The sequence below is a fragment of the Janthinobacterium sp. KBS0711 genome, from assembly GCF_000988085.1.
Taxonomy (GTDB): domain Bacteria; phylum Pseudomonadota; class Gammaproteobacteria; order Burkholderiales; family Burkholderiaceae_D; genus Janthinobacterium; species Janthinobacterium lividum_E.
In genome coordinates, this window is sequence record NZ_LBCO01000033.1 from 757,894 (window position 1) to 814,892 (window position 56,999).

Consider the following 56,999-nt stretch of genomic DNA (forward strand, 5'->3'; position numbering starts at 1 on the left):
CAGCCGCGTCGAAACCGGTGGTGCGCACGGTGATGACCTTGATCTTGTCGCCAGATTGCACGGTGGCAATCGCGTTACCGGCGTAGATCGGGCGCTCGAAGGTGTCAGGGGAATCGACCTTGGTGATTTCCGAGATTTGCGCCACGTCAAGTTTGGCGGCCACGCGCGGCAGGATGTTCTTGCCGTAGGCGGTGGCTGGCGCCAGGATGTGGCTGTAGTTGCCGGCGATGGCCAGCACTTGCTCGGCCACGTTTTCGGCCAGGCCGTCGGCAAAGTACGGCGCGTCGGCCACGATGACTTTCGTCACGCCGGCGATTTGCGCGGCGGCAGCGGCAGCGGCCGATGCGTTCGAACCTGCGACCAGTACGTGCACGTCGCCGCCGCACTGGGCAGCCGCGGTCACGGTGTGGTGGGTGCTGCCCTTTAAGGTAGCGTTGTCGTGTTCAGCAATAACTAATGCGACCATGATATGTCCTGTAATTGTTCTGGAGTGACGGCAAAGCCGCTTAGATGACTTTGGCTTCGGTACGCAGCTTGGCGACCAGGGTAGCGACGTCCGGGACCTTGATGCCGGCCGAGCGCTTGGCTGGCTCGACGACTTTCAGGGTCTTCAGGCGTGGCGCAACGTCGACGCCCAGGTCTTCCGGCTTGACGGTCTCGAGCGGCTTTTTCTTTGCCTTCATGATGTTCGGCAAGGTCACATAGCGTGGCTCGTTCAAACGCAGGTCGGTGGTGATGATCGCTGGCAAGGTCAATGCCAGGGTTTCCAGGCCGCCATCGACTTCGCGGGTGACGGTGACTTTGCCGTCTTCCAGCACGACTTTCGAAGCGAACGTGGCTTGCGGCCAACCCAGCAGGGCTGCCAGCATCTGGCCGGTCTGGTTGCTGTCGTCATCGATGGCTTGCTTGCCCAGGATGATCAGTTGCGGCTGTTCTTTCTCGGCCAGGGATTTCACCAGCTTGGCCACGGCCAGCGGTTCCAGTTCGGTCGTCGTTTCCACCAGGATGCCGCGGTCGGCGCCGATGGCCATGGCCGTGCGCAGGGTTTCCTGGCACTGCGTCACGCCGCAGGAGATGGCGACCACTTCAGTGACCTTGCCGGCTTCTTTCAGGCGCATCGCTTCTTCCAGCGCGATCTCATCGAAAGGGTTCATCGACATTTTGACGTTGGCGGTATCGACGCCAGTGCCGTCACTCTTTACGCGGACTTTGACGTTATAGTCGACCACGCGTTTGACGGGTACCAAGACTTTCATAGCTATGCCTTTGGGAAATTATAAAAATGACGGATCAAGTGCTGATTGTGCGTTCGATTATAAGAGAAATTTGAATCTTGAACCGAATTTAAGCACGATCGTGCGATTTTTTGTTAGAGCAATCCATCTAAACTGTCCAGCTTCGGGGATTTCAGGGGTATCCGCCGCTACGCTGCAGGGCAGCAAAAGGGCTGGCTCGGGAAGGAAAACCAGGCCGCGCCACGGCGGCCCCGGCTGGCAGAATTATTTGCGTTGCATCAGGAAGACGAATTCGGTGCCCGTCTGCACATGCGACAGCAAGGCATTGCCCGTTTGCTTGGCGAAAGCCTGGAAGTCGCGCACGGAACCGGGATCGGTTGCCATGATGCGCAGCACTTCCCCGCTCTGCAGCTCTGACAAAGCCTTTTTCGCCTTCAGAATCGGCAACGGGCAATTCAAGCCCCGCGCGTCGAGTTCTTTGTGAAATTCCATAATCTCGGTATCAAGTAGTGTGTCGCTCATCATCAATATCCCACCATTGTTTTGTTGTACTGATTTTCGACATACTACTCTAAATCAGGGGCATTGACGCGCTGCACCAAAATAGTTCATCGGCTGTTGTGGTGTCACAACGAGATTCCACACGGCAAAACGGCCCGCAAACACCGTCTGCGGGCCGTTTTCAAGGGGCTGTGGGGCGAAAACCCCGCATGCCTGCTAGCTTACGCTTTATTTCGCGCGCTCGCCGACCCAGGCCGGCACGCCAGCCAGGGCGTTCGCCAGACCGCTCGGATCGGTACCGCCGGCCTGCGCCATATCGGGGCGTCCGCCGCCTTTTCCGCCCACTTGCTGTGCAACGAAGTTCACCAGCTCGCCCGCTTTGACCTTGGAAGTCGCGTCCGCCGTCACGCCGGCGATCAGGCTGACCTTGCCGTCCGTCACGCTGGCCAGCACGATGGCGGCCGTTTTCAGCTTGTCCTTCAGCTTGTCCATGGTTTCGCGCAAACGGGCCACGTCGGCGCCGTCCAGCACGGCCGCGAGCACCTTGATGCCATTGACATCGACGGCTTGCGTGACCAGTTCATCGCCCTGGCCCGAAGCCAGTTTCGATTTCAGCGCAGCCAGTTCCTTCTCCAGCGCCTTGACGTGGTCCTGCACCTGGCCGATGCGGGCAGTCAGTTCTTCCGGCTGCGCCTTCAGGGCATTGGCCGCTTCGACCAGGCGGCGGTTAATGGTTTGCACCAGCGCCAGCGCGCCCTCGCCCGTCACCGCTTCCACGCGGCGGATACCGGCGGCAACACCGCTTTCGCCGATGATCTTGAACAGGCCGATGTCGCCCGTGCGCTGCACGTGGACGCCGCCGCACAGCTCTTTCGAGCTGCCGATGTCGAGCACGCGCACTTCGTCGCCATATTTCTCGCCGAACAGGGCCATTGCGCCATGCTTGACGGCATCGTCAAACGACATCAGATGGGCTTGCGTGGCGCGGTTTTCCAGGATCTCTTTGTTGACGATGGTTTCCACGGCGGCGATCTGCTCGGCAGTCATCGGCGCACTGTGGCTGAAGTCGAAACGGGTTTTGTCCGGGTCGACCAGCGAACCCTTTTGCGCCACGTGGCTGCCCAGCACTTCGCGCAAGGCCTTGTGCATCAAGTGCGTGGCCGAGTGGTTGCGGATCGTGCGTGCGCGCTTGGCCGTATCGACTTGCGCCGAGACGGCGTCGCCCACCTTCAGCACGCCCGATTCGAGCACGCCGTGATGACCGAACACGTCAGCCTGGATTTTCAGCGTGTCGCTGACGGCAAAGCTGCCCGCGCCCGAGGCGATCACGCCCTGGTCGCCCACCTGGCCGCCCGATTCCGCGTAGAACGGCGTCGTGTCGAGCACGACGATGCCTTCCTGGCCCGCTTTCAGTTCAACTACCTGCGTGCCGGCCGCATACAGCGCGACGACCTTGCCGCTGAACGTCAATTGATCGTAGCCGACGAAGGTGTTTTTCTCGCCCGTGTACTCGACCTTGCTGTCCTTGTGCGTCTTGCCGCCCTTGCGCGACAGTTCCTGGCTTTCCTTCAGGGCCGCGTCATAGCCGGCCTGGTCGAACGTGATATTGCGTTCGCGGCAGATATCGGCCGTCAGGTCCGGCGGGAAGCCGTAGGTTTCGTACAAGGTAAAAGCGGTGGCGCCGTCAATGCCGGTGGCATCCTTGGCCAGCTGCGCTTCCAGCACTTTCATGCCCGTTTCCAGGGTTTCGCCGAAACGCTCTTCCTCGGCTTTGAGCATGTTGGCGACGTTGTCTTTCGCTTCTTCCAGCTCGGGATAGGCGCCGCCCATCTCGATGGCCAGATCGGCCACCAGCTTGTAGAAGAACGGTTTCGTCTGGCCCAGCTTGTGGCCATGGCGCAAGGCGCGGCGGATGATGCGGCGCAGGACGTACGCACGGCCTTCGCTGCCCGGAATGATGCCGTCGACGATCATGAAGGCGGCGGCGCGGATGTGGTCGGCGATCACGCGCAGCGACTTGTTTTCCAGGTCCGTGGCGCCCGTTTCGCGCGCGGCGGCGCGGATCAGATGCTGGAACAGGTCGATTTCATAGTTCGAATGCACGTGCTGCAGCACGGCGGCCAGGCGCTCCATGCCCATGCCCGTGTCGACGCATGGCTTCGGCAGCTTGTGCATGACGCCCGCTTCGTCGCGATTGAACTGCATGAACACGAGGTTCCAGATTTCAATGAAGCGGTCGCCATCTTCGTCAGGCGAACCCGGCGGGCCGCCAGGAATGTCGGCGCCATGGTCGTAGAAGATTTCCGTGCATGGACCGCATGGGCCCGTGTCAGCCATCTGCCAGAAATTATCCGATGCGTAGCGCGAGCCCTTGTTGTCGCCGATGCGGATGATGCGATCAAGCGGCACGCCGATTTCTTTCGCCCAAATATCGTAGGCTTCGTCATCTTCGATGTAGACGGTGACGGTCAGCTTGTCAGCCGGCAAGCCATAGACCTTGGTCAGCAGTTCCCACGCGTATTGAATCGCGTCGCGCTTGAAATAGTCGCCGAAGCTGAAGTTGCCCAGCATTTCAAAGAAGGTGTGGTGGCGCGCCGTGTAGCCGACGTTTTCCAGATCGTTGTGCTTGCCGCCGGCGCGCACGCAGCGCTGCACCGAGGTGGCGCGCGTGTAGGGACGGCTGTCCGTGCCCGTAAACACATCCTTGAATTGCACCATGCCGCTGTTCGTCAACAGCAAGGTCGGATCGTTGCCTGGCACCAGGGAGCTGGAACGGACGATGGAATGGCCCTTGGACTCGAAAAATTTGAGGAACTTGTCGCGGATTTCAGTTGATTTCATGTTTTTTTGGCAAAGAGTGGCGGCAGCTTTAAAGGGAAGATTATACGTGATATGGGGTGCGGCAATGACGGCTGGCCAGGGCATTGTTGCGCCCGTGCCAACATCGACGGCCGGCCCGCTCAGGCCGGGTCGTGGTGGCTGGCGCAGGCGTGCGGTGCTGTGCCAGCCACACTGGCGCCGGCGGCCGCATTGCAGTCGGCGCAGCGGCCGTACAGGGTCAGCTCGTGGCGCTCGACGACAAAGCCTTGCGGTGCCATGCGCTTCAAGTCACCCGGGCAATCATGCACGTCGAACACGCGCTGGCACGTGGTGCACTGGAAATGGTGGTGGTGGTGATTGGCGGCCGTGTTCGACTCGTAGCGCGGGTTTTCACCCGGCAAGGTCACCACGTGCACTTTTTCTTCCAGCACCAGCGATTTTAAATTGCGGTAAACGGTGGCAATGCCCAGCTGCGTCACCTGCAAGCTGGCCTGTTCGAGAATTTCCTGCGCCGACAAGGGGCGCTGGGCCGACTCGATGGCGGCTTGAATAGCGGTTTTTTGACGTGTTGTGCGTTCCATAGCCAACAGAATACACCATCCGCCTGTATCTACCGCCCGGAAAAACTGTCACACAGTAATGATAATGGGTTATCATTATCATCTTAGGGCAGGCTATTTCCTTTCACGCGCTGCCCCAACCCTGCCAACACCGATAGCCGATAAGGAACTTTTGCCCATGTCCGTCCGTCCTCACCAACCCACTCCCCTCGCGCTGGCCATCATGCTGGCATTTGCCGCTCCCGCCAGCGCACTGGCGCAGCAGGCGACAACCTTGCCCGCCGTCACCGTCTCGGCCAGCGCACTGGCCCTGGGCAGCGACGACATGAGCACGCCCGTCACCGTACTGGAAGGCGAGGCACTGGTGCTGGCAAGGGCGGCGACGCTAGGCGAAACCCTCGCTGGCCAGCCCGGGATCACATCCAGCCATTTCGGCGCCGGCGCCAGCCGCCCCATCATCCGCGGCATGGATGGCCCGCGCGTCAAGGTGCTGTCCGATGGCGCCGAAGTGCAGGATGCATCGACCATCAGCCCCGACCATGCCGTCGCGGCCGAACCGATGCTGTCGGAACAGATCGAAGTCTTGCGCGGCCCGTCCGCGCTCGCGTATGGCGGCGGCGCCGTCGGCGGCGTCGTCAATGTGATCGACAAGAAAATCCCCACGCGCGTGCCCGCGAAAGGCTTCGAAGGCAGTGCGGAAGTGCGCGCCAACTCGGCAGCGCGCGAAAAGGCGGGCGCCTTTGAAGTGACTGGCGGCTCCGGCAACATCGCCTTCCACGCGGAAGGCGTCAAGCGCGACGCAAAGGAATACAAGGTCGGCAGCGGCTGGGAAGGCGGCTCGAAAGTAGGCGGCAGCTACAACAAGACGGACACGGGCAGCGTGGGTGTGTCGTGGGTGGGATCGCGCGGCTTCCTGGGCCTGGCCTTCACCAGCCAGCATGCGGAATACGGCTTGCCCGGCCACAACCACGAATTCGAAAGCTGCCACCCGCACGGCACGCACCTGCATTGCGGCGGCCACGAAGGCCACGACCACGGTGATGAAGAGGAACATGAGCACGACCACGAAGATGGTGCCGTTCCCTACGTGAAACTGAAGAGCGAACGCTGGGACGTGCGCGGCGAATTGCGCGATCCCGTGCCCGGCTTCGCCAAGCTGCGCCTGCGCGCTTCGTTCACCGATTACAAGCACGATGAAATCGAAGGCACGGAAATCGCCACCACCTTCAAGAACAAGGGCCACGACGCGCGCTTGGAAATGGAACACCATCCCGTCTTCGGCTGGCGCGGCGTCGTCGGCCTGCAAACGTCGAAACGCGATTTCTCCGCCTTGGGCGAGGAAGCCTATGTGGCGCCGACGGTCACGAAGAAACACGCGGCCTTCCTGGTCGAGGAATACAAGCTCGACCAATGGCGCTTCGAAGCGGGCTTGCGCCACGAATGGCAAGACATCACGGTCGACAGCGCCACCTTGCAGGACCGCAGCGCCAAGGGCACGTCGGTCTCCCTGGGCGCCGTGTGGAAATTCGCGCCGCAGTATTCGCTCGGCTCGACCATTTCGCGCACGCACCGTTTGCCCAGCGCCGAGGAACTGTATGCGCACGGCGTGCACATGGCCACGGCCACGTATGAGCTGGGCAATCAAAACCTGGGCAAGGAAACGTCGAACAATATCGATTTGACCTTGCGCAAATATGCGGGCGCCACGACGTTCTCGGCCAGCGCCTACCGCAACAAGGTCGACAACTACATCTTCGGCTCCACCCTGGACAGCCACGAAGGCTTCCAGCTGATCCAGTACGCCCAGCGCGACGCCACGTTTACGGGCGTGGAAGGGCAGATCCGCCAGCAATTGAACCCCATGTTCGGCGCCAGCGTGTTCGGCGACTACGTGCGGGCCAAGCTGGCCGACGGCGGTGGCAATCTGCCGCGCATCCCGGCCCAGCGCGTCGGCGTGAAGTTCGACGCCAACTGGCAGGCGTGGAGCGGCGTGGCCGAGTTCTACCGCGTGGGCAAGCAGGATAAAGTGGCAGCGTTCGAAACGGCAACGCCGGGCTACAACATGCTCAACCTCTCCGCCAACTACGACACGCGCATCGGCACGACGCCAGCCCAGTTCTACATCAAGGCGAACAACCTGACGAATGAACTGGCGTACAGCCACACCTCGTTCATCAAGAATGCGGCGCCGTTGATGGGACGTAATTTGACAGTAGGCATGCGCGTGACTTTCTAAGCTGCTTGAAACGTAGGTCGGCTTAGCGCGCAAGCGCGTAAGCCGACAACACCAGCGGCGCCAACAATGTTGTCGGATTACGGCGCTGCGCGCCTAATCCGGCCTACGCCATGGATGGAATAATATCTATCCTGTCCGTACAAAACCCATCCACGCCCCATGCCTGCAGCTCGCTGGCCCGCTCCGGCGTGTTGACGGTGTAGCAGAACAGCCCGTATCCCGCCTCCTTGACCTCTCGCGCCAGTTCCGGCGTCAGTTGCTGGTGGTCGCAATGGATGGTCACCACGCCCAGTTCCTTTGCTTTTTTCGCCCAATCAGAAGGTATCGCTTCGACCAGCCAGCCGCGCGCCAGTTGCGGGGCCGCCTGGCGCGCCGCTTCCAGTGCCGTGATGCTGAACGACGACAGCAGCGGCAGTAATTCGCCAGCCGCGATTTCCTCTGCAAAATAGTCTCGCGTGGCCTGCGCCACCGTCTCGCCCGTGGGCACATCGAAGCCGGGGGCCGGCTTGATCTCGATATTCATCCAGATGCGCTGCGCCTTGCAATATGCCGCCACGGCCTCGAACGTGGGCACGCCTTCGCCGGCGAATGCGGGGCCGAACCAGGCGCCCGCCTCCATCGTGCCCAGCTGCGCGGCCGTGTAGTCATTGATATGGCCGCTGCCGCCCACGGTGCGGCCCAGCTCGGGGTCGTGCACGACGACGGGTACGCCGTCGGACGCCAGCATGACGTCGAATTCCACGGCGCGGTAGCCGTAGGCCAGGCCGCAGCGCAGGGCGGCCAGGGTATTTTCAGGCGCCAGGGTGCCGCCGCCGCGGTGCGCGAGGGTGCGTGGATAGGGCCACATGGGATTTCCTTTAGCAATTCTATGAGTGCACGACTGTCTTGCCATACTATCGCGTGCCCATCCTGAAAAGTAAAGCGCCCCCGTTTGGCGACGCGCCGGTGAGAATGGCGGCGCGCCAGGCCCGTTTCGTCGCAGCCCTGTTGCGCGCTGGCCTGCGCTGGCACACAATGCCCCATCGCTACCAGCAGACACTTCCATGAAATCCGACGCCCCTTTCGCCGATGCCTCCGCCAGGCGCCGCTTCCCCTACTACCGCATGCTGCTCGACGCACGCTATGCGATGGTGCTGAACGTGATCTGCGCGCTGGTCATCACGTTCATGCTCAATCCGGGCAGCCATTTTGGACAAAACCTGGTCGCCTCGATGTGCATCGGCACGATCGCCTTCCTGCTGATCGACGGCATGCGCCTGACCTTATGGGGCGCAGGCCAACGGCCCAGATTCCTGCCCTTCATGCTCATCATCCTGCTGTCCGTGCCCGTGGCGCAAATGCTGGGTTTGCTCCTGTTTGGCTGGCTGACGGGCGTGGACGTGGGCGGCTTCGAAAACCTGCTGCCCACGCAAATGATGGGTACGCTCGTATTCACCCTGCTGGCCACGGGCGGCGCCGTGCTGTTTTTCTCCAGCCGCGAAAAGATTGCCCGCCTGCAAATGGCGGCAGCCGAGGAAAAGGCCCGCGCCGAATCCGTGGCGCGCCAGGCCATGCAGGCGCAACTGCAGTTGCTGCAGGCGCAGATCGAACCGCACATGCTGTTCAACACCCTGGCCAACCTGCAGGGCTTGATCAGCTTTGACCCGGACCGCGCCCAGCTGCTGCTCGACCAGCTGATCCAGTACTTGCGCGCCACCCTCTCGTCCTCGCGCGCCGAGTCCACCACCCTGGCGCAGGAATTTTCCCTGATGCAAGCCTACCTGGGCCTGATGTCGATACGCATGGGTGCGCGCCTGCGCTTTACCTTGGACTTGCCCGAATCCTTGCGCCAAATCAAGGTGCCGCCCATGCTGTTGCAGCCGCTGGTGGAAAACGCCATCCAGCATGGCCTGGAACCAAAGATCGAAGGCGGCCACATTCACGTGCACGCGTCCATGGATGGCGGCGTGCTGCTGCTCACCGTCAGCGACGACGGCTTGGGCCTCGACCATCCGGGCCAGACCAAGGGCACGCAGCTGGGCGTGGCGAATATCCGCGAACGCCTGCGCGGCATGCATGGCGATGCCGCCAGCCTGTCGCTGGCCGCCAATACGCCGGCAGGCGTCGTCGCCCGCCTTCAATTCCCCATTCACTCCACCACCGCGAGCCCTACGCCATGACCAGCCCTACCCCGCGCGCCCTGATCGCCGAAGATGAACTCATACTCGCCGCCGCCCTCGCGCACGCCTTGCAGCGGCTGTGGCCGGAACTCGACATCGTTGCCACCTGCCCCAACGGCGTGGAAGCCTTGCGCCAAGGCCTGGCGCTGCAGCCCGACATCCTCTTTCTCGACATCAAGATGCCAGGCAAGACGGGCCTGGAAGCGGCCGAGGAACTGGCGGAACAGTGGCCCGACGGCGTGCCATTTCCCCACATCGTGTTTGTCACCGCCTACGATGAATATGCGCTGGCCGCCTTCGAACACGCAGCCGCCGACTACGTCTTAAAACCCGTCAACGATGCGCGCCTGGGCAAGACGGTAGAACGCCTGCAGCAACGCTTGCGCGACAGCGGTGTTGGCAAAGGCGGCGGCAACGGCACCGCTACAGCAACAGCAACATCAACAGCAACCTCAGCGCCAGCGACGACCGCCACGGCAGCGCCAGCAGCCGGAACCGCCAACGACGACAACATGGCCCGCCTGCTGAGCCAGCTGCAAGCCATGCTGCCACCCGCGCCGCGCCTGCAGATGATACGGGCGGCCGTCGGCAACAGCGTGCGCATGATCGCGCTGGCCGACGTCGTGTATTTCGAAGCGCTGGACAAATACATCAACGTCGTGTGCCAGGACAGCGAAGCGCTGATACGCACGAGCCTGAAGGAGTTGCTGCCCCAGCTGGACCCGCAACAATTCTGGCAAATCCACCGGGGCATCATCGTCAATGCCAGCGCCATCGCCACGGCCGTGCGCGACGAGGCGGGCAAGCTGTCGCTCACCCTGCGCCAGCATCCGGCGCAACTGCGTGTCAGCCCTTTATATGCGCATTTGTTCCGCCAGATGTAAAACGTTCAAGCGCCAAGGCTTAGTGCATCTGGTGCTTTAAATCAGACAACTCATCGTGCACCTTGAGCACGGCGCTCTTCATTTCCGGCGTCACGCTGGTCGCCGTGCCGCACGCCCGTTTGGCGCGGTCGCCCAAGGATTCCATCTGGTCGACGGCTTGCCGGATGCGTGCATCGTCCTGCGTGTCGATGGCTTGCCGTACGGCGCTCTTTTGCTGGTCCAGCTGGTTGATGCAATCCTTCAAATCCATCGGCATGCCCTGCTGCTGGCCGCACAACTGGGCCGCCTGGCCGATTGCGTGTTCGATGGCGCCAAAGCGCCGTGCCACTTCCTTTACCTGCATCATGATGTGTCCTCCCACAGTGTAGGGAGTTGGATCGCCAAGCCGGCACAGGGTTCCCCGCCAATGGCCATGGCGTCGAAATTTCCACGCGGCACTTTTTTGTAAGCGCTTGTGACATTTTAGATAATGATCAAATCCTTCAGATACATTGGCGTACCTGAACCATCACGCCACCCATGACCTCGTTGCCGTCCCTGCCCCGCCGCGCTCCAGGCCTGTTGCTGATCGTCCTGCTGCACCTGGGCTTCGCGTATATCGTCTTGCAGTCGCGGCCCCGTGCCGTCGTGGACGATAACTTGCCGCAGGGCCCGGCCATCACCTGGCTGCGCTACAGCGCGCCTGCGCCGTCCAAGCCAGTACCCCTAGCGTTGCCCAGCGCCAAACCAGCCACCGCAAGAGTGCCGCGCCTGCCAATGCCAGTGCCCATCAGCCGTCCCTTGCCGCCACCCGCCGCCGAGCCGGCGCCGGCAACGCCGGAAGCGATCACGCTCGTCCCGCCACCGAGCGCGGCCGATATCCTGGCGCAAGCCAAGCGCGACGTGGGCAAGATCGACAAGGATTTACGCAAGGAATTTCCGCAGCGGGGCGGAGAGAAATTCGACGACACGGGCTACAAGCGCATGCAGCAGGGCTTTGCCGAAGCCTACGCGGCCGTGCCGCCGAAATGGTACGAGGCGTCAAAGATCGAGGAAATCGGTGCCAATGAGACCAGGGGCAGCCGCACGTATAAAATCACCAGCGCGCTGGGCAGCTTGTGCGTGACCACGCGCGCGGGCAAGCAGGGGGAAACGATGATCGGCATGTGCCCCAAATAGCAGGACTCAGCCCACCGCTTCGCGCGCGCCCAGCGGCTGCAGATGACGCAGGCGCAAGGCGATCAGCACGCCGCCGCCCAGGCACAGGCCCAGCATGATGATGACGCCCGTCCAGCCGTCGAAGCCCCACATCATGCCCGAGGCGGAGCCGATCAGGCTCGAGCCCAGGTAATAGAACAGCAGGTAAAAGGCCGAGGCCAGCGCCTGCGGCGCGCGGGCCCGGCGGCTGACCCAGCTGCTGGCGATCGAGTGCGAGGCAAAGAAGCCGAACGTGGCCAGCGCCATGCCGATGACGATCAGCGGCAGCGAGTCGAACAGGGTCAATAAAATGCCGGACAACATCACCGATAGCATGATCCACAGCACGCCCCGGCGTCCCAGGCGGTCCACCAGGCGACCGGCCCAGACGGAACTGAAAATGCCGATCAGATACAGAAACGCCAGCAAGCCGACCGTGCTCTGGCGCAAGCCGAATGGCGCGGCCAGCAGACGGTAGCCGATGTAGTTATACAGGCTGACGAAACAGCCCATCAGCACGAACGCCAGGCAGAACAGCCACGGCAAGCCCCGGTCGGAAAAATGCTGCTTGATGGCGTGCGGCAAGGCATTCCAGCCACGGGTTGTAGGCACGAAATTCTTCGATGCGGGCAGGCTGCGCCAGAATTCCGCCGCAGCCAGCACGCCGGCCACGCCCAGCACGCCCAAAGCCCAGCGCCACGACAGGAAATCGCTGAGCATGGAAGCGATCAAGCGCCCCGACATGCCGCCAAAGGCGCTGCCCGCAATATACAAGCCCATCGACAAGCCCAGGGACGGTCCCTCGATTTCCTCGCCCAGGTAAGCCATGGCCACGGCCGGCATGCCGCCCAGGGCGATGCCGAGCGCGGCGCGGATGGCCAGCAGCTGCGCATAATCCTGCGCGAACGCGGACAAGATGGTCAAAATCGCGGCGGAAAACATCGACGCCACCATCAGCGGCTTGCGGCCCACCCGGTCCGAGACGGCGCTGAGCAGCACCAAGGAAATGGCCAGCAAGCCGCTCGACACGGAGAGCGACCAGCTGCTTTGCGCCGGCGTCAGATGAAATTGGTGCGACAGCAAGGGGAACAGGGGCTGGATGCAATACAGGAGGCTGAAGGTGGAAAAGCCGCCGAAGAACAGGGCGCGGTTGCTGCGCTTGAATTCCGCCGTACCTTTGGCGATTGCCGAACGGGGCACGGGAGCGACAGGAGCGGCGGGAGGAACAGGAGACAGCGCCGGGGTGGCGGCGGCGGCAAAAGCAAGCGATGAATCAGACATGGCCATGTTTCGAAGAGGAAGCGAGTCTTCATCTTAGGATTGCCAACTCATATCGTCCAATATATATTCAAGGCCCAACTCATACTTTTAAAATATTACTGAATATGGAACTGCGCCACCTGCGTTACTTTGTCGCCGTCGCCGAGGAGCTGCACTTCACGCGCGCGGCCGAGCGCCTGCACATCGGCCAGCCGCCGCTGAGCCAGCAAATCCAGGCGCTGGAAGCGGAATTGGGCGCGCAGTTGTTCGAGCGCAACAAGCGCTCCGTGCGGCTGACGCAAGCAGGCGCACTGTTTCTCGACGATGCGCGGCGCATCCTGGCCCTGTCGGAACAGGCGGCCGTCACGGCGCGCCGGGCCCAGCGGGGCGAAGCGGGCGAATTGCGCATCGGTTTTACGTTTTCCACGCCGTTCACGCCGTATTTCGCCACCGTCATCAACCGCTACCGCCAGCAGTTTCCGCACGTCACCTTGACCCTGCACGAAATGGCAACCTTGCATCAGCTCGAAGCGATCAGTGGCCGCACGATGGACCTGGGTTTTGTGCGCCCGCCGGAAACGACGTATCCATCCGATATCAAGCTGACGCAACTGCGCCAGGACCCGCTGTTCCTCGTGCTGCCTGTCGCCCACGCGCTGGCGGCCAAGGACGCCATCGCCATTGCCGACATGGCGGGCGAAGGTTTTGTCATGTATCCCAAGGATGCGGGCACGGGGATTTATCCGCAGATCTTCCGCCTGTGCAAGGCGGCCGGCTTCGTGCCCCAGGTGGCGCAGGAAGCGGGCGAGGCGTCGACCATCATCGGCCTGGTGGCGGCCGGCTGCGGCATTTCCGTGCTGCCCTCTTCGTTCGACCGCATCCGCATGGATGGCGTGTGCTACCGCCCGATCGCCGACCCGCAGGCGACCACCAGTTTATTGCTTGCACAACGGGAAGAAGAGACGTCGCCGCTGGTGGCAGCGTTTGTCAAACTGGCCGAGGAAGCGGCCATGGAAGAGAAAGAATAGGCCGATGAGGTCGGCGTAGGTCGGCGTAGGTCGGATTAGGCCGCAGGCCGTAATCCGACACTGGCCGTCACGAATAATCCGCGTCCAGTTCCGAACCCGCATAATTTTCCAGGTCCTCGAACAGGCTCTTCATGCTGGCCCGCGTGAGGATTTTATGCACGACGGTGCAGTTGAGGCGGTACGACTCTATACGGTCGAGCAGCACGGGGTGGTGCTGGACGGGCACCTTGGCCACCAGGGCGGCCCAGCCTTCCTCGAAGTCGGGCTTGTTCTTGCGCACGGAACGCACAAAGCGTTCAAACTCCTTTTGACCCGTGCGCGCGATGATGCGCCCGCCGCCTTCGATGGCGAAGATGATGGCCAGGGCGATGACGCCCTCGGCATTCAAATCGCTGTCGCTGACGGGACCGTTGTCATGGTGGCGGCGCAGCCAGCCGGCCAGGCGCACGACGGCTTGCACTTCCTTGCGCTGCTGCAACTGCACTGCATACTTTTCATAGCCGGCCCAGTTCTGGTTCGGGTCGGCCTGGCAAATATCGATGAACAGCTCGCGCAAGCGCCGCTGCAGGTAGACGGGGTCCTGGTCGTATTCGCCGACGAGGGCGTCTTCCGGCAACTGCGACAATTCCTTGATCAGGCGAAAGCCCACCTGGAACGCGTGCTCGGCGCCGTGCTCGACGAGGAAATCGAGCGCGGCCTGGTCGCCTTCATGCGTGACGGCCTGTTCCAGGCCCAGGGACACGCCGCCCACCGTCAGGTACAGCGCTTTCTGGATGCCGTCGGCCGTGCGTTCATTCGTGAACTTCTCGGCCACCATGGCCGTGATGCCCGTCAATTCGTCGGCCAGGTTCAGGGCCGCGTCCTCGCGCGGGTCGCCCGGCAACAGTTTGATGGCGCGCACGAGGCGCGGAAGATTCTCTACAACAATTGCTGGCAGCATTAGACGTTCCCTGCTTTCATTACGAGAAAATGCCCGTGCCCAGGCTGCGGCGCGTGCTGGAGCGCGGCGCGCTGCGCGTGCTCGGCACTTGCTTGCGCAGGCGGTACAGCAATTCCTTGGTGCTCCGCTGCAACATGGTCGGTTCTTCGTCCGGGTCGTCCGAGTATTCCGCGTCGGCCAGGTCGGCGCTGTGGCGGAAGTCGGGGAACAGTTCGAACAGCGAGCGGTCCCAGCCGTCTTCATTCGCTTGCGCCAGCTCGATGGCCAGCGGCACGACGTCGTTGTCGGACGAGGTCACGCCCGTCACGTACGGTCCCTTGATGACGATCTCGCCCGCCACTTCGAGGATTTCCTTCGGCGCCATCGAGAACAGGATGGCGAACGCCGTGGCGCCCCAGTCGGTGGCGGACGCTTCCAGCAGCAGCTCCCGGCGGCGCTCGGCATCGTCGGTGGAAAACACCACGCCGTGGATGTGCGCGAACAGGGCTTCGGCGATGCGTTCCGGATCATCCTCGATCTGGTCGTCGCTCCACGTGGCGGCGATGAAGGCCAGGCTGTCGGCCCACGCCTTCGGCGGCACCAGCAAGGTTGCCAGCGACATCTTGCCGCCGTCGAAACCGGCCAGGTGCAGGGCCGTTACCTGTGGCGGGATCGCGCTCAGCACTTCCACCACGGCCAGGTCGCCATACTGGTCGGCCGCGTCGGCAAACGCCTGCTCGGCGTGGCCCAGCGAACCGGACAGCACCAATTCCGTGACCTGTTTCGTCAGCGCGGGAAGATTGCTCTTTTGTTCCGTGTTATCGGCCATGGTCATCTCCATCCTGGTCAAACATCTGGGCGAAATCGTCGGTGGCTTCGTCTTCGTCGTGATCGTCGTCGCCGTCGTCATTGGCGGCCAGCTGGTCGAGCGACTGGTCGTCGTCGTCCCACAGGCGCGGATTCTTGTGCAGGAAAGCCGTGATGATGGCCTGGCGCGCCAGGTCGGGGAAGCTCTCTTCGATGGCGGCGTACATCTTGGCCGCTTCCGGCGCGGCGCACGCGGCCATGGAAAACACGCGGGCCGTATCGCCGAATTCGTAGTCTTCGCTTTCGGCCAGCAAGCCTTTCGGGTCGCTGAAGGTGATGTGATCGACCAGCGCGAAGGCCAGCATGTTCACGTCTTCGATGCCGCCGCCGCTCGCGTATTCGCCCACCAACGCGTCGACCATGCTTTTGTAATTCTTGCGGTTCGGCGGGTCGCCGAGGATGCCTTCGATCTGGCCTTCCAGCTCGCGCGACTGGTACGCGAATTCAGGGTGTACTCTTCTCATGCTGTGCTTTCCAATGTGATGCGCGGCGCTGATAAAAGCGCCGTTGTTGTTGTTTTTCAAGTAATTCGGGCCGACTGATACGGGCCGCATCGTTTTAGTCGGCAGGTAATACTGTGCCATGTAAACGAAACACGCCGCACCACAGGGCATAGGCTTCCGCTTCCGGATCGATGATGATGCGGTGGTTCACGCTCTGGTCGTATTCGGCGCGCTTGGCCGGGTCGGCCAGGATTTCATAGGCCTTGGTGACGCTCTTGAAGCGCGCCTCGGCGCCAGGGGCCTGGTTGCGGTCGGGGTGGAAGCGCATGGCCAGCGAACGGTAAACCTTCTTGATTTCATCGTCGCTGGCATTGGGCGCGACACCGAGGACGTTATATAAATTTTCCATAAAAGGCTCCGGGGTCACGTTTTTCTACTAATTAAAGGCGAATTATCCTATAGAACGGCGTCGGCGTCGCTTGCATGCCGGGAAATGGGGGTAAATACGTGCTTATAAAGCGCTTGCGGTACGGTAAAATGCTTTTTACTGTCACTCTTCCGCATTGATCAATGAGCAACGATAAACCGAATACCGCCGCGCCAGCGCTGGCGCCCAATTTCTTGCGTAACATCATCGAAGCCGACCTGGCTGCCGGCGCCCACGTGCGTCCCGGCCTGCCCCAGGTGATCACGCGTTTCCCGCCGGAGCCGAACGGCTACCTGCATGTGGGCCACGCCAAGTCGATCTGCGTCAACTTCGGCCTGGCGCGCGACTACGCCGGCCAGTGCAACCTGCGCTTCGACGATACCAATCCGGCCAAGGAAGAGCAGGAATACGTCGACACCATCATGGACAGCGTGAAATGGCTGGGCTTTGACTGGGAGCCGAAGCAGGCCGATGGCCAGAGCCACCTGCACTACGCGAGCGACTATTTCGACCAGCTGTACGCCATGGCCGAGTACCTGATCACGGCCGGCTTTGCCTACGTGGACAGCCAGAGCGCCGAAGACATGGCCGCCAACCGCGGCAATTTCGGCCAGGCCGGCAAGAATTCGCCGTTCCGCGACCGTCCGCGCGACGAATCGCTGGCCCTGTTCCGCGCCATGAAGGCGGGCCAGTTCAAGGATGGCGAGCACATCCTGCGCGCGAAGATGAGCGAAGATGCCATGAGTTCGCCGAACATGAACTTGCGCGACCCGGCCATCTACCGCATCCGCCATGCGCACCACCACCGCACGGGCGACGCCTGGTGCATCTATCCGATGTACGACTACACGCACCCGATCTCGGACGCGCTGGAAAACATCACGCATTCGATCTGCACCCTGGAATTCCAGGACCACCGCCCGTTCTACGACTGGCTGCTGGAAACCCTGTCGGCCGGCGGCTTCTTCGCCAAGCCGGTGCCGCACCAGTACGAATTCTCGCGCCTGAACCTGACCTACATCGTCACCAGCAAGCGCAAGCTGCGCCAGCTGGTGGAAGAAAAAATCGTCGACGGCTGGGACGACCCCCGCATGCCGACCCTGGTAGGCATGCGCCGCCGCGGCTACACGCCGGAAGCGATTCAATTGATGTGCGAACGCACGGGCGTGACGAAATCGGACGGCTGGATCGACTACAGCGTGCTCGAAGGCTGCCTGCGCGAAGACCTGGACCCGAAGGCGCCGCGTACGGTGGCCGTGCTGCGTCCGTTGAAACTGATCATCGACAATTTCCCCGAAGGCGAAAGCGTGGAATGCACGGCGCCCGTACACCCGCACTTCCCCGAGCGCGGCTTGCGCACCTTCCCCATCTCGCGCGAGCTGTGGATCGAGGAAGACGACTTCATGGAAGTGCCGAACAAGGGCTATTTCCGCCTGTATCCGCCGATTGACGACAAGCCGGGCAGCAAGGTTCGCCTGCGCTATGGCTACGTGATCGAGTGCACGGGCTTTGACAAGGATGCGGACGGCAAGGTCATCGCCGTGCATTGCACCTATTTCCCGGACAGCAAGTCGGGCACGGAGGGCAGCGCCAACTACAAGGTCAAGGGCAATATGCACTGGGTCAGCGCGCCGACGGCGATTCCCGCCGAAGTGCGCCTGTACGACCGCCTGTTTACGGACCCGCAGCCCGACGCGGGCGGCAAGGACTTCAAGCTGGCCCTGAATCCGCTGGCCAAGGAAGTGGTGCAAGCGTGGCTGGAACCGGGCGCGGAACTGGCCCAGCCGGAACAGCGCTTCCAGTTCGAGCGCCACGGCTACTTCGCGGCTGACCGCGTCGACAGCCAGCCTGGCAAGCCCGTCTTCAACCGCATCGTCACCCTGAAAGACAGCTGGCAGCCTGCCAAGTAAGGCGCCGGACGACTCAAAAAAAACCGCTGCGGCGGTTTTTTTTCGTTTCAACGAGAAATATTGCCTGTTGACTATATTCACGATAATTTTGTATATTAGGCAGCTATTGAGCAATTTGCAATTTCAATAGCACTTGTACAACACAGTCGCCCAGGCGGCACCCGATTCCTCTTCCTGATGCGGATGGCGATGTCTTCTACTGCCGGCGAACACCCCTTATCTGCTGAAAAAAGACCGCTGTGGCTGCTCGGCTTTGTGATGTCGACGATGGTGGGCCTGCTGTTTTACATGGCCGCCTCGCTGTCGATCGAAAACGATGCCAGCGAGCTGTTCGACAATCTGGCCCGCAATACCCAGAAAAACATCGAATCGCGCGTCAAGTCGTATGCCAACCTGCTGCGCGGCACGGCCAGCCTGTTCCACGCCAACGACCACGTGAGCCGCGAGCAATTCCACCGCTACGTGGCGAACATCGCCCTGCAACAGAACTACCCGGGGGTGATGAACCTCAATTACAGCCAGGAACTCGACGAGTCGCAGCGCGCCGCCTTCGAAGCGGCCATGCAGCGCGACTATCCGCCGGGGCGCGACGGCTATCCGGCGTTTGCCATCCATCCGCCCGCCCCGCGCGAGCGCTACTCCGTGCTGGTGTACATCGAGCCGATTGCCAGCGCCCCGGAAAAATATGGCTATGACATCGCTTCGCGCCCCCTGATCGCCGAAGCGCTGGCGCTGTCGCGCGATTCCGGCCACATCAGCAATTCCGGCGTGCCCGTGCCGATGGAAGGCCGTCCCCAATTGACGGGCATGGCCATGCGCCTGCCCGTGTACCGCTACGGCATGCCGGTCGATACGGTGGAGCAGCGGCGCGCGGCGTACCAGGGGTCCGTCGGCATCGGCTACGACCTGGTGACGATGATGCGCAGCGCGCTGGCCGACATGCCGGTCCGCAACGTCCGCCTGACCCTGTTCGATATCGGCCCGCAGGCGCGCGCACCGCTGCAACTGCCGCACGACATGCGCCCCATTTTCGACAGCACGACGGCGGGCATGCATGCGCCTTGGTGGCTGCCCGGCAACTCGGGACGCTACCTGAGCAGCACGATGCTGATCGAACACAACAGCCGCGTGTGGCAAGCGCTGTTCAGCGTGCGCAAGAGCGACCTGTATACGCGCTTCGACGCCTTTTTGCCATGGCTGGCCCTGCTGATCGGTTTTGCCAGCACCATGCTGCTGTATATGCTGTTCCACACCCTGGCGTCGTCGCGCCGGCGCGCCATCCAGATGGCCAACGGCATGACGGAGGAATTGCGCGCCAGCCAGATCCGTCTGCAGCTGTCGCACCAGAAACTGCGCCGCCTGGCGGCCCATGCGGACCAGATCAAGGAAGAAGAGCGCAAGCGCATCGCGCGCGAAATCCACGACGACCTGGGACAGAACCTGCTGGTCTTGCGCATCGACGCCGACATGCTGGCCTCGCGCACGCATCGCCGCCACCCGCGCCTGAACGCCCGCGCCCGCTCGACCCTGGAGCAGATCGACGCCACCATCAAGAGCGTGCGGCAGATCATCAACGACTTGCGCCCTACCGTACTGGACCTGGGCGTGAATGCGGCCGTCGAATGGCAGGTGGCGCAATTTCGCCAGCGCACGGGCATCGCCTGCGAAGTGAGCGAAAGCCATGACGACATTTGCCTCAGCGATCAATGCGCGACGGCCCTGTTTCGCATCCTGCAAGAGTCGCTCAGCAATATTTCCCAGCATGCGAATGCCAGCCGCGTGCAAGTCAAGCTGGAAAAGTGCCGCGATACGGTGTCGATGAGCATCAGCGACAACGGCGTGGGGGCGGCCATCGACGGGCGCAACAAGCTGGGCTCGTTTGGCCTGGTGGGCATCGAGGAGCGCATAAAATTGCTGGGCGGTACTTTTTACATCGAAAGCAGCCCCGGCGCCGGCATGAGCGTGCACGTCAGCGTGCCGCTGGGCGCTGACGCCACCGCATTTCCCTACCAGGAAGAAAGCCGGGTCAGCAGCTGACAGGCGTACGCACGCATGAAGCAAGCTCAGCTTGCATATTTCGTAATTAGATGCAATATTGATGTAGAACAATTCAGCGCCCGCCCGCCATGGGCCAGGCATTCCTCGACCACTTGCCAGGAGCACGCACCCGCCGCTTTCCCTTGTTTCACCGTATTTCCCACAACGCTCTTTACCAAAGGACATTCATGGATACGAACGACAGTTTCAAGGCAATTGCCGATTTGAATTTGGACGCGATCAAGGTCAAGCTGATGCACCGCGAGTCAGGCGAGGGATGGAGCCTGGAGAAGGCGAATGCGGTGGAATTCGAATACCGCCGCTTCCTGATCCTGATGAAACAGTTTCCGGAAGAAGAAACGGCGCCGCTGATGGACGTCGATACCTTCTGGCACTACCACATCCTCGACACCCTGAAATATGCGGCCGATTGCGAACAGGTGTTCGGCTACTTCCTCCATCACTTCCCGTACATCGGCTTGCGCGGCGAAGACGACGAAGCGGCGCACCATCGCGTGGGCGAGCGCATGAAGCAGCTGTATGAACAAACGTTCGGGGAAGATTATATTCGCGCAGAAACGGCGTATTCGGGGCGCGCCGTACAGGCGGCGTATTCGGGACGGGCTGTGCAGGCTGCGTATTCAGGACGGGCTGTGCAAACAGCATTTTCCAGTGCGGCGGTACAGGCAACGGCCTACTCGGGCCGGGCCGTGCAAACGGCGTTTTCCAGCGCGGCGGTGCAGGCGACGGCGTATTCGGGCCGCGCGACCGGGGCTGCCAGCACCGCCTTTTCCAGCGCGCCTGCCTCACTGGCTGCAGCGGTGGTCAAGTCGTCTTCGACTGGCCTGGAAATGGGGCGTTTCTATATCGATCGTCCGGTACTGAACCGCGAGCCGCAATAGAAAAGCGGAAAACGGATGTGGCTGCCGCACGCGGCAAGCCTGACTTACCCAGACGGCACCTCTCAGTTTGCCGTCTGTCAGGCGCTCTTAGGCAGCCATCAACTCGCGCAGTTCACGAATGCTGAAATCGCTGATTTCATGCATGCGGATGAGGATCGTGGCGCCGATCGGCAAGGTGTTGTGACGAATCTTGCTGATAACAGGTGGCGCCACTTCCAGAGCTCGCGACAAGGCGGCATCGTTTTTCAGCTGCAGCTTGTCGATGATCGCATCAAGGACGCGATTCGGGTTGTAGGTAGGCAAAGAGGTAATTTGTTTGAGAGACATGATCAAAAATCCGTACTTGTTGTATTAGAGCGAAAAGAAACCGAATGTCTCTTTCACAATAATTCAGGGTAAACACACTAAAAAGCGCCATCACTTATGCGGCCTTTACGCCGCAAACAATATAATACACGCTATTGTTGATTTTTGCGTAACTTAAAGCAAAATTGTGATAATTGAAGAGAATTGACGCACTTGGAATGTGCTAGAGGATAACTCAAATCGGAAAAATTTGCTGCACGTCATCAATTTTTACGATGGGCAACACCGCTATGCATGAGCCAGGCTATGGCCATGAGGGTGCCCAGGCGGGCCATTTCAGCGGATAGATGCCAGCCTTGCGCGGCCACGCCGGCCGGGGTGGCAAGCGGGCAAGTGCATGGGAAATCGTCGACGCGGCACCAGGCCAGTTGCCGGCGAATTTCATCGGGCGGCGGCGGCGGCTGCAGCGCACGTTCGCGGCGGCGCATATAGGCGCGTACCTGCTCCTTGCTGGGGTGATTCGTAGCTCGCATGGCTCGCTCCTGCTGACGGGAAACAACGTCACGCTAGTTGTAGATGCAGAGCCCGCCACAAGAGCCCAGACGCGTGACGACATTGCTCACCATATCGCCAGCGCGCCGTGACACGTTTGCGCTGCATCAAATGGCACGGCCCCGGTGTTGCGCCGAAGCCCGTACTGCCCCACGGCCTGCTTCCGTCTTATTTCTTTTGCTGGCGCACGCGCTGTTGCTGCTTTTCCTGCGTTTGCTGGCGGTTCTGCTTGCGCTCGAACAGGGCGACCGCATCCTTCTTGGCTTGCTCGACGGTGCGCATTTCTTCATGCGCATCGTGCGGGACGAAAAATTCGGCGTCCTGCGCCGCCACGACCAGCTTGATGGCGGCCTCGTCGTCGAGGTCGTACAGTTCCGTCAGGACGGTGGTGACCTCGTCCAGGTATGCTTCGTAAGTGAGGGTGCTCATGCTGTATTCCTTAAGTGAGTGGCGCAACGCGGGAACGGCGCGCTGCGCGCCGGCCCAGCAAAGTGCGCAGATAACCGGCCATTTTACCCGATGCCGGCCCCACCGGCTGCCATCCCCTGCAAGGCATCGACCACGCGCGCGTAGCGCAGGCGCACGCCCAACTCGCGCTTGATGCGGGTATTGTGCAGGCGGCGCGATTCGGACATGAACGACAGCAGCATCGGCGTGACCACTTGCCGTAGCTCGGCACGCGGCAGGCGCGGCGGGCGCGGCAGGCCGAACGTGTCGGCCACGGCATCGAAATACTCGGCCATTTTGAGTTCGCTGTCATCGCTGGCGTGATACACGCGTCCCGGCTTGCCCCGCCACAAGGCCCGTTCGATGATGCGCGCCAGGTCGTCGGCATGAATATGGTTGGTGTACACATCGTCATCCGCGGCCAGGGCCGGCGTGCCTTCGTGCAAGCGCTTCAAGGGCAGGCGGTCGTCCGCATAGATGCCGGGCACGCGCAGGATGGCCACCTTGGCGCCGCGACGCGCGCCCCAGCCGCGCAGAACCTGTTCGGCGTCCACGCGCCGCTTCGCCCGCGCATTCGCCGGCGCCGTCGGCCGCGTTTCATCGACCCAGGCGCCAGCGCAATCGCCATATACGCCGCTGGTGCTCACATACACCATGCGTGCATGCTCGGGTAAAATGGCGGCCAGATTGCGCGTGCGCCGGTCCAGCAAGCCCGACGACAGGGGCGGCGCCAGGTGCACGATCCTCGACGCCAGTCCCGCCAGCCGTTTCAGGCTGGCGCGGTCGTCGAGGTTGGCCACGATGGGCACGGCGCCGGCTTCCCGCAACTGCGCGCAGCGCGCCGGCTGGCTGGTGACGGCAAAGACGCGAAAGCGCGCGCGCAGCAGGGGCAGCAGCCGCATGCCGACGTCTCCGCAACCGAGGATCAGCAAGCGCGGCAAGCCTGACGGCTTGCGCAAAGAGTGCATTAACATATTTTTCATCTCAAGGATTGTATGACTTTTCAAGTTACTGTTCAGCCCAGCGGCCACCAGTTCAGCTGCGAAGCGGACGAAACCGTGCTGGCGGCGGCGATACGCGCCGGCGTGGGCCTGCCGTATGGCTGTAAAAATGGCGCCTGCGGTTCCTGCAAGGGCAAAGTGGTTTCCGGCACCGTCCAGCACAAGGCGCACCAGCAGCGCGCCCTGACGCCGGAAGAGGACGCGGCCGGCTTTTCCCTGTTCTGCTGCGCCACCACGAACGCCGACCTCGTCATCGAAGCGCGAGAAGTGGCGGGCAGCAGCGACTACCCGATCAAGAAAATGCCGTCGCGCGTGACCACCATCGAGAAAGTCGCCCCCGACGTCGTCGTGCTGACCCTGCAGTTGCCGGCCAGCGAGCGCCTCAACTACCGCGCCGGACAGTATATCGAAATCCTGTTGCGCGACAACAAGCGCCGCAGCTACAGCATGGCCAGCGCGCCTGCCGACGGCGGCCCCGTGACCCTGCACATCCGCCACCTGCCGGGCGGCCTGTTCACCGACCAGGTATTTGGCACCATGAAAGAGCGCGACATCCTGCGCTTCGAAGGCCCGATGGGCACCTTCTTCCTGCGCGAAGATTCCGACAAGCCCGTCGTGCTGCTGGCTTCGGGCACGGGCTTTGCCCCGCTGAAAGCCATCGTCGAGCACATGATCAACGAGCGCTCCACGCGCCCGATCACCCTGTACTGGGGCGGCCGCCGTCCGCACGATCTGTATATGGATGCGCTGTGCCGCCAGTGGGCCGCCGACTTGCCGCAGTTCACCTATGTGCCCGTCGTTTCGGACGCCCTGCCGGAAGACGGCTGGAGCGGCCGCACGGGCTTCGTGCACCAGGCCGTCATCGCCGATATTCCGGATATGTCCGCGTATCAGGTGTATGCCTGCGGCGCGCCCGTGATGGTCGACTCGGCCCACCGCGATTTCGTGCAGCTGTGCCAGCTTCCAGCCGACGAGTTTTACGCGGACGCCTTCACCACGGAAGCCGACCTGGCCAAGTAAGCATCCAGACAGCGGGATGCTGCAGGTGCGGCATCCGCTGCCGCCACCGCCTCATCCCGCCGCTCCCTGGAAAGTGTTCATGTCTTTCGCCATCCTGCGTCACCGCAACTTCGCTTTTTACCTTTCCGCCCGCGTGCTGGGCACAGTGGCCGTGCAGATGCAAAGCGTGGCCATCGGCTGGCAGGTGTACCAGATCACGGGCAGTCTGTTCGACCTGGGCCTGATCGGCCTGGCGCAGTTCGCCCCCTTCCTCGTCTTGATTTTGCCGGCCGGCCACGTGGCCGACCGCTACAACCGCCGCAACATCATCGCCTGGTGCCTGGCGGCGCAGCTCGCTTGCGCGCTGGCTCTGCTGGCCTTTACGCGCAGCGGACTTGCCATCGTCTGGCCCGTGTTTGCCGTGCTGGTGCTCTTCGGCAGCGCGCGCGCCTTCATGATGCCGGCCACGCAAGCCGTGCTGGTCAACATGGTGCCCACGCAACACTTCAGCCGTGCCGTCGCGCTCAGCTCGTCGAGTTCGCACGTGGCCATCATCCTGGGGCCCACCTTGGGCGGCTTGCTGTATTACTTCGGCCCCAAGGTGGTGTATTTGATCTCGTCCGCGCTGCTGGTCGTGTCCGTCCTGCTGATGCGCGCCACCACGCCGGCGCCGCAAGTGGTCAAGCGCGAACCCGTCAGCTGGCATACCCTGCTCGAAGGCTTGCGCTTCGTCTGGTCGAAACCCATCGTGCTGGGCGCCATTTCGCTCGACCTGTTTGCCGTGCTGTTCGGCGGCACCACGGCCCTGCTGCCGGCGCTCGCGCACGACGTGCTGCATATCGGCCCCAGCGGCCTGGGCCTGCTGCGCACGGCGCCCGGGGCCGGCGCGGCCCTGTGCTCGATCGCGCTGGCCATCTTCCCCATCACGCGCCGCGTGGGCGCGTGGATGTTCGGCGGCGTGGCCGTCTTCGGCCTGGGCACCTTGGTGCTGGGCAGCACCAGTTATTTCCCGCTGGCGCTGGCGGCGCTGTTCCTGATGGGCGCCGGCGACATGATCAGCGTCTACATCCGCCACCTGCTGGTGCAGTTCGAGACGCCCGACGAGATCCGCGGCCGGGTCAGCGCCGTGAACGCCGTCTTCATCGGCGCCTCGAACGAGCTGGGTGAATTCGAATCGGGCTTGACGGCCGGCTGGTTCGGCCTGGTGCGCGCCGTGCTCTTCGGCGGCGCCGCCACCCTGGCCGTGACGGGCATCTGGGCCGTGCTGTTCCCCGTGCTGTCGCGCATGGACCGCTTCCCCCACCACGAGAAGGAAACGGCGGCGAAGGCAGCCACCACGGCGGCAACTTAAGCGCTAAGATGCGCTATCCCAACTGATGCATCCTGGCACCATGAAAATCACGCTTCCATTCCGCAGCTTCATCCGCAGCCGCCCCCACCTGAGCATGGCCACGGTCATCGGCGTGGTGGCCGGCCTGCTGCTGCCTTCTTCCTGGCAACAGATGACGCGTTTGCTCACGGCATGGAACGTGGCCGTCTGGTTCTACCTGGCAACGATGGCCTGGATGATGATGCGCGCCAACCATCACAAAGTGAAAGCCATGGCGGCGCGCCAGGACGAGCGGGCGGCCACGGTGCTGTCGGCCCTGTCCGTCGCATCAGTGATGAGTCTGGTGGCCATCGTCTCGCAGCTGTCCTCGATGAAAGACATGGCGCCGGACGAACGCGCCCTGCATTACGGCCTGACGATACTCACCCTGGTCGGTTCCTGGTTCCTCGTCGGCACCTTGTTCTGCTTCCACTATGCCCACCTGTATTACCAGGCCGATCCCGCGCTGCGCCCGCTGAAGTTTCCCGACGACGAGCAAAACCCCGATTACTGGGATTTTCTGTATTTCGCCATCACCATCGCCGTGGCCGTGCAAACGTCGGACGTTTCCGTGCAGACGCGCATGATGCGGCAAATCGTGCTGGGACAATCGGTGCTGAGCTTTTTCTTCAACCTGGTCGTGCTGGGGCTGTCGATCAATATCGCCGCCGGCCTCATCAATGGCTGAAAAATAATTTCGTATTGGAAACTTGACCTGGCTGAAGGGTTAAGCTCATCTTAATCGTGCGCACCCTCTTGAAATACTGGAAAGAGGAGTAAGATAAGTTCCATGCACAGAGGTCATGTGCATGGGGCAGCAACCAGGCCGCAGCACGCCTGAGATGGGTTTTTTTTGAATTGACAGGAGTAAGCATATGCAAATCAATATTCATACCGACAGCACCATCGCCAACACCGCTGGACTGAACGAACATGTGCAATCCGTACTTGAAAACGCACTGAACCGCTTCCGCGACAACCTGACCCGCATCGAAGTCCACATCAGCGACACGAATGGCCCGAAAGGCGGCGCCGACGATATTCGCTGCGTCATGGAAGCACGCGTTGCTGGCTATCAACCGATCGCCGTGACCGAACAGAACGCCACCGTGCATCAATCCGTTGCCGGCGCCACCGACAAACTGAAACGCGCCATCGATAGCGCCTTGGGCCGCCTGCAAGACAGCAAGCGCCACGCCACCGGCAAAAATGCCGTGATCGATACGGCCGAAGCGGAAGAAACCGCCGAGTAATTCCCCACCTGCAGGATTTCCAGAGACTGAGGCAGCCGTTCAAGGCTGCCTTTGCACATCTGGACCCGCCTTCCTGCGCGACAATATCAATAGTAAAACAGCAAGCATTCCAGCGTATTAACACGACAATGAAATAATTGTCGTATTTCTCACAGTAAGTGACATCAAGCAAGCCTTTGCCGTTACAGCCAAGGCCGCTTTACGCTATCATGAAGCTACCGGCCCTCTGCTCGCGCGCGCCGGCTTTTTGAAAGTGTGATTGTGGAACAGATCGGCAACTTTGGCGCTTCAGGCTGCAACATCGGCGATTTACAGCTATTTCGCGATGGAGCGGATAGCCAGACGGCCGCCATGCTGGCGCCCTGCCCCGTCATGCGCCTCGAAGCGGGCGAAGCCATTGCCGACACACAAGGCACCAGCCTGTACATCGTCCTGCGCGGTTCGCTGGCCGTGGCCGCCGACATCCACACCGGCATGGATGATGGCACAGTCAGCAAGGTCTTGCCTGGCGAAAGCGTGGGCGAACAATCGGTGCTCGATGAAGCGAGCAACCTGGCCGCCATTTCCGCCCTGGAAGAAACCGATTTGCTGGTGATCGACGCGGCCGTCGTCTGGGAATTGATCGAGCAATCGAACGGCCTCGCGCGCAACCTGCTGCGGCTGCTGTCCTTCCGCATCCGCGCCGCGAATGCCCTGCTGCGCCGGCGTCAGAAACTGGGCGAGTTCTACCGCCAGCTGTCGATGGTCGACAGCCTGACGGGTTTGTACAACCGGGCCTGGCTCACCGACTTGCTGCCGAACATGATCGTCACGGCCCATGCCAGCGCCTCGCCGCTGTCGCTGGTGATGATCGACCTCGACCATTTCAAGCGTTTCAACGACACGCACGGCCACCAGGCGGGCGACCAGGCGCTGCGCATCGCCGCGCAAGTACTGGGCGCGGCCCTGCGGCCGACGGATTTTGCCGTGCGTTATGGTGGCGAGGAAATGATGGTGATCTTGCCCGATACGAGCGAACATGTGGCCCTGCGGGTGGCCGAACGCTTGTGCGAGCGCATGCAGCAAGCCGTCATCTTCGCCGACATGCGCAGCGCGCTGCCGCACATCACGGGTTCCTTCGGCGTGGCCAGCCTGGCGGCCGAACAGGACGACCATGCGCTGATCGCGGCCGCCGACGCGGCGCTGTATCGCGCCAAAGCCAACGGCCGCAACCGCGTAAGCACCTGATAAAAAGCCCATGGCGTCGTTGCATTGCCTCGTCGTACATTCGTACTGCCTTCGGCAATGCGCCTGGCCCTGGACATTTTCTCAGGCGCTTCCGGCGTAATATTGATCAGGCAGCCTTGCTGTCGGCCGGCTTGGCGGCGTCATCCTTCTTGCTGCTGTGCGCGGCGATGAAATCCGCATAGCCTTTCTGCACCAGCTCGTACGTCTTGTCGATATTGCCGGCGATATCGCCTTTCAACACTTTCAAGCCGCCCAGAATGTCGCGCGCTTCCTTGAAGCCTTTTTCCATGCCGCCGCTGATGGTGTCCATGAACTTGGTCAGGGCCGTATCGTCATCCAGGTCGGGATTCTGTTTCTTGAAGGCATCAAAAAAACCCGTCGACAGCGATACAATGCGGCTCGCCGTCGCTTCGGCGCTATTGTCCTGCGACGCGGCGTTCTGGATCGCATCTTCGCCGTACTGGCCCTTCAGCGCTTCATTGATGTTGGTGATGGCCGTCTTGTACAGCAGCGCCAGCGGCTCGTTCTCGGAACCGATCGACACGTTCAGCGAGGCCTGCATGATGGAGGCGTTCAATTGCAGCTTGGTACGGTCGTTGACGCTCATTTCAGCGTTGACGCCGTCCTTTTGCTGGACTTTATCGTCCTTGCCGGCAACGCCCGTACTGACGGAAGTCACGGAAGGGTTGGAATTGCCGCTTGCGGCGATGGGAATTGACACGATAGACCTCCTTGAACGGGCAATGTATGCCACCATGCGGGAAACGCGATGATGACCATCCTCTCGTGTAGTATCGGCAGGTTTTCAGAAAACTGTAGCAGCGGCGCTCTTTTACCGGCCCGGATAACCAATCAAGTAACCAAGTAATGACCATCAATGACTAACCAGACCTTTCTTTGGCACGATTACGAAACCTTTGGCGCCCAGCCGCGCCGCGACCGCCCGGCCCAGTTCGCCGCCATCCGCACGGATGCCGAACTCAACGAGATCGGCGAGCCGATCATGCTGTATTGCCAGCCTGCCAATGATTTCCTGCCCGACCCGCAATCGTGCCTGATCACGGGCATCACGCCGCAGCAGTGTCTGCAACTGGGCGTGCCCGAGCACCAGTTCGCCGCCACCATCGAAGCGGCCTTTTCGGAACCGGGCACCATCGGCGTGGGCTACAACACCATCCGTTTCGACGATGAAGTCACGCGCTTCCTGTTCTGGCGCAACCTGATCGACCCGTATGCGCGCGAATGGAAAAACCATTGCGGCCGCTGGGATATCCTCGACGTGGTGCGCATGACGCACGCGCTGCGCCCGGAAGGCATTCAATGGCCGAAGCGCGACGATGGCCAGACCAGTTTCAAGCTGGAACACCTGAGCAAGGCCAATGGCCTGGCCCACGAAGCGGCGCACGATGCGCTGTCCGACGTGCGCGCCACCATCGCCCTGGCCCGCCTGATCAAGCAGAAACAGCCGAAACTGTTCGAATTCTGCCTGGCCCTGCACAAAAAGGACCGGGTCGCCAGCGAAATGGGCATGCACCTGGCCGCCGGCGAGCGCCAACCTTTTCTGCACGTGTCCGGCATGTTCCCCGCCGAACGGGGCTGCGTGGGCGTCGTCTGGCCGCTGGCCACGCACCCGAGCAACAAGAACGAGATCCTCGTCTGGGATTGCGCTTACGACCCGCGCGAACTGTTCGAGCTGGACGCCGACACCATCCGCACGCGGCTGTTCACGCGCAAGGACGCCATGCCCGAAGGCATGACGCGCCTGCCCGTGAAGAGCGTGCACCTGAACAAGTCGCCCATGCTTGTCGGCAACCTGAAAACCCTGTCGCCGGCCATGGCCGCGCAATGGGGCATCGACGTGGACGCGGCGAAGGTCAACGCGCAATTCGCCGCCACGGCGCCAAACATGGATGCGATCTGGGCCGAAGTGTTCCAGCGCCCGGGCGCGAATGCCGCGCTGGACGTGGATGAGGATTTGTACAACGGTTTCGTCAGCAACGATGACCGCCGCCTGCTCGAATCCTTGCGCCGCGAAACGCCGGCCAAGCTGGCCACGGCCCGCCCCTCGTTTGCCGACGAACGCCTGCAGGAACTGCTGTTCCGCTACCGCGCCCGCAATTTCCCGCAAACGCTGAGCGAAGCGGAAAGCCTGCGCTGGGAACAGCACCGCGCCGCCCGCCTGTTCGACGGCGACGGCGGCGCCCGCACTATCGAAATGCTGTTTACGGAGATCGACGTGCTGTCGGAATCCGTGGATGAGCGGGGAGAGGAAATTCTGGGAGAACTCTACGATTACGCGGAGATGGTGGCGCCCATGCGCGATTAGTCGCACCTAACCAAACCTACTGCGCGTCGGTTTTGTTAGGCGCGGTGAGGCCTGCTGAATGTAATTTTTAAGCCCGCGCGGTGCGCTTTGATCGCATCGCGCGCTCAATTTGCAGCCCGTAGGTCGGATTAGCGGGGCAAAGCCCTGCGTAATCCGACAACATTGTTGACGTTACCGGTGTTGTCGGGTTACGGCCGCTGGCCTAACCCGACCTACATTTTTTATGGGTGGTGCTTAAACCGAACGATGCGCATTGATCGCATCACGCGTTTCAATGGCCACGCGGCGCGCTGCGTCGGCCCAGTCTTCGCCGTCCTGCGGCTTGGCGTAGATGATGGCGCGCGACGAGCTGATCATCATGCCTATGCCGTTCGCCGTCTGGCCCGCGCCAACTGTCGCGGCGATGTCGCCGCCCTGGGCGCCGATGCCGGGTACCAGCAGCGGCATGTCGCCGACGATGGCGCGCACTTGCGCCAGTTCTTCAGGGAAAGTGGCGCCGACGACGAGCGCGCACTGGCCATTCTTGTTCCATTTGTCGGCCACCAGGCGTGCCACGCGCTGGTACAGCGGTTCGCCGTCCGTATTCAGGAATTGCAGGTCCGAGCCGCCCGGGTTCGAGGTGCGGCACAGGATGATCACGCCGCGGTCTTTCCACGCCAGGTAGGGATCGAGCGAATCCTCGCCCATGTAGGGGTTCACGGTGACGGCGTCGACGCCGTAGCGCTCGAACGCTTCGCGCGCGTATTGCGTGGCGGTCGCGCCGATGTCGCCCCGTTTCGCGTCGAGGATCAGCGGGATGTGCGGGTAGTTTTCACGCACGTAGCGGCAGATGTCTTCCAGCTGCTTTTCCGCGCCCAGCGCGGCAAAATAGGCGATCTGCGGCTTGAAAGCGCAGGCCAGGTCGGCCGTGGCGTCGATGATGCGCGTGCAAAAGGTGGTGATTCCATCAGGCAAGTCGCGCAGTTCGGCCGGCAGTTTCGCCAGGTCCGGGTCCAGGCCCACGCACAGCAGGGAATTATTGGCCGTCCACGCGGCGGATAATTTATTGATGAAATTCACGGCACACCTTCTCTATATTCAGTTGCAAACCCCGTATTGTAACGCGGCGTGGAACTGGGAAGGCAGCCGGGGGCGGCGGCCAGCGCTTATTAAACCGACATTGCGGGCCGTTTCAGGTATATTTGCCTCACCTCCTTTACTCAGCACGGAACCCATCATGCAAATCACCAATCAATTCACCAAATGGCTGCGCCTGGCGCTGAGCGTCACCGTCCTGGCCGGCATCCTGACGGGCTGCGGCTACAACGACTTCCAGAGCAAGGATGAAGCCACCAAGGCCGCCTGGGGCGAAGTGGTCAACCAGTACCAGCGCCGCGCCGACCTGATTCCCAACCTGGTCAACACCGTCAAGGGCTATGCCACGCACGAGCGCGAAACACTGGAAGCGGTGACCAAGGCGCGCGCCGCCGCCACCAGTTTCCAGATCACGCCCGAAGTGCTGAACGACCCCGCCGCCTTCGAGAAATTCCAGCAAGTGCAGGGCCAACTGTCGTCGGCCCTGTCGCGCCTGATGGTGGTGTCCGAGAAATATCCTGACCTGAAAGCCGATACGAGCTTCCGCGATTTGCAGTCGCAGCTGGAAGGCACGGAAAACCGCATCACCGTGGCGCGCCAACGCTACATCGTTGCCGTACAAGATTACAACGTGCATGCGCGCAGCTTCCCGAACAACCTGACGGCCATGGTCTTCGGCTACAAGGTCAAGCCATCGTTCACGGTGGAAAACGAAAAAGCCATCTCGACCGCACCGACCGTCAACTTTGGCAAATAAGATGAAAGCCTGGTCTTATCTGGCGGCGCTGGCGACGGCGCTGCTGCTGTGCACCAGCCTGCCCGCCAGCGCGCAGGATCTTGTGCCCGTGCCGCCGCTGGCGGCGCGCGTGACGGACAACGCCGGCATGCTCGACGCCAAGCAAAAGGCGGCGCTGGAAGGCGTGCTGGCCGATTACGAAGCCAAGACGGGCAGCCAGATCGCCGTGCTGCTGGTCAAGAGCACGGAACCGGAAGCCATCGAGCAGTACAGCATCCGCGTGACGGATGCCTGGAAGCTGGGCCGCAAGGGCGTCGATGACGGCGTGCTGCTCATGGTGGCGAAAGACAACCCATCGTCGCTGCGCCGCCTGCGCATCGAAGCGGGCCGCGGCGTGCAGGGCGTGCTGACGGATGCGCAATCGAAACGCATCCTGCAAGACGTGATCGCCCCCCATTTCAAGCAGAACGACTATTACGGCGGCCTGGTGGCCGGCGTGGGATCGATTGCCACCCTGCTGAACCAGGAGCAATTCCCCGCCCCGGTGCAGCAGAAAACGCCGGCCACGGTGGAAGCGGGCGGCATGACCTTCTGGCTGCCGCTGCTGTTCTTCGGCTTCCTCGTCGTGCTGACCCTGTTCCGCTCGCGCGGCGGGCCGACGCGGCTGCAGCGCGGCAGCAACTGGTCCAGCGGCGCCACCGGTGTCGTGCTGGGCAGCATTCTCAGCCAGGCGCTGAACAATCGCGGCGGCGGCGGTGGCGGCTTCGGCGGGGGCGGTGGTTTTGGCGGTGGCGGTGGCGGCGGTGGTTTCGGTGGCGGCGGCGGCGGATTTGACGGCGGCGGCGCCTCGGGAGATTGGTAATGACGAAACAACTGACATTCGGCCAACGCTGTGGACGGGCATTAAAGCATTTGCGGGGCACGCCGGCGACGGCGCGCCAGGCCTTTCCGGAACGGACACTGAAAGCCATCGAGACGGCGATTGCCGAAGGTGAAACGCTGCACCGGGCGGAAGTGCGCCTGATCGTCGAAGCGGCCCTGACGCCGGGCATGGCTTACCAGGGTGTGAGCAATCGCGAGCGGGCGCGCGAACTGTTCGCCCAGTATGGCGTGTGGGATACGGAAGACAACGTTGGCGTGCTGATCTACATCAACCTGGCCGAACATCAGGTCGATATCGTTGCCGACCGCAACGTGGGCCGCCGCGTCACGCCGGAGCAATGGCAAGCCGTGTGCCGCACCATGACCAAAGGGTTCAAGGAAGGCAATTTCCATGACAGCACCCTGGAAGCCCTGGCGCAGCTGAATACCTTGCTGCAAAGCCACTTCCCTGCCGATGGCACGCGCGGCAATCAGTTGCCGAACGAACCCATCCTCCTCTGATTCCTGCCCAGGGATTAAAATCTGCCCACTGCCGCGCAATCCCGTGGCTTGGGCAGCGCCCCCTATTACCCGCCGAGGAGAACACATGAAACTGATCCATAAAACCGCCATCGTCACGGGCGCCACGCAAGGCATCGGCCTGGCTTGCGCCACCCGCCTGATCGCCGAAGGGGCGCAAGTGATGCTGGTCGACATCAAGGAAGAAGGCGCGCAAGCCGCCGCCGCCCTGGGCCCGCAGGCGCGCTTCTTTTGCGCCGACGTCAGCCAGAAGGCGGACGTCGATGCCATGCTGAAGGAAACCCTGGCCCAGTTCGGCCACATCGATATCCTCGTCAACAATGCGGGCGTCACGCACGCGGCCGATTTCCTCGACGTGTGCGAAGACGATTTCGACAGGGTCATGCGCATCAACCTGAAATCAATGTTCCTGTGCGGCCAGGCCGTGGCGCGCGAAATGGTCAAGCGCAACAGCGGCTGCATCATCAATATGTCCAGCGTGAATGCGGAACTGGCGATCCCGAACCAGGTACCGTACGTGGTGTCGAAAGGCGCCATCAACCAGCTGACCAAGGTCATGGCATTGAATCTGGCGCCGCACGGCGTGCGCGTGAACGGCATCGGGCCAGGCACCATCCTGACGGAACTGGCCAAGCAGGCGGTGCTGTCGAGCCCGCAGGCGCGCCACACGATCCTGTCGCGCACGCCGCTGGGCCGCTGCGGCGAGCCGGAGGAAGTGGCCGGCATCGCCGCCTTCCTCGCCAGCGACGACTCCACCTACATGACGGGCCAGACCATCTACGTCGATGGCGGGCGCATGGCGCTCAATTACACGGTGGCCGTGAAGGAATAAAGGCAGGCGCAACGAGTTATATCAAAAATCAATAATGGATATCTGAAAAGACCATTAGACACATATCGTGCGACGCAGCATAATGCACCTGTCTCCACTATTCTCCTCCAAGAAAATAGTTTTAAGCCCGCTTTCACCAGCGGGCTTTTTTTTTCGCTATCCGTCCTGGAACATGGCCATTCTTGCCATAACGAGCAATCTTTCCCGTCATTCTGTCTGCCGCAAAAAATGTTGCGGCGTGTCATCAGCCCGTCATCTTCACCCCCTATACTGGCTTCATCTGCTGTACAGGCAACCGATATGCCTGACTCCAGACAGGTGTGCCGCGATGGCACACCACTCCCCTTTCATGACCGTGGCGGGCGCCGGCAAGGCGCGCGACATGGTGAGCACCAAGCAACTCTCAACTCTTGACCCATTTCATTTGGGTTTTTGGCCCGCGCCCCCGCGGGCCTTTTTTTTGCCTGCACGGCAAGCTCTTGCGCAAAAACACGGTAGCCCGCCATGCGCATGATATTGTGACGGCCTTTCCACCTGTCCTGACGCCTCATGCCTGCACCCTTGCCCGAACTGTGTTTTGCCGACCGCTACGAACGCCTGCGCTACCGCACCGCGCTGGTGCTATACGCCCTGGTGATCCTGATCGGCGACATTCCCGGCGTGCGCGCGGACGTCGGCCAATATGCGTCGGGCGGCGTGCTGCATTCCGTCGGCTATGGCGTGCTGGCCCTGATCCTGTTCAGCGGCACGGCCGGCGGCATGGCGCGCCGGGCGCTGCTGTCGGTGCTGATGGTGGCGGCCATGGGGGCGCTGGACGAATTCATCCAGAGTTTCCTGCCGTACCGCCGTGGCGCCGTCAGCGACTGGGTGGTCGATATCACGGCCGCGACGGCCGTGGTGCTGCCACTGTACTTTTGCTGGCCTGCCATGGCCGCCGCCGCGCTGAAGAAACAGCAAGGCTGATCACGGCGCGGCGTCATCGCCGACACCGAGTGCCAGCGGCAACTGCCCCTGGCCGGCCGCCGCCCGGCTGGCGACCCGGCGCAGCACCGTGCGCATCTCGCGCCGGCTGGCCGCTCCCGCCGCCCGCGCCGCATCGCGCTGCATCTCCATCAACTGTTCCGACCGTGACAGCCTCGTCAAGGCATGCAGGGCCTGGGTCAGCGCGTAGCGGGCGCGCGCCCCGTTCGCCGCGTCCGGGGCACCGTACACCGCAATCACCAGCTCATTGATCAGCTTGACGCTATGGGAATCGGCAGACATTTATTCTCCTGAGATAGGCAACGGGGAACAAGGGGAAAACACAAGGGGAAAGCGCGAACGCCGTGCTCACCCTGCGCAAGAATGTCTTTTATACCAAGCTCGATAATTGAAGCACTTGATGTACCTCAATGTGAAATAACAAGGGCCGAACATCCTCCCCTCCCCGCGCTCTTACTAGCAGCAGTTGCGGCCATGCCTGGCATGCGCCATTGACGCTGACCTCCGCCGCACCCTGGAAACGGGGTCAACACTTTGTCAGACCAAGAGGAGAACAAGATGAGAGTAAAAAAAACCATGGCGCTGGCCGGCCTGCTGTGTACGCTGGCCGCCTGCAGTTCGAATCCAAACGGCACCAGCATGAGCAGCACGAATGGCCGCAGCGGTGAAAGCTACAGCAATACAGCCGGGACAGGCAGCACGTCGACCAGCACCGGCACCAGCACCGGGACCGGGACCGGCAGCACCATGAGCGACACCAGCACGGGCAGCAGCACCGCTGGTACCGGCAGCAGCGGCACCGCTGGCACAGGCAGCGCCGATGCACGCACGTCCACGGCAAACAACGCCATGAACATGGACGGCAGCCAGACAGGTGTAAGCATCGCCTCCGCCACGGTGCAATCGATCGAGCCAGTGCCGCGCGGCATGGATCAGGGCAGCGGCGACATGCAATCGGGCAGTTCCGGCACGGCGGGCACCACCTCGGGCAACATGCAGTACCGGGTCACCCTGCGCCTGGACGACGGCAGCACACGCACCATCATGCAAAACTCCCAGCCCGGCTATCAGATCGGCGATAGGGTCAAGGTGGTCAACGGTTTGCTGCAGCGCTATTAACGTTACAGCGGGCTGAAGATCAAAGGGTCAGCGCGGCATGCGCCGATTCCGCCTGGCCGCTGGCGTTCGGGGTACTGAACGCCAGCGGCCAGGCACATCCACCAGGGTCAGGCCTGGCGAGGTATGGCAAGACAGGCATCTTGCCTTGCCTTGCCTTGCCTTGCCTTGCCTTGCCTTGCCTTGCCTTGCCTTGCCTTTTCCTTGCCATATCTTTTTATCTTTTTGTCTTTTTTGTCTTTTCCTTGCCATACTTAGCCTTGCCATGTCTCCTGCGAGCTCCCCCCTGCAGCTTGCTATGCATCCTGCCTTGCCATACCTTCACTTGCCATGATCTTCGGTAATTCCATGCCTCTTGCCTCTTGCCGGCTTCCTTGTTGAATCCACGCCGGGAGCGCCGTTGCCGCGCTCCCGGCGCAAGCGCCTACTCCACCATGCCTATCTTGCGCTGGCTTGCCGCCAGCCCGCCGATCAATTCCGCTGCCTTTTTCCCGGCCAGGAAGGCGTGGTCGGAATTGTAGTATTCCCACTCGCTGTAGCGTCCCGCCAGCACGATGTCCTGCGTGGACAGCCATGCTTTCACCAGCGCCACGTTGGCGGCCCGCGCGTGGTCGTACACCACATAGGCGTACGGCATGTCCACCTGGTTCGCTGCCAGCAGGCGGTCATCATTGCGCAGCAAGCCCACCGCGATGCAATCGGCCACGCAGCGGTCGATCAGGGCCTGTCCATCGAGCGGCAACGGTTTCCAGGGCGAATAACTGATCTCGCACGTCAGGCCGAAACCGCCCGGCGCGTTGCAGTGGGGGCTGGCGTTACCTTGAAGGAAAATACGGTGGAATATCGTCTCTTCCGGATAGTAAATCCAGTGTTTCTCGCTGATGTTTTCGCGCGCCACGCCCAAGTTGACGCAGCGTACGGAAATATGCCGCAAGGCGCGCGCCGCCGCCTGTACCTGCGGCGGCGCCTGCTCACCGATCAGGCGCACCAGCTGCGGCAAGGGCATGGTGCTGAGCAAATGCTGGTAACGGAAGCGGCGGCCATCGCCCAGCACGATCACGTGCTGGCGCGGCAAGACCTGCACCACATCGGCATTGAGTTCCAGCTTGCCTTGCAGGTGCGGCAGGAAGCCCGACATCAAGGCCTGGAAACCGCCGCGCAAGGGATAGCCGAAGCGCGCATTCGGACCCATCGGCCTGGCCACCGGTTCGAGCGCGCCCTCGATGATTTCTTCCAGGTTGGGCAAGGGCACCCGTCCGCCCAGCCACGACGTTTCCATCTCGGCCAGGGGCACGGTCCATAATTTCTTGTTGTAGGGAATGGCGAAATGGCGGGCGATGCCGCTGCCCCACACCTGATGGATGAATTGTTCGAAATTGGGCGCCGTCTGGGCCTGGGCTTGGGCCGGTGCCGCCACGGCATCGTGCACCTGTTCCAGCCCCGTGCCGCCGTCGGCGCAGCAATCCTCAACGGCGCAGGCCGCTGCCTGGCCCGGGGCCACCGGCGCCTTGCCGTAGCGCGCCTCGATGGCGCCGACGATGCACTCCTTGATGACGGCCGGCGGCAAGCCGTACAACGCCCCCTGGAAAGGATAGCGCGTGTAGACCTGCTTGCTGTAGACCCAGGCTTCGCGGTTTTGCCAGTGCAGGTTGTCGCCCAGCAAAGTGCGGTACATGTCGAGCACATAGTCATCATTGGAAAACATGATGTGGCCCGCGTGATCGAAGGTAAATCCGCGGTCCTGGATGGAGCGGCACCAGCCGCCCACGGCGGCATTTTTATCCAGCAGCAAAGTATCGGCGCCCAGGTGATAGGCGGCGCTCAGGCCCGTCGGACCGGCGCCGATGATGGCGCAGGCCACGGCTTGCGGCGCACCGGGGGGATGCAGCAGGTTGACATCGGCGCCGGCACCCGGTGCGGCGGCCTGCGCCGTGCCGGCGGCGGGCACCGCCTGGCGGGCGCCCTGTCCCGGCGGCGTCGTGTCGAGCAAGTTGCGCATCTGCTCCACCGTGGTATCCCAGGAGGTGGCTTCGACGACGGCGCGCATGCTGGCGGCCATGGCCGCGCGCTGTTCGGGCGTTGCGGCCAGCGCCGCCTCGCAGGCGGCGACAAAGGCTTCCGGTGTGTCGGCAATGGCCACGATGTCGCCATACGGCACGGCCACATCGGTGATCGAGGTGCTGACGATGGGCAGCTGCGCCGCCATGTATTCGAGCACCTTGGTCGGACTGATGAAGCGGGTCGCCTCGTTCCTGGCGAAGGGCAGCAGGCACACGTCCCAGCCGGCCAGGAAGTGCGGCAGCGCCTGGTAAGGCTGCTGGCCCAGGTAATGGATATTCTGCCGCTGCGGCAGGCTGGCCGGGTCGATCTTGAGGATGGGACCGACCAGCACGATTTGCCAATCGGGATGGGCGTCGGCCAGCGCCGCCACCAGGGTCGGCTCGAAACGCTCGTCGATCACGCCGTAATAGCCGAGCCTGGGCCTGCCGATCTCCGCCTGCGCGGGATGGCCATTGTGGCGGTCCAGCGCCTGTTCGAAGTGCACGGTGTCGACGCTGCTGGCGAAGCAATGGACGTTCGCGTGGCGCGTGCGCTTCGCCTCGAACAGACTGGGGCCGCCCGCGAACACGAGGTCGGCGCGCGCCAGCAAGGCCGTCTCGCGCTGCAACAGCTGGCGCGGCGCATTCTTGAATGCGGCCAGTTCATCCATGCAGTCATACACGACCAGGCCCGCATGCAGGGCCGGCAGCAGCGGCAGCGCCATCGGCGTGTAGAACCACACGATGGGGTCGTCGGCAGGCGTGATCTGGCTCAGCAGGGGCTGCAGCACGGCCAGCTGGTCGTCGTGAAAACCGGGCGCCTGCACGGCCGTGCGGGGCTGGCACACGGTCACGTTCGGCGCAGGCGTGGACAATTCCAGCGTACCCGGCCCATCGTGCCAGACGGGTTCCTCGACGAAGACCACGCGGTAGAACTGCGCCAGCCGCGACAGCAGCTGTTGCGGACGCTGATACACGAAATTCCAGCGCAAATGGGAAAAAACGATGATGGTTCGCATGCCAGTTCCTTTCTGCCCCGCCGGGGCAAACGTTGAACAAAGTTGTCCGGTCAGGCGCTGCGCCTGCCGTAGTGCCGCCGCGTAAGGGGGCACGAGGATGCGCCGCAGCCGCTCCTCCCCCTCGCCGCCCAGGCCGACATCCCACAGGCCGCTGCGGTGCCAGTGGCTGGCATCGTCCCAGTCGGGCCGGTCGATCACGGGATAGATGCAGATGCCGCGCAGCGCGGCGCCATGCTGGACGGCCAGCGCCGCCTCGGCGGCCACGTCGCGTATCCAGGCGCCGCGTCCGCTGCCCACGTGGCTCGTTTCCGCCAGCAGCAGGGGCCGCTGGTAGCGCGCCTGCACTTCCAGCAGCAGCTGGTGCAAGGGCATGCGGCGCGGCTCGCCCAGGTGCCACCACAGGCGCAAATTGCTGCCGCTTTCCCACTGGTTGCTGTGGTAATAGTTCAGGCCGACCAAGTCCAGATAGCGGGGCGCGCCGCCCAGTTCCGGCGCTTGCCGGCCGCACAGCATGTCCCACGCTTCGAATTGCGAAGCGCGCCAAGCGGCCGCCTGGTCGACCCAGTCCGTGCGTCCGGGTGGTGCCGTCACGTGGATCAGGGGATCGCATTGCAGGAAGCGCGCCTGCGGGCTGACGGCGCGGATAGCGTCGCAGCCGGCCACGGTGGCGCGCACCAGCTGCCGCTTGCCTTCGTGGCCAGCATCGGGCCGGTACATATTCAGGCACTGGAACATGTGTACCGACAAGCCCCAGCTGGTAAACGAGATTTCATTGATGGGCGAATATACGGGCGCGCTGCCCGCATACGGCGCGAGGAACTGCGCTGCCGCCCGGCAATAGCGGGCAAAGCGCGGCACGAAGTCGGGTGAGAACAGGTCGAGCTCCGGCGGCCAGCCGTAGTGGCAGAAGGTCCAGTTGATCTGCAGCCCCAGTTCCTGCGCCACGGCAGCGCGCTCCTCGATAAAGGAAAAATCGAACAGGCCATCGCGTTCGGCCAGGCGCCAGCCGATGCTTTCGCGCACGCTGCGGATGCCGAACTGGCGCAGCAGCAGGTAGTCTTCGCGCACCCTGTCCAGGTGGCCCGTGGCGCGGTTCATGTCCAGCGCCTGGCCGCCATGGGTGACGTGGTCGGCGCCCTCGTAGCCCGCCTGCCAGTAAGTAAGGAACGGCGCTGCCGCGCCATCGGTATCGGCCATGCCTGCCCCTCTTGATGTATGGACCAGATGAAACGTGCCAGACCCGGCTTGCGTTCAATTGAGCCGGATATTGCGGGTGGCCGCGCTGAGCAACTCCAGCGCGGCCTTCGGCGTTCGGTCCGCCGTCAGCAGACCATTGGTTTCCTGGAAGGTGTCGGCGAACTGCGTGTAGCAAAAACCACTGAACATCTGCGCCGTGTTGACGACGTTCATCAGGCGCCGGTAGATATCGAGGAAGGCAGCCTCGTTGCCCACCCGCGCATAGCCCCAGGTTTCCGCCGATTCGCTCTGTTCCCGGTCAAAGGCGATGCCGCCAAATTCCGTGAGGACGATGGGCTGGCCCCGGTGCGGAAAGCCGTCGAGCGTGAGGATGCGCCCGCCCGGGCGACGCTGGTCGAACAAGGTGGTGCGGGCCGAATCGCTGATCGCATAGCGCGCCTGCAGCCGTTCCGGATCGCAGTCGTAGTCGTGGATGCCGAGGATGTCGGTAGCCGACGCTTCCCAGCCATCGTTGCCGATCACGGGCCGCGTGGGGTCGAGCGTGCGCGTCAGGTGGTACAGCGCCTCGACGGCGTTGCGGTGGGCCTGGATGGCCGTCAGGTTGGGCACGCCCCACGACTCGTTGAACGGCACCCAGACGAGGATGCACGGATGGCTGTAGTCGCGCTCGATCACATCCGTCCATTCGCGCACCATGCGTGTGATGGCCTTGCTGGAAAAGCGGTAGGTCGATGGCATTTCTTCCCACACCAGCAAGCCCAGGCGGTCGGCCCAGTACAGGTAGCGCGGATCCTCGATCTTCTGGTGCTTGCGCACGCCGTTGAAACCCAGGGCCTTGGCCAGTTCCACGTCGCGCCGCAGGGCGTCGTCGGATGGCGCCGCCAGCAGGGTGTCGGGCCAGTAGCCCTGGTCGAGCACGAGGCGCAGCGGATACGGCCGGCCATTGAGCATGAAGCGGTCGCGGTTGATGGCCACCGAGCGCAGCGCCGTGTACGATTTGACCGTATCGAGCAGCTCGTCGCCATGCCACAAGGTCACTTCGGCATCGAGCAGGATGGGCCGTTCCGGACTCCACAGCAGTTCGTTGCGCGAATCGTCGATGCCGGGATCGGACAGGGCGATCTTGCGGCTCGCTTCGTTCTCGATCAGCTTGTACTGGTCGTCGGCCAGCAGGTTGTCGCCATGCCAGATGCGCACGGCCACCGTGAGGTCATCCTGCAGGTCGCCCGTGGCGAACACGTCGCAGCCAATCTCGTAGCCCTCGAACACGGGTGTCCAGCGCAGCTTGCCGATATAGGTGGCCGCCACGCGCTCGATCCATACGCTTTGCCAGATGCCCGTGGTGCGCGGATACCAGATGGAATGGGGCAGCAGCTGCCAGTCCTGCTTGCCGCGCGGCTTGGCCAGGTCGTGCGGATCGTCCTCGACGCGCACCGTCAGCACTTGCGGCCCGTCGGGCAGCAGCGCATGGCTGATGTTGGCGACAAACGGCGTATGGCCGCCCTCGTGGTCGGCTACCACATGGCCGTTCAGCCATACCTTGGCATGGTAGTCGACGGCGCCGAAATGCAGCAGCACGCAGGGTCCGCCCGGCTGCAGCAAAAATTCGCGCTGGTACCAGCAGACGCGGTGAAAGCCACGGTCGCCCACGCCGCTGGCTTGCGATTCCGGCGGGAACGGCACGATGATGTCGTGCGTCCAGTCGATGCCGCCGTCGGGCAGCCGGTAGCGCCGCTCATTGTCAAAGGTAAAACGCCAGGCGCCGTTCAGGGATTGCCAGTTTTCGCGCACCATCTGCGGGCGGGGATACGCGAAACCGCCCTCGCCAGGCAGGGCTGTACCGGCCTGTGCATCATTCGTATCGGGGGGGGAGAGGTGGTCATTGAGCATGCCTGTTGGAGGCATGCGGCACTGAGCAAGTTCCAAAGAAAGAGGCTTGCTTTCTCACGCATGAGCAAGATCAAGCCACGATCAATTCAGGGGAACCACCATGCGTGCGCTGTGTCCTTCCGCGTTAAAGCGCTGCACCACCGTGCGCCCCGTGCTGGCCGCGCACTGCTTGCGGCACAGGGCCACGCAGGCGCCGCCAAAACCGGCGCCCGTCAGGCGCGCGCCGTACACGGCCGATTGCACCGACAGCAGCGCCACCAAGGTATCGAGCACCGGCAGCGACACTTCGTAGTCGTCGCGCAGGCTGGCGTGCGACAGCGTCATCAACTGGCCGAACAGCACGGGACCATGCTGGCCGCACGCTTGCAGCACGCGCAGGTTTTCGCTGACCACGTGGCGCGCGCGGCGGCGGTACGGCTCGGGCAAGCCTTCCACCAAGGAAGGCTCGCGCACGTCGCGCAGCGCCGCCACGCCCAGCAGGCGCGCCGCCTGTTCACACTCGGCGCGCCGCACGTTGTACGCGCTGCCGGCCAAGGTGCGCGGCACGCCGCTGTCGATCACCAGCACCTCGCTGTCGTGCGGCAACGCCAGCAATTCATGGCGCAGGGTGCGCGCATCGAGCAGCAGCATGTGACGCTCGTCGGCCAGGCTGGACGCCATCTGATCCATCACGCCGCAATTGACTTGCGCGTAGCGGATTTCCGCCTGCTGCCCCATCAGCGCCAGCGACACGTCGTCAATCTGCAGACCCAGCAACTGGCGCAGCGCGCGCAGCATGGCGATTTCCAGCGCCGCGCTGCTCGACAGGCCGGCGCCCGGCGGCACGTCCGAATCGATATGGGCGCGCACGGCCGGCACGGCCACGCCGCGCTCCTCGAGCAGGCGGATGCAGCCTTCCAGGTAGCGGCCGAAACCGGGCGGCGCGGCGCACTGGCGCTCGAAACGCACGAGTTCGTCAAGGGTCGCCGAATAGAACTGATGGTGGCCGTCGGCGGCCAGCGCCAGCATCACCCGCGTGCGCTGCGGCGTGGCGCACGGCAGCAAGTAGCCATCGTTGTAGTCCGTATGCTCGCCCAGCAGGTTGACCCTGCCCGGCGCCGACGCCGCCACCACGGGGACGGCGCCGAAATACGCGTCGGGGGTGATCATGGCAACTCCAGGGTCAGCGGCCGCAGCCGTCCCTGCACCGTTGCCGCCGGCCAATCCGGGTCGCAGGTCAGGTTGTCCAGGCGCCCGCCGCTGAGCACGAAAGTGTCCTCCACCATGCTGCCAGGCAAGCTGGGATGGAAGGCCAGGGCCATGCCTTCCTTCAAGGCGATTTCCGTGTGCGCGCCGGCCGCCACTTCGGGCGAGCGGTAGCCGGCGATGCCGCCCTGCCGGAATTCCTGCACCGTATCGGGCTGGCCCGCATACGCATAGGCGCTGTCGAGCGCGTGATACACCATGCTCAGCGCATGCCCCACCGCGCAGGCATCGAGCGCCACCGCTTCCAGCGCCAGGATGGTCGCGTCCGCTTCGCCCATGCCTTCGCGCACGGGACGGGCGGGACGGAAGCGGCGCTGGCGGCTCAGGCTGGCGCACAGGCCGTAAGCTTGCGCACACAGCGCCAGCACGGCCCGCTCGCCCAGCGGCGACGCGGCCGGCGGCGCGCGCCGGTAGCGCTCGAAGCGTTCGGCACCCGCCGCCAGCACGTACACGGCGTGCAGGCCGCGCGACCACAAGGCACGGGCGCAGGCGCCGGCCAGGTCCTGCTCGCTCCAGTCGGGACGCGCGGCGCGCAGCGCTTCGCTGGCGGCCGCGGCGGCCAAGCGTCCCACTTCACGGTAGCGCGCCTGTTCCGGCGCCAGCAAGGGCAGGCGCTCCTCGCGCAGAGCGGCGGGCAGGCTGCGTTCATGCAGGCCCGGCCGGTCGCACAGCACGGGCCGCCCTCCCGCCGCATGCTGCACGAAATGCTCGCGCAATTCGGCCAGCCGGGGCTGCATCCACGGCGTCACTTGCCACGTCCAGCTGCCGCGCACTTCTTCGTGGCGCAGCCGCTGCGCCTCGGCCGCATCCGTCAGGATATAGGCCGCGTCGCGCGTGACGAGCACCTCGGCGCAGCCGCACTCGGCCCACTGGCTGGGGCTGCAGGACGCGCCCGCCGTGGCCCAGGCGAACCAGTCCACGCCGCGCAGGCGCACGGCGCCAGCCCTTTCCTGTTCCAGCCAGCCGCGCATCTGCGCCAGTTTATGGGCAATTTCCAGTTCCACATTCCAGTTCATGCGATTTCCTCTGCCATATTCCATGCCACGCGCACTTGCTGCAACTGCCGTGCCGATTCCTCGGGCAAGGCATCCATGGCGTACATGCCGGCGCCCAGCTCGGTGCCGGCCAGGTATTTGAGCCGTTCGCGCGTGCGGTACGGCGGATAAAACTGTGCGTGCAGCTGAGTTTCCGGATGCGCGCGGCCGTCTGTCGGCGCCTGGTACCAGGCCATCAGATAGGGCATCTCGCGCTGCCACAAGCCGTCGTATTTCAGCAGGACGGTTTTCAGGGCGCGCGCCAGGTCATCGCGCTGCTCCACCGACAGGGCCGCAAAGCTGTCCGTCTGCCGCCGCGGCATCACCCACGCTTCATACGGGTAGCGGGCGCAGGCGGGAACAAAAGCGATGGCCTCCGGTCCCAGGTACAGCAATCGCGCGCCGCCATCGGCTTCGCGCCGCGCCATGTCCACCAGCAAGGCCTGGCCATGCTCGGCGAAATACATGCGTTCCTGCTCCAGCATGCGCGCCGGCACAGGGGGGATGAAGGGATAGGCGTAGATCTGGCCATGCGGATGGTGCAGGGTCACGCCCACTTCCGCGCCACGGTTTTCGAACGGCAGCACGTAGGCGATGCCGGGCCGCTTGGTAAGCTCCAGCGTGCGCGCGGCCCACGCTTGCAGCAGCAAGACGATGTGACTGACGGGCAAGGTGCCCAGCGAGGCGCCGGCATCCTGGGCGAACACCACCACTTCGCAATGGCCGCTGGCGGGCGCCGTGGCCACCGTCAAGGCAGGCGGATCGTGGGCGTCCAGCGCCAGGGTGGGAAAGCGGTTGTCGAAGACGGCGATATCGTAGTCGCCGGCAGGCAATTCCGTCGGATGCGCGGGATCGCGCGTGGGCGCCAACGGGTTGTACTCTGGCGGAGGGAGGAAGGTGCGGCCCTGGCGGTAAGCCGCATACGCGACCCACTCGCCGCGCAAGGGATGCCAGCGCAAGTGCGGATTGGCTTCCTGCGGCAACGGGAAAGGGCTCGGCGCAACGCCAGCGACGACGATGAGACGCCGGCTGTAAAGGGTCAGCTGGCGCCCGTCGGGCTTGACGAGTTGCTTGCAGTACATGATGTTTCACAATCTTAAGACACGAATTCTTAAGACTGGGGCTGGCAAGGAAAGTTCCAGAGTTTGCGGCGATTCCGCCAGTTCCAGTAGCACCGCCCCCAGCCGGCACGAGTTTTTTACCGATCAGTACGCAAATTCCCGATTCGCATTATCATGTGCACAGCCTGTCATCCCTGCCGCTTTCAAGGCCGACCCTATTGTCGTCAGGGGATAGACAAATCGTCCATTGTGATTTTCCACCACGTCCCGATATCGCTACCATGATTCCATTTTCCATACTCGACCTGGCCCCCATCGCCGAAGGCAGCGACGCCAGCCAGTCGTTCAAGAACACGCTCGACCTGGCGCAGCACGGCGAACGCTGGGGCTACAACCGCTACTGGCTGGCCGAACACCACGGCATGCCCGGCATCGCCAGCGCCGCCACGGCCGTCGTGATCGCCCATGTGGCGGCCGGCACGACAACCATCCGCGTGGGTGCGGGCGGCGTGATGCTGCCGAACCACTCGCCGCTCGTCATTGCGGAACAGTTCGGCACCCTGGAAGCGCTGCATCCGGGCCGCATCGACCTGGGCCTGGGCCGCGCGCCCGGTTCCGACCAGACGACGGCGCGCGCCCTGCGCCGCGACCTGCAGTCCGATGCGGAGCAATTTCCACAGGACGTGCTGGAATTGATCGACTATATGTCCGACGAGCCGCGCCAGCGCGTGCTGGCCGTGCCCGGCAAGGGCGCGAAAGTGCCCGTGTGGATACTCGGGTCGAGCCTGTTCGGCGCCCAGCTGGCCGCCCACCTGGGCTTGCCGTATGCGTTCGCCTCGCACTTCGCGCCGCAAATGATGATGCAAGCCGTGGCCTATTACCGTGAACATTTCAAGCCGTCAAAACAATTGGCGAAACCGTATGTGATGCTGGGCTTTAACGTCTTTGCCGCCGATACGGATGCGGAAGCGCACCTGCGCGCCACGTCGATGCAGCAGGCGTTCGTCAATTTGCGCACGGGACGCCCGTCGCGCTTGCAGCCGCCCGTGCCCGGCTACCTGGAGCAATTGGGCCCGCAGGAACGCGCCATGCTCGACTCCGTCCTGTCGTGCACGGCCATCGGCGCGCCGGACACCGTCAAGGCGAAGATGGCCGCCTTCATCGCCGAAACGGGAGCCGACGAGCTGATGATCACCTCGCAGATCTTCGACCACCAGCACCGGCTGCACTCGTATGAAATCACGGCGCAGGTGCATGCGGAACTGGCCAGCGCGCAGTAAGTTTTAACTCTCTCCCTCGGTATATTTCCCTATACCCTTTTCCCGGCCGTCGGCAACGATCGCCGGGATTTTTTTGCCTGCCCGGCAAGAAAAGCGCAGCCCCGCTATCATGCTCATCCAAAAGCATCATTCGAAGAAAGTTGTAACCGCATGAAATCCGCACCTTCCACCGTCGACGCCAGCGCCCTGCTGACGTCGACCCGCATCCTGTTGTTCGCCCTGTCCGCCGGCGTGCTCGTCGCCAGCCTTTACTATGTGCAGCCGCTCACCTCCATGCTGGCCGCCTCGTTTGGCGTCAGCGTGCCGCAGGCGGGCTACCTGGTCACGGCCACGCAGATCGGCTATGTGCTGGGCATCGTGTTCCTGGTCCCCCTCAGCGACGTGCTGAACCGCCGCAAGCTGCTGACGTGGATGCTGATCGCCAAGATCGGCGCCCTGCTGCTGGCCGCCACCAGCCAGAACATCGTGATCTTTGCCATCGCCAGCGTCTTGATGGGGATCACGTCCAGCGCCTTGATGGTAGTGACGGCCATGGTGGCCTCGTATGCGCCCGATCACAGCCGGGGACGCATGGTGGGCACCGTCATGACGGGCTTGTTGCTGGGAATCTTGCTGGCGCGCACCGTGTCCGGCACGGTGTCGCAGATCAGCGGCGGCTGGCGCAGCGTCTACGTGCTGGCCGCCATCGTCGTAGCCGCCCTGCTCGTCATGCTGCGCCGCATCCTGCCTAACGAGGCGCAGCGTGGCAAGCTGCAATACGGAAAATTGCTGGCCTCCTTGGCCGACATCATCCGCCAGGAACCGTTGCTGCGCCAGCGCGCCCTGTTCTCGGGCCTGGGCCTGGGCACCTTCAGCGTATTCTGGACGGGCCTGACCTTCTTGCTCAGCGGCGCGCCCTACCACTATTCGGAAATGCAGATCGGCCTGTTCGGCCTGGCGGGCGCCACGGGCGCGTTTGCCGCCAACACGGCGGGCCGCATGGCCGACCGCGGCTACGCGCGCCAGGCCACCTGGCTGCTGGCCGTGGCCTCCATTGCGGGCTGGGCATTGATCGGCTTTGGGGCCCATTCGCTGGTGCTCCTGCTGATCGGCATCGTCCTGCTGGACATGGGCGTGATGGGCTTGCAAGTGACGCACCAGTCCATCATCTATAAACTGGCGCCGCATGCGCGCGCAAGGGTGACCACCGTCTTCATCGCGGGCGGCTTCATCGGCGCATCGGCAGGCTCGGCCCTGGCCAGCGCCAGCTTTGCGGCCGGCGGCTGGCCCGCCCTGTGCATGGTGGGCGGCGCCATGCCGCTGCTGATGCTGATCGTGTGGAGCAAGTACCGGCACACGCAGCGGCGGCTGGAACGGGCAGCCTGATCCGACGCTGCAGCGCCAGCCATGTTGTCGGATTACGCTCTACGAGCTAATCCGACCTACGCCTGATGCTGATAGAAACAAGCCACGTAGGTCGGGTTAGCGCGCCAGCGCGTAAGCCGACAACATTGTTGGCACGAACCGCTCCTTACTTTGCAGCCTGCTCGCGCGCCTTGCCAAACGCATCGCCCGCCTTCCACGCCGGCATCTTCGCCGCGTTGGCCACGGCTAGGCCCAGGTTCAGCGTGAACTGGGCCTGCTGCGTCATGCCCGACAGATCCCAGCTGGCATCGTACTCATCGGTGACTTGATGGTAGCGGGGGCCATAGGCGGCCGCCTTGGCTTTCGACTTTTCCACGTCCTTGATGTACTCGCGTCCGCCATTGATGGAAAACGCGGGCACGCCCGCCTTGGCGAAGCTGAAATGGTCGCTGCGGAAATAGCCGCCGGCCAGGTCGGGACGCGCTTGCGCGATGTGCATGCCCATGGCTTTGGCGGTTGCCGCCGCCATGGCGCCCAGCTCCGTGCGCTCGCTGCCTTGCGCGCCGATGTCGTGCGTGGCGCCCACGAAATTCAGGCTATCCAGATTCAGCGCGGCGGCCGTCTTGTTCAAGGGCCACAGCGGATCGGCCGCATACGCAGCGCTGCCCAGCAAGCCTTGTTCCTCGGCCGCTACCCACAGGAAGATCTGCGTGCGCTTGGCAGGCTTTTTCACGGCTTCCTGCGCCATGGCCAGCAAGCCGGCCGTGCCCGAAGCATTGTCGACGGCGCCGTTGTAGATCGTGTCGCCACTATCCCCTTGCTTGCCCAGGTGATCCCAGTGGCCGCTGTAGATGACGGCTTCCTCTTTCAGTGCCGGATCCGTGCCCGGCACCATGCCGGCGATATTGAATTGCTCCACCTTGCGCACGGCGGACTTCATTTCACCCGACAACTTGGCATTCAATGCGACGGCCTTGAAGTCCTTGTTTTCTGCTTGGGCGCGCAAGGCGTCCAGGTCCTGCCCGCTGGCCGCAAACAGGCGGCGCGCCGCGTCTTCCGCGATCCAGCCTTGCAGCGGCGTGCCGGCCGTGCGGTCGGCCAGTTGAAAACGTTCGCTGCCGCTCCAGCTATTCTGTACCACGCTCCAGTCATACGATGCCGATGGTTTCGTATGAATCAGCAAGACGCCAGCGGCGCCGTGGCGCTTGGCTTCCTCGAATTTGTACGTCCAGCGGCCGTAATAGGTCAGCGCCTTGCCGGCAAAGCGGTTAGGTTCGGCAGCGGTCGGTTGCGGGTCGTTGACCATCATGACGACGATCTTGTTTTTGACATCGGCACCCTTGAAATCGTTCCAGCCCTCTTCCGGCGCCGTGATGCCGTAGCCGACAAATACCAGTGAAGCATCGAAGGTGTGGGCGGCAACGGAGTCGCCCGTGGCCCACACCCAGTCGGGACCGAAGGCCAGCGGCACGGTCTTGCCGCCCGCCACCGCCTGCAGGCTGCTCTCGGCAGGCAGCGACTTCACGCCGGCGATCTGCACGCTCTGGCGGTAGCTGTTGCCGCGCACGGGTTTCAGCCCGGCCATCTGCGCCTGGGTTTCCAGGTAGGCCACCGTCAGGTCGGCGCCGCGCTGGCCTGTGCCCCGGCCTTCCAGTAAATCGTTGGACAGGAAGGCCAGGTGGGCGCGCAAGGGGGCTTCCTGCACCACGGGCAAACCGGTCGCGGCGTGCGCGGAAAACGCCAGCGCCAGGCTGGAAGCGAGCGCCGTGACGGCCAGGGAAGAAAACAGCTTCTGCATAAGATCCTTTGGGTAAGAGGAGGAAAGCGGTCCGGCGGATAGCCGGGCCGACGATTGTATGCCATGGGGAAAGTCGCATCAAAATGCGGACGAAAAAAATCCCCGCGGCAAGGGCGGGGACTCTTCAGGAAGAAAGTTCAGACCAGCAGAGCGGCTGCCAGGGATTCGATCTCTTCCGCCGATTCCTCGAGGATGGTGTGCAAGGTGCTGCCGCCGATGCCGAAATCGATTTTCGCCGCCGCCTGGCGCCGCGCGGCGCTTTCCGGCGGGTGCAGGGGCGAACCGATGGGCGACAGATCGTTGGCCAGCACCAGGGTCGCGCCCAAGGTGCGGGGCGGGAACGTGCTGCCGCCATGCCACATGCCTTCGACAGCCTGCAAGACCATGTCGGGCACTTGCAGCTGGCGCAGCACGCCGCGGCCGATCAGCTTTTCGCCGTATTCGATCCAGTCTTCGGTATTATCGTCCAGCAAACCCGGATATTCCTCGGCGCGCGACAGCAGATAAAAGCCGCCCACTTCGTGCACGATGGCGGCAAACATGGCCGTTTCCACGTCCACGTGCGTAACTTTCCGCGCGATCACCTGGCTCAGCGCGGCCACGTGGGCCGTGTGTTCCCACAGCTTGGCCGCCTTGGCGCGCAATTGCGGGTCCGTGATCTGGCTGCCCAGCTGGCGCACGATGACGGACGCCACCATCGATTTCAAGGTGGCAAAGCCCAGGCGCGAGACGGCCGCGCGCACATTGGCGATTTCATTGCCGGAACGGTTGTAGGCAGCCGAGTTGGCCAATGCCACGACCCGGGCCGACAGCAGCGGCTCGGCCATGACCATGCGGGCGGCCGCTTCGATATGGCAATCGGGGTCGTCCAGCGCTTCCTGCAGCTTCAAGGTGGCCTTGACGTTGGCGGGGAACGTCAGCTCGCCCTTGCTCGCTTGCAGCGCGATAATCTTGAATACTTCCAGTCTGTCCATGGGTCGATCTCCGGTACGGGCCTGTTCGGGCTCTGCTGTGTTGGATGGGCCGGGAATGCGCTCCCGGCCCGGCTCCCGTTTCCGGCAATATTACAGCAAGTTTATACTCAAACCTATTACTTTCCGGAAACTTTACCAGCCACGCCTTCGACAAAATAATCCATCTTTGTCAGGGCCGCATCGTCCAGCACGCCTTTGTCCAGGCGCACCTTGCCATCGTTATCCTTGATCGGCGCGCTGAAGGGATTGAGCTTGCCAGCTACCAAGTCTTTCTCGCGCGCCAATACAAACTGTTTCACGTCGGCGGGCACGGCGGCGTTAATGCCTTCCAATTTGACCATGCCATCCTTGATGCCGCCCCAGGTGCTGCTGGACTTCCACGTACCGTCCAGCACGGCCTGGGCCTGCTTCGTGTAGTAGTCGCCCCAATGGTGGGTGACGGCGGCCAGCTGCGCTTTCGGCCCGTACTTTTTCATGTCCGAGTGGTAGGCAATCGCATACTTGCCCTTCTCTTCCGCGGCCTGCACCACGGCGGTCGAATCCGTGTGATGGGTGACCACGTCGGCGCCCTGGCCGATCAGGGTGATGGCCGCGTCGCGCTCCTTGCCCGGGTCGAACCAACTATTGACCCACACCACTTTTACTTCCGCCTTGGGGTCGACGCTGCGCATGCCCCGCGTAAAAGCATTAACTCCCTGCAACACTTCCGGGATGGGGAATGCCGCCACATAACCGGCCACATGGGTCTTGCTCATCTTGCCCGCCAGTACGCCGGCCAGGTAGCGGCCCTCGTAGAAACGGGCATTCGTGTTGGCCACGTTGACGGCCGTCTTGTAGCCCGTCAAATGAATGAACTTCACATTAGGAAATTGTTTCGCCACTTTCAAGGTGGGATTCATGTAGCCGAACGAGGTCGTTATGACCAGCTTGCTGCCCGTTTGCGCCAGGTCGCGGATCACCCGTTCCGCATCGGCGCTTTCCGGCACGTTTTCCACATACTTGGTGGTGATCTTGCTGCCCAGCGCCTTTTCCATTTCCTTGCGGGCCTGGTCGTGCTGGGTGGTCCAGCCCGCGTCGCCGATGGGGCTGATGTAAACAAAACCGACATTCAATGGAGCGGCAGCGGGCACGGCGGCCACGGCAGGCATCAGAATGGCACTGCAAACGGCGGCGCACAACAGTTTCTTGGACATGGTTTTCCTTGTGGTCAGTGATTAATTTCCGGGATTGAAATTTTTCCCCAGCGAAGCGGGCATGTTGAGCTTGATGTAATTGGCATTGCTGGAAATGAGCACGAGCACGACGATGGCCGCCACGTAGGGCAGCATCGACAGCAATTGCGAGGCAATCGGTACGCCCAGCGCCTGCGCGTGGAACGTCAATATCGTGATGCCGCCAAACAAATAGGCACCGCCCACCACGCGCGCCGGGCGCCAGGTGGCAAACGTGGTCAGTGCCAGCGCGATCCAGCCCCGTCCCGCCACCATGCCCTCGACCCACAGCGGCGTGTACACGAGCGACAGGAAGGCGCCGGCCAGGCCGCAACAGGCGCCGCCGAACAGCACGGCTGCCAGGCGGATGCGGCGCACGGGGTAGCCGAGCGCATGCGCGGACGCGGGCGACTCGCCCACGGCGCGCAGCACGAGACCCGCCCGCGTGCGGTACAGGAACCAGGCGATGGCCAGGCATAACAGCAGGGACAGATACACCATCGGATGCTGGCGGAACAGGGCCGGCCCCAGCACGGGAATATCTTCCAATACAGGGATGCCGAAGCGGCCATTCTGCAGGCTGTTGCCCACGTACTTCAAGCCGATATACGTGGACGCTCCCGCGCCGAACAGCGACAAAGCCAGCCCCGTCGCATACTGGTTCGTGCCCAGCCACACGGTCAGCCAGGCAAAGAAGCCGGACAGCACCATGCTGGCGCCCGCCCCCGCCAGAAAGCCCAGGGTGGGGCTGCCCGTGTTGACGGCCACGGCAAAACCCGTGATGGCCGAGACCAGCATCATGCCTTCCGCGCCCAGGTTCACCACGCCCGCTTTTTCGTTCACCAATAAACCGAGCGCAGCCAGCATCAGCGGCGTGCCCGCATTGATGCTGGCGGCGATCAATGGCGCGATCGTCAGGGCCAGGTTATCCATGTTTCCTCCAGCGCAGTTTGTATTGGATCAGCACGTCGCAGGCGAGCAAGGCGAACAGCAAGATGCCCTGGAACACGCCGGTAATCGCGCTGGGCAAACCGAGGCGTGACTGCGCCAGTTCGCCGCCGATATAAAACAGGGCCATGACGAAGCTGGAGAAAATCACGCCCACGGGATGCAAGCGGCCCACGAAGGCGACGATGATGGCGGCAAAGCCGTAGCCGGGCGAGACCGTGGGCGTCAACTGGCCCATCGGTCCCAGCACTTCGCAGGCGCCCGCCAGGCCGGACAGGGCGCCGCAAATCAGCAAGGATGACCACAGAGTTTTGCGCGAAGAAAAGCCCGCATACCGGGCGGCGGCGGGCGCCATGCCGCCCACGCGCAGGCGGAAGCCGGCAATGCTTCTGGACAAGTACAGCCAGCCGCCCAGCGAGGCCAGCAAGGCGAAGACAATGCCCACGTGCAAGCGCGTGTCGCTGATCACCATCGGCAACAGCAAGCCGTCGGACAGCAGTTTCGATTGCGGGAAGTTGAATCCTTCCGGATCGCGCAGCACGCCATACACGAGATAGCTCAGCAGCAATTGGGCGATGTAGACAAGCATCAGCGAGACGAGGATTTCGCTGGCGTTGTAGCGGTCGCGCAGCCACGCCACCAATCCCGCCCACGCCATGCCGCCCGCCATGCCGGCCAGCAAGGAGACGCCGATGATGGCCGCGCCGCCGATGCCGTCATCGAGGTACAGGGCCGCCGCGCCGCCGCAGATGGCGCCCAGGGTCAGCTGTCCTTCCGCGCCGATGTTATAGATGTTGGCGCGAAAGCAGATGGCCAGGCCGACGGCGATCAGCAGCAAAGGCGCCACCTTGAGGCCCAGTTCGGACCAGCCGTGCGCATCACGCAAGGGTTCGACAAAGAAGACGGCCAGTCCCGCCAGCGGATCGTGGCCCAGCGCAATAAACAACAACGCGCCGCACAGCACGGTGAGCAGCACGGCCAGCACGGGCGACAGCCACGACATCAGCCGCGATGGCGCGGGCCGGGCTTCCAGGCGCAAGGCAAACTTAGCCATGGACTGCCTCCTGCGGCCACAGCCCGCTCATCCATTGACCCACCTGGGCCACGCTCGCGTCGCCCACGTCGAGCGACGGCGAGATTTCTCCCTTCGCCATCACCAGCAAGCGGTCGCTGATGTCGAACAATTCATCGAGTTCCTCCGACACGACCAGCAGCGCGCAACCGGCGTCGCGCAGCGCCAGCAATTCAGCGCGGATTTGCGCGGCCGCACCCACGTCCACGCCCCAGGTCGGCTGCGCCACCACCAGCACGGTGGGCTCGCGCATGACTTCGCGGCCGACTATGTATTTCTGCAAGTTGCCTCCCGACAGGCTGCGCGCCAGCGCCTGCGGCCCGCCCGCCTTCACCTGGAAGCGGGCGATGATGGCGGCCGCCCGCTGCGCGATAACCTTGTGGCGCACGAAGCCGTGGCGGATGGTGGCCGGTGTCTGCAAGCTCAATAACACGTTGTCGGCCAGCCCCATGTCGGGCACGGCGCCACGCCCCAGCCTTTCCTCGGGCACGAAGCCGAAGCCCAGGGCGCGCCGGCGGCCCGGCGGCAAGCGTCCCGCCTGGCTGCCGTTCAGCACGATGCTGGCGGCGGGGGCCCGCATGTCCTCGCCCGACAGGGCGGCCAGCAATTCCTGCTGGCCGTTGCCGGACACGCCCGCGATGCCGACGATCTCGCCTGCGCGCACGTCGAAATTGATACCGGTCAATTGCGTGGCGAACGGGTGGCTCTTCGGCAAGTTCAATTGGCGCACGCTCAGCATGGCCGCACCGGGCGTGCGCGCCACGCGCGTGACGGCGGGCGGCTCGGCGCCGATCATCATGCGCGACAGGCTGGCCGCCGACTCTTGCGACGGGTCGCACACGCCAGCATTCTTGCCGGCCCGCACCACCGTGCACGTATGGCACAGGGCGCGGATCTCGTCGAGCTTGTGGCTGATGTACAGGATGCTGCAGCCTTCGGCCGCCAGCTGGCGCAAGGTCATAAACAGTTTTTCCACGGCGCCCGGCGTCAGCACGGACGTCGGCTCGTCGAGGATCAACAGTTGCGGCTTGGCCAGCAAGGCGCGCACGATTTCCACGCGCTGGCATTCGCCGACGGACAAGGTGTGCACGTGGCGCTGCGGTTCCAGGTCCAGGCCGTACTGGCGCGCCGTGTCTTCGATGCGCTGAGCCAGCTCCGCCATGTTGGTGCCAGCGGGCAAACCGAGGGCGATGTTTTCCGTCACGGTCAATGTGTCGAACAGGGAAAAGTGCTGGAACACCATGGCGATGCCGAGCGCCCGTGCGGCCGAAGGGTTGGCGATCTCGACTTCGCGGCCATTCCACAGGATGCGGCCGCCATCGGGCTGCACGGCGCCGTAAATGATTTTCATCAAGGTCGATTTGCCGGCACCGTTTTCGCCGAGCACGGCATGAATTTGCCCGGGCGCGACGGTCAAATGGATGCCGTCATTGGCCACCACGGCCGGATAGCGCTTGCTGATATCGAGGAGTTCCAGGCGTGCCGTCATTGTTTTTTTCGTGCCTCGCTGCGTGGTATGCGGGATGTCGATCGGTGAAAAAAATCAACACTCTGTCTCTATCGTATCGGCATCCGCGGCGCTTGGGGGGCGGGCGCGGCGGCACACATTTCTATTTCCGCAAAAAAACAACACCTGTATACAATTTTGAAAAAAATTATCAGCTTTACAGCGGCCGCCTTGCCCCGCAAGGGCGGGAAGGTGCGATGATTATATGCAGGAACTGATAGTAAGTATGCAGACAAGACATATCGCCCGACGCGGCGCTTCTCGCATCATGGATTGAACGGTGCGCAATTTTCCTCATCGCAGCGCTTCGTGCGCACTACGCACCCTGCTATCCCACCGTTCCCGTTTTCTCACATCATCAGGAGCCGAAAGTGCCAAAAACCATACCGTGTCTGT

Annotated in this window: 51 protein-coding genes and 1 pseudogene; 22 read left to right on the top strand and 30 right to left on the bottom strand. The window is 63.1% G+C overall.

Annotation, left to right across the window (positions count from 1 at the left end):
• From VM94_RS29235 to VM94_RS22050, 5 genes and pseudogenes are all read right to left on the bottom strand, one after another.
• Nucleotides 1-466, bottom strand: a pseudogene (locus VM94_RS29235) (electron transfer flavoprotein subunit alpha/FixB family protein); the annotation flags it as partial.
• A gap of 40 nt (nt 467-506) precedes the next feature.
• Nucleotides 507-1,256, bottom strand: a complete 750-nt coding sequence (locus tag VM94_RS22035; RefSeq protein ID WP_034759884.1) for an electron transfer flavoprotein subunit beta/FixA family protein — start codon at nt 1,254-1,256, stop codon at nt 507-509.
• 243 nt (nt 1,257-1,499) lie between these two features.
• Nucleotides 1,500-1,727 (bottom strand): sulfurtransferase TusA family protein, encoded by a 228-nt coding sequence (locus VM94_RS22040; protein ID WP_010395510.1) that lies wholly within the window; start codon nt 1,725-1,727, stop codon nt 1,500-1,502.
• A 237-nt stretch (nt 1,728-1,964) separates the two neighbouring features.
• The gene (alaS, locus tag VM94_RS22045; protein ID WP_046685330.1) at nt 1,965-4,577 is read right to left on the bottom strand and encodes an alanine--tRNA ligase; all 2,613 of its coding nucleotides are present in this window, start codon (nt 4,575-4,577) and stop codon (nt 1,965-1,967) included.
• A gap of 119 nt (nt 4,578-4,696) precedes the next feature.
• A complete protein-coding gene (locus VM94_RS22050; protein WP_046685331.1) occupies nt 4,697-5,137 on the bottom strand; it encodes a Fur family transcriptional regulator in 441 nt (146 codons plus the stop codon).
• A 157-nt stretch (nt 5,138-5,294) separates the two neighbouring features.
• Between VM94_RS22050 and VM94_RS22055 the strand changes: the two genes are divergently transcribed.
• Nucleotides 5,295-7,352, top strand: coding sequence for a TonB-dependent receptor domain-containing protein (locus tag VM94_RS22055; RefSeq protein WP_046685332.1), 2,058 nt, complete (start codon nt 5,295-5,297; stop codon nt 7,350-7,352).
• 103 nt (nt 7,353-7,455) lie between these two features.
• Here the strand turns inward: VM94_RS22055 and ugpQ are convergent, their stop codons facing one another.
• Complete coding sequence (gene ugpQ / locus VM94_RS22060; RefSeq protein ID WP_046685333.1) at nt 7,456-8,199, bottom strand: glycerophosphodiester phosphodiesterase; 744 nt, start codon at nt 8,197-8,199, stop codon at nt 7,456-7,458.
• Nucleotides 8,200-8,395: 196 nt separating this feature from the next.
• Between ugpQ and VM94_RS22065 the strand changes: the two genes are divergently transcribed.
• Together VM94_RS22065 and VM94_RS22070 are read left to right on the top strand one after the other, a co-directional pair.
• Nucleotides 8,396-9,511 (top strand): sensor histidine kinase, encoded by a 1,116-nt coding sequence (locus VM94_RS22065; RefSeq protein ID WP_052755882.1) that lies wholly within the window; start codon nt 8,396-8,398, stop codon nt 9,509-9,511.
• Nucleotides 9,508-10,395 carry a LytR/AlgR family response regulator transcription factor gene (locus VM94_RS22070; RefSeq protein WP_046685334.1) on the top strand — a complete coding sequence of 296 codons (888 nt, stop codon included), beginning with the start codon at nt 9,508-9,510 and terminating at the stop codon, nt 10,393-10,395. The genes VM94_RS22065 and VM94_RS22070 overlap by 4 nt, the downstream gene beginning before the upstream one ends.
• Nucleotides 10,396-10,414: 19 nt before the next feature.
• Here VM94_RS22070 and VM94_RS22075 read toward each other — a convergent pair whose 3' ends face one another.
• On the bottom strand, nt 10,415-10,741 hold the full coding sequence (locus VM94_RS22075; RefSeq protein ID WP_034759909.1) for a hypothetical protein: 327 nt from the start codon (nt 10,739-10,741) through the stop codon (nt 10,415-10,417).
• A 173-nt stretch (nt 10,742-10,914) separates the two neighbouring features.
• Here VM94_RS22075 and VM94_RS22080 point away from each other — a divergent pair, with 173 nt between their 5' ends.
• A complete protein-coding gene (locus VM94_RS22080; protein WP_046685335.1) occupies nt 10,915-11,553 on the top strand; it encodes a hypothetical protein in 639 nt (212 codons plus the stop codon).
• 6 nt (nt 11,554-11,559) lie between these two features.
• Here the strand turns inward: VM94_RS22080 and VM94_RS22085 are convergent, their stop codons facing one another.
• Nucleotides 11,560-12,852, bottom strand: a complete 1,293-nt coding sequence (locus tag VM94_RS22085; RefSeq protein WP_082127875.1) for an MFS transporter — start codon at nt 12,850-12,852, stop codon at nt 11,560-11,562.
• Between the two features lie 104 nt (nt 12,853-12,956).
• Here VM94_RS22085 and VM94_RS22090 point away from each other — a divergent pair, with 104 nt between their 5' ends.
• Entirely contained in the window at nt 12,957-13,859 is a 903-nt protein-coding gene (locus tag VM94_RS22090) for a LysR substrate-binding domain-containing protein (protein WP_046685336.1), read from the top strand.
• Between the two features lie 67 nt (nt 13,860-13,926).
• On the opposite strand, the gene VM94_RS22095 is transcribed toward VM94_RS22090, so the two are convergent.
• The 4 genes from VM94_RS22095 to VM94_RS22110 form a co-directional block, all read right to left on the bottom strand.
• Nucleotides 13,927-14,799 (bottom strand): hypothetical protein, encoded by an 873-nt coding sequence (locus VM94_RS22095; RefSeq protein WP_046685337.1) that lies wholly within the window; start codon nt 14,797-14,799, stop codon nt 13,927-13,929.
• Between the two features lie 19 nt (nt 14,800-14,818).
• The gene (locus VM94_RS22100; protein WP_046685338.1) at nt 14,819-15,607 is read right to left on the bottom strand and encodes a hypothetical protein; all 789 of its coding nucleotides are present in this window, start codon (nt 15,605-15,607) and stop codon (nt 14,819-14,821) included.
• Nucleotides 15,597-16,109, bottom strand: coding sequence for a hypothetical protein (locus VM94_RS22105; protein ID WP_035828715.1), 513 nt, complete (start codon nt 16,107-16,109; stop codon nt 15,597-15,599). The genes VM94_RS22100 and VM94_RS22105 overlap by 11 nt, the downstream gene beginning before the upstream one ends.
• Before the next feature lie 94 nt (nt 16,110-16,203).
• Entirely contained in the window at nt 16,204-16,497 is a 294-nt protein-coding gene (locus VM94_RS22110) for a DnaJ domain-containing protein (RefSeq protein WP_010395442.1), read from the bottom strand.
• Between the two features lie 161 nt (nt 16,498-16,658).
• Here VM94_RS22110 and VM94_RS22115 point away from each other — a divergent pair, with 161 nt between their 5' ends.
• From VM94_RS22115 to VM94_RS22125, 3 genes are all read left to right on the top strand, one after another.
• Nucleotides 16,659-18,425 (top strand): glutamine--tRNA ligase/YqeY domain fusion protein, encoded by a 1,767-nt coding sequence (locus VM94_RS22115; protein WP_046685339.1) that lies wholly within the window; start codon nt 16,659-16,661, stop codon nt 18,423-18,425.
• 189 nt (nt 18,426-18,614) lie between these two features.
• Entirely contained in the window at nt 18,615-20,462 is a 1,848-nt protein-coding gene (locus tag VM94_RS22120; protein ID WP_235432984.1) for a CHASE domain-containing protein, read from the top strand.
• 188 nt (nt 20,463-20,650) lie between these two features.
• Nucleotides 20,651-21,364, top strand: coding sequence for a glycine-rich domain-containing protein (locus VM94_RS22125; RefSeq protein ID WP_046685340.1), 714 nt, complete (start codon nt 20,651-20,653; stop codon nt 21,362-21,364).
• An 87-nt stretch (nt 21,365-21,451) separates the two neighbouring features.
• On the opposite strand, the gene VM94_RS22130 is transcribed toward VM94_RS22125, so the two are convergent.
• From VM94_RS22130 to VM94_RS22145, 4 genes are all read right to left on the bottom strand, one after another.
• A complete protein-coding gene (locus VM94_RS22130) occupies nt 21,452-21,691 on the bottom strand; it encodes a hypothetical protein (RefSeq protein WP_029496207.1) in 240 nt (79 codons plus the stop codon).
• Between the two features lie 242 nt (nt 21,692-21,933).
• The gene (locus VM94_RS27925; RefSeq protein ID WP_082127846.1) at nt 21,934-22,203 is read right to left on the bottom strand and encodes a hypothetical protein; all 270 of its coding nucleotides are present in this window, start codon (nt 22,201-22,203) and stop codon (nt 21,934-21,936) included.
• A 187-nt stretch (nt 22,204-22,390) separates the two neighbouring features.
• Nucleotides 22,391-22,651, bottom strand: a complete 261-nt coding sequence (locus VM94_RS22140) for a hypothetical protein (protein ID WP_046685342.1) — start codon at nt 22,649-22,651, stop codon at nt 22,391-22,393.
• A gap of 83 nt (nt 22,652-22,734) precedes the next feature.
• Nucleotides 22,735-23,652, bottom strand: coding sequence for an SDR family oxidoreductase (locus tag VM94_RS22145; protein ID WP_046685343.1), 918 nt, complete (start codon nt 23,650-23,652; stop codon nt 22,735-22,737).
• A 12-nt stretch (nt 23,653-23,664) separates the two neighbouring features.
• On the opposite strand from VM94_RS22145, the gene VM94_RS22150 reads away from it, so the two are divergent.
• The 5 genes from VM94_RS22150 to VM94_RS22170 all read left to right on the top strand — a co-directional run bounded on the left by VM94_RS22150 (nt 23,665) and on the right by VM94_RS22170 (nt 28,518).
• Nucleotides 23,665-24,690, top strand: coding sequence for a CDP-6-deoxy-delta-3,4-glucoseen reductase (locus tag VM94_RS22150; RefSeq protein ID WP_046685344.1), 1,026 nt, complete (start codon nt 23,665-23,667; stop codon nt 24,688-24,690).
• A 79-nt stretch (nt 24,691-24,769) separates the two neighbouring features.
• Entirely contained in the window at nt 24,770-26,020 is a 1,251-nt protein-coding gene (locus VM94_RS22155) for an MFS transporter (protein WP_046685625.1), read from the top strand.
• Nucleotides 26,021-26,060: 40 nt separating this feature from the next.
• On the top strand, nt 26,061-26,726 hold the full coding sequence (locus tag VM94_RS22160) for a DUF1345 domain-containing protein (protein WP_046685626.1): 666 nt from the start codon (nt 26,061-26,063) through the stop codon (nt 26,724-26,726).
• A 187-nt stretch (nt 26,727-26,913) separates the two neighbouring features.
• Complete coding sequence (locus VM94_RS22165; protein WP_046685345.1) at nt 26,914-27,291, top strand: HPF/RaiA family ribosome-associated protein; 378 nt, start codon at nt 26,914-26,916, stop codon at nt 27,289-27,291.
• Between the two features lie 261 nt (nt 27,292-27,552).
• Nucleotides 27,553-28,518, top strand: coding sequence for a GGDEF domain-containing protein (locus tag VM94_RS22170; protein ID WP_046685627.1), 966 nt, complete (start codon nt 27,553-27,555; stop codon nt 28,516-28,518).
• A 106-nt stretch (nt 28,519-28,624) separates the two neighbouring features.
• On the opposite strand, the gene VM94_RS22175 is transcribed toward VM94_RS22170, so the two are convergent.
• Nucleotides 28,625-29,239: a DUF5610 domain-containing protein gene (locus VM94_RS22175; protein ID WP_235432985.1), complete on the bottom strand. Its 615-nt coding sequence runs from the start codon at nt 29,237-29,239 to the stop codon at nt 28,625-28,627.
• A gap of 156 nt (nt 29,240-29,395) precedes the next feature.
• Here VM94_RS22175 and sbcB point away from each other — a divergent pair, with 156 nt between their 5' ends.
• Nucleotides 29,396-30,844: an exodeoxyribonuclease I gene (sbcB, locus tag VM94_RS22180; protein WP_046685346.1), complete on the top strand. Its 1,449-nt coding sequence runs from the start codon at nt 29,396-29,398 to the stop codon at nt 30,842-30,844.
• 234 nt (nt 30,845-31,078) lie between these two features.
• Here the strand turns inward: sbcB and pyrF are convergent, their stop codons facing one another.
• Nucleotides 31,079-31,903 (bottom strand): orotidine-5'-phosphate decarboxylase, encoded by an 825-nt coding sequence (pyrF, locus tag VM94_RS22185; protein ID WP_046685347.1) that lies wholly within the window; start codon nt 31,901-31,903, stop codon nt 31,079-31,081.
• Between the two features lie 157 nt (nt 31,904-32,060).
• On the opposite strand from pyrF, the gene VM94_RS22190 reads away from it, so the two are divergent.
• The 5 genes from VM94_RS22190 to VM94_RS22210 all read left to right on the top strand — a co-directional run bounded on the left by VM94_RS22190 (nt 32,061) and on the right by VM94_RS22210 (nt 35,850).
• Nucleotides 32,061-32,675: a LemA family protein gene (locus VM94_RS22190; protein WP_034759964.1), complete on the top strand. Its 615-nt coding sequence runs from the start codon at nt 32,061-32,063 to the stop codon at nt 32,673-32,675.
• A 1-nt stretch (nt 32,676) separates the two neighbouring features.
• Nucleotides 32,677-33,516, top strand: a complete 840-nt coding sequence (locus VM94_RS22195) for a TPM domain-containing protein (protein WP_046685348.1) — start codon at nt 32,677-32,679, stop codon at nt 33,514-33,516.
• The gene (locus VM94_RS22200; protein WP_046685349.1) at nt 33,516-34,037 is read left to right on the top strand and encodes a TPM domain-containing protein; all 522 of its coding nucleotides are present in this window, start codon (nt 33,516-33,518) and stop codon (nt 34,035-34,037) included. Before VM94_RS22195 ends, VM94_RS22200 begins: the two co-directional genes overlap by 1 nt.
• Before the next feature lie 85 nt (nt 34,038-34,122).
• Nucleotides 34,123-34,887 (top strand): SDR family NAD(P)-dependent oxidoreductase, encoded by a 765-nt coding sequence (locus tag VM94_RS22205; RefSeq protein ID WP_046685350.1) that lies wholly within the window; start codon nt 34,123-34,125, stop codon nt 34,885-34,887.
• Nucleotides 34,888-35,436: 549 nt separating this feature from the next.
• Nucleotides 35,437-35,850 (top strand): VanZ family protein, encoded by a 414-nt coding sequence (locus VM94_RS22210; RefSeq protein WP_046685351.1) that lies wholly within the window; start codon nt 35,437-35,439, stop codon nt 35,848-35,850.
• On the opposite strand, the gene VM94_RS22215 is transcribed toward VM94_RS22210, so the two are convergent.
• Nucleotides 35,851-36,150: a hypothetical protein gene (locus VM94_RS22215; RefSeq protein WP_046685352.1), complete on the bottom strand. Its 300-nt coding sequence runs from the start codon at nt 36,148-36,150 to the stop codon at nt 35,851-35,853. It abuts the gene before it with no gap.
• Nucleotides 36,151-36,426: 276 nt separating this feature from the next.
• On the opposite strand from VM94_RS22215, the gene VM94_RS22220 reads away from it, so the two are divergent.
• A complete protein-coding gene (locus VM94_RS22220) occupies nt 36,427-36,987 on the top strand; it encodes a hypothetical protein (protein ID WP_138828907.1) in 561 nt (186 codons plus the stop codon).
• Nucleotides 36,988-37,408: 421 nt separating this feature from the next.
• On the opposite strand, the gene VM94_RS22225 is transcribed toward VM94_RS22220, so the two are convergent.
• The 5 genes from VM94_RS22225 to galT form a co-directional block, all read right to left on the bottom strand.
• On the bottom strand, nt 37,409-41,239 hold the full coding sequence (locus VM94_RS22225) for an NAD(P)-binding protein (protein ID WP_046685353.1): 3,831 nt from the start codon (nt 41,237-41,239) through the stop codon (nt 37,409-37,411).
• A 54-nt stretch (nt 41,240-41,293) separates the two neighbouring features.
• Nucleotides 41,294-43,033, bottom strand: coding sequence for a glycoside hydrolase family 2 protein (locus VM94_RS22230; RefSeq protein ID WP_046685630.1), 1,740 nt, complete (start codon nt 43,031-43,033; stop codon nt 41,294-41,296).
• A gap of 177 nt (nt 43,034-43,210) precedes the next feature.
• On the bottom strand, nt 43,211-44,278 hold the full coding sequence (gene galK / locus VM94_RS22235; protein ID WP_046685354.1) for a galactokinase: 1,068 nt from the start codon (nt 44,276-44,278) through the stop codon (nt 43,211-43,213).
• Entirely contained in the window at nt 44,275-45,390 is a 1,116-nt protein-coding gene (locus VM94_RS22240; protein WP_046685355.1) for a M24 family metallopeptidase, read from the bottom strand. Before VM94_RS22240 ends, galK begins: the two co-directional genes overlap by 4 nt.
• A complete protein-coding gene (gene galT, locus VM94_RS22245) occupies nt 45,387-46,490 on the bottom strand; it encodes a galactose-1-phosphate uridylyltransferase (RefSeq protein WP_046685356.1) in 1,104 nt (367 codons plus the stop codon). Before galT ends, VM94_RS22240 begins: the two co-directional genes overlap by 4 nt.
• A gap of 260 nt (nt 46,491-46,750) precedes the next feature.
• Between galT and VM94_RS22250 the strand changes: the two genes are divergently transcribed.
• Together VM94_RS22250 and VM94_RS22255 are read left to right on the top strand one after the other, a co-directional pair.
• On the top strand, nt 46,751-47,749 hold the full coding sequence (locus VM94_RS22250; RefSeq protein ID WP_046685357.1) for an LLM class flavin-dependent oxidoreductase: 999 nt from the start codon (nt 46,751-46,753) through the stop codon (nt 47,747-47,749).
• Between the two features lie 150 nt (nt 47,750-47,899).
• Nucleotides 47,900-49,114, top strand: coding sequence for an MFS transporter (locus VM94_RS22255; RefSeq protein ID WP_046685358.1), 1,215 nt, complete (start codon nt 47,900-47,902; stop codon nt 49,112-49,114).
• Between the two features lie 145 nt (nt 49,115-49,259).
• On the opposite strand, the gene VM94_RS22260 is transcribed toward VM94_RS22255, so the two are convergent.
• From VM94_RS22260 to VM94_RS22285, 6 genes are all read right to left on the bottom strand, one after another.
• Nucleotides 49,260-50,891 carry a M28 family peptidase gene (locus VM94_RS22260; RefSeq protein WP_046685359.1) on the bottom strand — a complete coding sequence of 544 codons (1,632 nt, stop codon included), beginning with the start codon at nt 50,889-50,891 and terminating at the stop codon, nt 49,260-49,262.
• Between the two features lie 137 nt (nt 50,892-51,028).
• Nucleotides 51,029-51,865 (bottom strand): HDOD domain-containing protein, encoded by an 837-nt coding sequence (locus VM94_RS22265; protein WP_046685360.1) that lies wholly within the window; start codon nt 51,863-51,865, stop codon nt 51,029-51,031.
• Nucleotides 51,866-51,981: 116 nt separating this feature from the next.
• Entirely contained in the window at nt 51,982-53,058 is a 1,077-nt protein-coding gene (locus tag VM94_RS22270) for a BMP family ABC transporter substrate-binding protein (RefSeq protein ID WP_046685361.1), read from the bottom strand.
• Between the two features lie 21 nt (nt 53,059-53,079).
• Nucleotides 53,080-54,009, bottom strand: coding sequence for an ABC transporter permease (locus VM94_RS22275; protein ID WP_046685362.1), 930 nt, complete (start codon nt 54,007-54,009; stop codon nt 53,080-53,082).
• Entirely contained in the window at nt 54,002-55,078 is a 1,077-nt protein-coding gene (locus VM94_RS22280; protein ID WP_046685363.1) for an ABC transporter permease, read from the bottom strand. Before VM94_RS22280 ends, VM94_RS22275 begins: the two co-directional genes overlap by 8 nt.
• Nucleotides 55,071-56,585, bottom strand: a complete 1,515-nt coding sequence (locus tag VM94_RS22285; RefSeq protein WP_046685364.1) for an ABC transporter ATP-binding protein — start codon at nt 56,583-56,585, stop codon at nt 55,071-55,073. Before VM94_RS22285 ends, VM94_RS22280 begins: the two co-directional genes overlap by 8 nt.
• Between the last annotated feature and the right edge of the window lie 414 nt (nt 56,586-56,999).

Coding starts and splice junctions, on each gene's coding strand:
- VM94_RS22035 (WP_034759884.1), bottom strand. CDS start 1,256: ATGAAAGTCTTGGTACCCGTCAAACGCGTGGTCGACTATAACGTCAAA.
- VM94_RS22040 (WP_010395510.1), bottom strand. CDS start 1,727: ATGGAATTTCACAAAGAACTCGACGCGCGGGGCTTGAATTGCCCGTTG.
- alaS (WP_046685330.1), bottom strand. CDS start 4,577: ATGAAATCAACTGAAATCCGCGACAAGTTCCTCAAATTTTTCGAGTCC.
- VM94_RS22050 (WP_046685331.1), bottom strand. CDS start 5,137: ATGGAACGCACAACACGTCAAAAAACCGCTATTCAAGCCGCCATCGAG.
- VM94_RS22055 (WP_046685332.1), top strand. CDS start 5,295: ATGTCCGTCCGTCCTCACCAACCCACTCCCCTCGCGCTGGCCATCATG.
- ugpQ (WP_046685333.1), bottom strand. CDS start 8,199: ATGTGGCCCTATCCACGCACCCTCGCGCACCGCGGCGGCGGCACCCTG.
- VM94_RS22065 (WP_052755882.1), top strand. CDS start 8,396: ATGAAATCCGACGCCCCTTTCGCCGATGCCTCCGCCAGGCGCCGCTTC.
- VM94_RS22070 (WP_046685334.1), top strand. CDS start 9,508: ATGACCAGCCCTACCCCGCGCGCCCTGATCGCCGAAGATGAACTCATA.
- VM94_RS22075 (WP_034759909.1), bottom strand. CDS start 10,741: ATGATGCAGGTAAAGGAAGTGGCACGGCGCTTTGGCGCCATCGAACAC.
- VM94_RS22080 (WP_046685335.1), top strand. CDS start 10,915: ATGACCTCGTTGCCGTCCCTGCCCCGCCGCGCTCCAGGCCTGTTGCTG.
- VM94_RS22085 (WP_082127875.1), bottom strand. CDS start 12,852: ATGTCTGATTCATCGCTTGCTTTTGCCGCCGCCGCCACCCCGGCGCTG.
- VM94_RS22090 (WP_046685336.1), top strand. CDS start 12,957: ATGGAACTGCGCCACCTGCGTTACTTTGTCGCCGTCGCCGAGGAGCTG.
- VM94_RS22095 (WP_046685337.1), bottom strand. CDS start 14,799: ATGCTGCCAGCAATTGTTGTAGAGAATCTTCCGCGCCTCGTGCGCGCC.
- VM94_RS22100 (WP_046685338.1), bottom strand. CDS start 15,607: ATGGCCGATAACACGGAACAAAAGAGCAATCTTCCCGCGCTGACGAAA.
- VM94_RS22105 (WP_035828715.1), bottom strand. CDS start 16,109: ATGAGAAGAGTACACCCTGAATTCGCGTACCAGTCGCGCGAGCTGGAA.
- VM94_RS22110 (WP_010395442.1), bottom strand. CDS start 16,497: ATGGAAAATTTATATAACGTCCTCGGTGTCGCGCCCAATGCCAGCGAC.
- VM94_RS22115 (WP_046685339.1), top strand. CDS start 16,659: ATGAGCAACGATAAACCGAATACCGCCGCGCCAGCGCTGGCGCCCAAT.
- VM94_RS22120 (WP_235432984.1), top strand. CDS start 18,615: ATGTCTTCTACTGCCGGCGAACACCCCTTATCTGCTGAAAAAAGACCG.
- VM94_RS22125 (WP_046685340.1), top strand. CDS start 20,651: ATGGATACGAACGACAGTTTCAAGGCAATTGCCGATTTGAATTTGGAC.
- VM94_RS22130 (WP_029496207.1), bottom strand. CDS start 21,691: ATGTCTCTCAAACAAATTACCTCTTTGCCTACCTACAACCCGAATCGC.
- VM94_RS27925 (WP_082127846.1), bottom strand. CDS start 22,203: ATGCGAGCTACGAATCACCCCAGCAAGGAGCAGGTACGCGCCTATATG.
- VM94_RS22140 (WP_046685342.1), bottom strand. CDS start 22,651: ATGAGCACCCTCACTTACGAAGCATACCTGGACGAGGTCACCACCGTC.
- VM94_RS22145 (WP_046685343.1), bottom strand. CDS start 23,652: ATGAAAAATATGTTAATGCACTCTTTGCGCAAGCCGTCAGGCTTGCCG.
- VM94_RS22150 (WP_046685344.1), top strand. CDS start 23,665: ATGACTTTTCAAGTTACTGTTCAGCCCAGCGGCCACCAGTTCAGCTGC.
- VM94_RS22155 (WP_046685625.1), top strand. CDS start 24,770: ATGTCTTTCGCCATCCTGCGTCACCGCAACTTCGCTTTTTACCTTTCC.
- VM94_RS22160 (WP_046685626.1), top strand. CDS start 26,061: ATGAAAATCACGCTTCCATTCCGCAGCTTCATCCGCAGCCGCCCCCAC.
- VM94_RS22165 (WP_046685345.1), top strand. CDS start 26,914: ATGCAAATCAATATTCATACCGACAGCACCATCGCCAACACCGCTGGA.
- sbcB (WP_046685346.1), top strand. CDS start 29,396: ATGACTAACCAGACCTTTCTTTGGCACGATTACGAAACCTTTGGCGCC.
- VM94_RS22190 (WP_034759964.1), top strand. CDS start 32,061: ATGCAAATCACCAATCAATTCACCAAATGGCTGCGCCTGGCGCTGAGC.
- VM94_RS22195 (WP_046685348.1), top strand. CDS start 32,677: ATGAAAGCCTGGTCTTATCTGGCGGCGCTGGCGACGGCGCTGCTGCTG.
- VM94_RS22200 (WP_046685349.1), top strand. CDS start 33,516: ATGACGAAACAACTGACATTCGGCCAACGCTGTGGACGGGCATTAAAG.
- VM94_RS22205 (WP_046685350.1), top strand. CDS start 34,123: ATGAAACTGATCCATAAAACCGCCATCGTCACGGGCGCCACGCAAGGC.
- VM94_RS22210 (WP_046685351.1), top strand. CDS start 35,437: ATGCCTGCACCCTTGCCCGAACTGTGTTTTGCCGACCGCTACGAACGC.
- VM94_RS22215 (WP_046685352.1), bottom strand. CDS start 36,150: ATGTCTGCCGATTCCCATAGCGTCAAGCTGATCAATGAGCTGGTGATT.
- VM94_RS22220 (WP_138828907.1), top strand. CDS start 36,427: ATGAGAGTAAAAAAAACCATGGCGCTGGCCGGCCTGCTGTGTACGCTG.
- VM94_RS22225 (WP_046685353.1), bottom strand. CDS start 41,239: ATGGCCGATACCGATGGCGCGGCAGCGCCGTTCCTTACTTACTGGCAG.
- VM94_RS22230 (WP_046685630.1), bottom strand. CDS start 43,033: ATGGTGCGCGAAAACTGGCAATCCCTGAACGGCGCCTGGCGTTTTACC.
- galK (WP_046685354.1), bottom strand. CDS start 44,278: ATGATCACCCCCGACGCGTATTTCGGCGCCGTCCCCGTGGTGGCGGCG.
- VM94_RS22240 (WP_046685355.1), bottom strand. CDS start 45,390: ATGAACTGGAATGTGGAACTGGAAATTGCCCATAAACTGGCGCAGATG.
- galT (WP_046685356.1), bottom strand. CDS start 46,490: ATGTACTGCAAGCAACTCGTCAAGCCCGACGGGCGCCAGCTGACCCTT.
- VM94_RS22250 (WP_046685357.1), top strand. CDS start 46,751: ATGATTCCATTTTCCATACTCGACCTGGCCCCCATCGCCGAAGGCAGC.
- VM94_RS22255 (WP_046685358.1), top strand. CDS start 47,900: ATGAAATCCGCACCTTCCACCGTCGACGCCAGCGCCCTGCTGACGTCG.
- VM94_RS22260 (WP_046685359.1), bottom strand. CDS start 50,891: ATGCAGAAGCTGTTTTCTTCCCTGGCCGTCACGGCGCTCGCTTCCAGC.
- VM94_RS22265 (WP_046685360.1), bottom strand. CDS start 51,865: ATGGACAGACTGGAAGTATTCAAGATTATCGCGCTGCAAGCGAGCAAG.
- VM94_RS22270 (WP_046685361.1), bottom strand. CDS start 53,058: ATGTCCAAGAAACTGTTGTGCGCCGCCGTTTGCAGTGCCATTCTGATG.
- VM94_RS22275 (WP_046685362.1), bottom strand. CDS start 54,009: ATGGATAACCTGGCCCTGACGATCGCGCCATTGATCGCCGCCAGCATC.
- VM94_RS22280 (WP_046685363.1), bottom strand. CDS start 55,078: ATGGCTAAGTTTGCCTTGCGCCTGGAAGCCCGGCCCGCGCCATCGCGG.
- VM94_RS22285 (WP_046685364.1), bottom strand. CDS start 56,585: ATGACGGCACGCCTGGAACTCCTCGATATCAGCAAGCGCTATCCGGCC.